38 protein-coding genes (1 of these 38 running past the window's edge) are annotated in these 57671 nt (G+C 37.6%); 16 read left to right on the forward strand and 22 right to left on the reverse strand.

Annotated features, from left to right (window positions below; all coding sequences use genetic code 11):
- The 9 genes from A6M55_RS15045 to A6M55_RS15085 all read right to left on the reverse strand — a co-directional run.
- A partial coding sequence (locus tag A6M55_RS15045) for a collagen-binding domain-containing protein (protein WP_156511076.1) occupies window positions 1-5231 on the reverse strand: 5231 nt, incomplete at its 3' end.
- A gap of 340 nt (window positions 5232-5571) precedes the next feature.
- Window positions 5572-6144: a YceI family protein gene (locus A6M55_RS15050; RefSeq protein WP_064198350.1), complete on the reverse strand. Its 573-nt coding sequence runs from the start codon at window positions 6142-6144 to the stop codon at window positions 5572-5574.
- Between the two features lie 35 nt (window positions 6145-6179).
- Window positions 6180-7448 (reverse strand): sialidase family protein, encoded by a 1269-nt coding sequence (locus A6M55_RS15055; RefSeq protein WP_064198351.1) that lies wholly within the window; start codon window positions 7446-7448, stop codon window positions 6180-6182.
- A gap of 173 nt (window positions 7449-7621) precedes the next feature.
- The gene (gene porQ, locus A6M55_RS15060) at window positions 7622-8707 is read right to left on the reverse strand and encodes a type IX secretion system protein PorQ (protein ID WP_305951963.1); all 1086 of its coding nucleotides are present in this window, start codon (window positions 8705-8707) and stop codon (window positions 7622-7624) included.
- Window positions 8607-9326 carry a hypothetical protein gene (locus A6M55_RS17600; RefSeq protein ID WP_064198353.1) on the reverse strand — a complete coding sequence of 240 codons (720 nt, stop codon included), beginning with the start codon at window positions 9324-9326 and terminating at the stop codon, window positions 8607-8609. Before A6M55_RS17600 ends, porQ begins: the two co-directional genes overlap by 101 nt.
- Complete coding sequence (locus A6M55_RS15070; RefSeq protein ID WP_064198354.1) at window positions 9323-10060, reverse strand: LVIVD repeat-containing protein; 738 nt, start codon at window positions 10058-10060, stop codon at window positions 9323-9325. The genes A6M55_RS17600 and A6M55_RS15070 overlap by 4 nt, the downstream gene beginning before the upstream one ends.
- Window positions 10061-10164: 104 nt before the next feature.
- On the reverse strand, window positions 10165-10695 hold the full coding sequence (locus A6M55_RS15075) for a hypothetical protein (protein WP_064198355.1): 531 nt from the start codon (window positions 10693-10695) through the stop codon (window positions 10165-10167).
- Window positions 10696-10767: 72 nt separating this feature from the next.
- The gene (locus A6M55_RS15080; RefSeq protein ID WP_064198356.1) at window positions 10768-12312 is read right to left on the reverse strand and encodes a bifunctional UDP-sugar hydrolase/5'-nucleotidase; all 1545 of its coding nucleotides are present in this window, start codon (window positions 12310-12312) and stop codon (window positions 10768-10770) included.
- A gap of 179 nt (window positions 12313-12491) precedes the next feature.
- Complete coding sequence (locus A6M55_RS15085) at window positions 12492-13133, reverse strand: response regulator transcription factor (protein WP_064198357.1); 642 nt, start codon at window positions 13131-13133, stop codon at window positions 12492-12494.
- A 24-nt stretch (window positions 13134-13157) separates the two neighbouring features.
- On the opposite strand from A6M55_RS15085, the gene A6M55_RS15090 reads away from it, so the two are divergent.
- The 5 genes from A6M55_RS15090 to A6M55_RS15110 all read left to right on the forward strand — a co-directional run bounded on the left by A6M55_RS15090 (window position 13158) and on the right by A6M55_RS15110 (window position 23329).
- Window positions 13158-14903: an ATP-binding protein gene (locus tag A6M55_RS15090; protein ID WP_064198358.1), complete on the forward strand. Its 1746-nt coding sequence runs from the start codon at window positions 13158-13160 to the stop codon at window positions 14901-14903.
- A 360-nt stretch (window positions 14904-15263) separates the two neighbouring features.
- Window positions 15264-18512, forward strand: coding sequence for a TonB-dependent receptor (locus A6M55_RS15095; protein ID WP_082893049.1), 3249 nt, complete (start codon window positions 15264-15266; stop codon window positions 18510-18512).
- A gap of 33 nt (window positions 18513-18545) precedes the next feature.
- A complete protein-coding gene (locus A6M55_RS15100) occupies window positions 18546-20186 on the forward strand; it encodes a RagB/SusD family nutrient uptake outer membrane protein (protein ID WP_064198359.1) in 1641 nt (546 codons plus the stop codon).
- Window positions 20187-20239: 53 nt separating this feature from the next.
- Window positions 20240-21388: a hypothetical protein gene (locus A6M55_RS15105; protein WP_064198360.1), complete on the forward strand. Its 1149-nt coding sequence runs from the start codon at window positions 20240-20242 to the stop codon at window positions 21386-21388.
- Window positions 21389-21535: 147 nt separating this feature from the next.
- Window positions 21536-23329 (forward strand): hypothetical protein, encoded by a 1794-nt coding sequence (locus A6M55_RS15110; RefSeq protein WP_064198361.1) that lies wholly within the window; start codon window positions 21536-21538, stop codon window positions 23327-23329.
- Window positions 23330-23374: 45 nt separating this feature from the next.
- On the opposite strand, the gene A6M55_RS15115 is transcribed toward A6M55_RS15110, so the two are convergent.
- The 6 genes from A6M55_RS15115 to A6M55_RS15140 form a co-directional block, all read right to left on the reverse strand.
- A complete protein-coding gene (locus tag A6M55_RS15115; RefSeq protein ID WP_064198362.1) occupies window positions 23375-25447 on the reverse strand; it encodes a glycoside hydrolase family 97 protein in 2073 nt (690 codons plus the stop codon).
- Between the two features lie 139 nt (window positions 25448-25586).
- Window positions 25587-26921 (reverse strand): AarF/ABC1/UbiB kinase family protein, encoded by a 1335-nt coding sequence (locus A6M55_RS15120; RefSeq protein ID WP_064198363.1) that lies wholly within the window; start codon window positions 26919-26921, stop codon window positions 25587-25589.
- 62 nt (window positions 26922-26983) lie between these two features.
- Window positions 26984-27625, reverse strand: coding sequence for a TetR family transcriptional regulator C-terminal domain-containing protein (locus tag A6M55_RS15125; protein ID WP_409012490.1), 642 nt, complete (start codon window positions 27623-27625; stop codon window positions 26984-26986).
- A 91-nt stretch (window positions 27626-27716) separates the two neighbouring features.
- A complete protein-coding gene (locus tag A6M55_RS15130; RefSeq protein WP_064198364.1) occupies window positions 27717-28685 on the reverse strand; it encodes an oxygenase MpaB family protein in 969 nt (322 codons plus the stop codon).
- 17 nt (window positions 28686-28702) lie between these two features.
- A complete protein-coding gene (locus A6M55_RS15135; RefSeq protein WP_064198365.1) occupies window positions 28703-29389 on the reverse strand; it encodes a hypothetical protein in 687 nt (228 codons plus the stop codon).
- Window positions 29390-29396: 7 nt separating this feature from the next.
- Window positions 29397-30071 (reverse strand): hypothetical protein, encoded by a 675-nt coding sequence (locus A6M55_RS15140; RefSeq protein WP_064198366.1) that lies wholly within the window; start codon window positions 30069-30071, stop codon window positions 29397-29399.
- Window positions 30072-30275: 204 nt separating this feature from the next.
- Between A6M55_RS15140 and A6M55_RS15145 the strand changes: the two genes are divergently transcribed.
- From A6M55_RS15145 to A6M55_RS15160, 4 genes are all read left to right on the forward strand, one after another.
- Window positions 30276-31091: a hypothetical protein gene (locus A6M55_RS15145; RefSeq protein WP_156511078.1), complete on the forward strand. Its 816-nt coding sequence runs from the start codon at window positions 30276-30278 to the stop codon at window positions 31089-31091.
- A gap of 127 nt (window positions 31092-31218) precedes the next feature.
- The gene (locus tag A6M55_RS15150; RefSeq protein ID WP_064198368.1) at window positions 31219-32871 is read left to right on the forward strand and encodes a CTP synthase; all 1653 of its coding nucleotides are present in this window, start codon (window positions 31219-31221) and stop codon (window positions 32869-32871) included.
- A gap of 275 nt (window positions 32872-33146) precedes the next feature.
- Window positions 33147-35012: a membrane protein insertase YidC gene (yidC, locus tag A6M55_RS15155; protein WP_064198369.1), complete on the forward strand. Its 1866-nt coding sequence runs from the start codon at window positions 33147-33149 to the stop codon at window positions 35010-35012.
- Between the two features lie 169 nt (window positions 35013-35181).
- On the forward strand, window positions 35182-36855 hold the full coding sequence (locus A6M55_RS15160; protein ID WP_156511079.1) for an ABC transporter substrate-binding protein: 1674 nt from the start codon (window positions 35182-35184) through the stop codon (window positions 36853-36855).
- Window positions 36856-36958: 103 nt separating this feature from the next.
- On the opposite strand, the gene A6M55_RS15165 is transcribed toward A6M55_RS15160, so the two are convergent.
- Together A6M55_RS15165 and A6M55_RS15170 are read right to left on the reverse strand one after the other, a co-directional pair.
- Window positions 36959-37942 (reverse strand): hypothetical protein, encoded by a 984-nt coding sequence (locus A6M55_RS15165; RefSeq protein WP_064198371.1) that lies wholly within the window; start codon window positions 37940-37942, stop codon window positions 36959-36961.
- A 201-nt stretch (window positions 37943-38143) separates the two neighbouring features.
- Entirely contained in the window at window positions 38144-38851 is a 708-nt protein-coding gene (locus A6M55_RS15170) for a hypothetical protein (RefSeq protein ID WP_064198372.1), read from the reverse strand.
- 242 nt (window positions 38852-39093) lie between these two features.
- On the opposite strand from A6M55_RS15170, the gene A6M55_RS15175 reads away from it, so the two are divergent.
- The 4 genes from A6M55_RS15175 to A6M55_RS15190 all read left to right on the forward strand — a co-directional run bounded on the left by A6M55_RS15175 (window position 39094) and on the right by A6M55_RS15190 (window position 44344).
- The gene (locus tag A6M55_RS15175) at window positions 39094-41841 is read left to right on the forward strand and encodes a DUF1553 domain-containing protein (protein ID WP_064198373.1); all 2748 of its coding nucleotides are present in this window, start codon (window positions 39094-39096) and stop codon (window positions 41839-41841) included.
- Window positions 41842-41954: 113 nt separating this feature from the next.
- Entirely contained in the window at window positions 41955-42272 is a 318-nt protein-coding gene (locus tag A6M55_RS15180) for a low molecular weight protein tyrosine phosphatase family protein (protein WP_064198374.1), read from the forward strand.
- A gap of 46 nt (window positions 42273-42318) precedes the next feature.
- A complete protein-coding gene (locus A6M55_RS15185) occupies window positions 42319-43221 on the forward strand; it encodes a sugar phosphate isomerase/epimerase (protein WP_064198375.1) in 903 nt (300 codons plus the stop codon).
- A gap of 169 nt (window positions 43222-43390) precedes the next feature.
- Window positions 43391-44344, forward strand: coding sequence for an aldo/keto reductase (locus A6M55_RS15190; protein ID WP_064198376.1), 954 nt, complete (start codon window positions 43391-43393; stop codon window positions 44342-44344).
- Window positions 44345-44416: 72 nt separating this feature from the next.
- On the opposite strand, the gene A6M55_RS15195 is transcribed toward A6M55_RS15190, so the two are convergent.
- Window positions 44417-45319, reverse strand: coding sequence for a DUF4835 family protein (locus A6M55_RS15195; RefSeq protein WP_064198377.1), 903 nt, complete (start codon window positions 45317-45319; stop codon window positions 44417-44419).
- 32 nt (window positions 45320-45351) lie between these two features.
- A complete protein-coding gene (gene coaBC / locus A6M55_RS15200) occupies window positions 45352-46548 on the reverse strand; it encodes a bifunctional phosphopantothenoylcysteine decarboxylase/phosphopantothenate--cysteine ligase CoaBC (protein ID WP_064198378.1) in 1197 nt (398 codons plus the stop codon).
- 231 nt (window positions 46549-46779) lie between these two features.
- Here coaBC and A6M55_RS15205 point away from each other — a divergent pair, with 231 nt between their 5' ends.
- Window positions 46780-51705: a translocation/assembly module TamB domain-containing protein gene (locus tag A6M55_RS15205; protein WP_064198379.1), complete on the forward strand. Its 4926-nt coding sequence runs from the start codon at window positions 46780-46782 to the stop codon at window positions 51703-51705.
- A 92-nt stretch (window positions 51706-51797) separates the two neighbouring features.
- Window positions 51798-54155, forward strand: a complete 2358-nt coding sequence (locus tag A6M55_RS15210; RefSeq protein ID WP_229235548.1) for a BamA/TamA family outer membrane protein — start codon at window positions 51798-51800, stop codon at window positions 54153-54155.
- An 83-nt stretch (window positions 54156-54238) separates the two neighbouring features.
- On the opposite strand, the gene A6M55_RS15215 is transcribed toward A6M55_RS15210, so the two are convergent.
- The 3 genes from A6M55_RS15215 to A6M55_RS15225 all read right to left on the reverse strand — a co-directional run bounded on the left by A6M55_RS15215 (window position 54239) and on the right by A6M55_RS15225 (window position 56445).
- Window positions 54239-54544 (reverse strand): DNA-directed RNA polymerase subunit omega, encoded by a 306-nt coding sequence (locus A6M55_RS15215; protein WP_064198380.1) that lies wholly within the window; start codon window positions 54542-54544, stop codon window positions 54239-54241.
- 78 nt (window positions 54545-54622) lie between these two features.
- Window positions 54623-55549, reverse strand: a complete 927-nt coding sequence (locus A6M55_RS15220; RefSeq protein WP_064198381.1) for an outer membrane protein assembly factor BamD — start codon at window positions 55547-55549, stop codon at window positions 54623-54625.
- A 113-nt stretch (window positions 55550-55662) separates the two neighbouring features.
- The gene (locus A6M55_RS15225) at window positions 55663-56445 is read right to left on the reverse strand and encodes a transglutaminase family protein (protein WP_064198382.1); all 783 of its coding nucleotides are present in this window, start codon (window positions 56443-56445) and stop codon (window positions 55663-55665) included.
- A 473-nt stretch (window positions 56446-56918) separates the two neighbouring features.
- Between A6M55_RS15225 and A6M55_RS15230 the strand changes: the two genes are divergently transcribed.
- Window positions 56919-57671, forward strand: partial view of a kelch repeat-containing protein gene (locus A6M55_RS15230; protein WP_064198383.1) — the 5' end (the start) only. The gene runs 1041 nt beyond the window's last position; the window shows 753 of its 1794 coding nt (coding positions 1-753); it begins with the start codon at window positions 56919-56921; its stop codon lies off the right edge, out of view.

Consider the following 57671-nt stretch of genomic DNA (forward strand, 5'->3'; position numbering starts at 1 on the left):
GTGCAACCCGAAGCCGAAACCGTTACTGTGCCAGTTCCACAACGACTACCACCTGTGGCAGTTGGAGCTGTTGGTACAGGATTTACAGTTGCTGTAACGGCTGTCCGTGAACTAACGCAAGTACTTACAGTACAATCTACATAATATGTAGTAGTAGCAGATATACTTGGTGTGGTATAAGTTGCCGAAGAACCAAGACTCGTGCCTCCTGCGGCGGCTGCATACCAATTATATGTTCCTGTACACCCACTTGCAGAGAGAGTAACTGTTCCTGATCCACAACGGCTTACGCCCGAAGAAGTTGGTGCTGTTATTCCACCAGAAATTGCCAATGTTATTGATGTTGTGGCCGTACAGCCTCCTGCATCTTGAATTGTAACAGTATATGTTCCTGCTGAAAGCCCATTAAAAACATTACTTGTCTGGAAAGCTCCACTACCAATTTTATATTGGTAAACAGGAGTTGTGGTTGAAGCAGCAACGTTTGGACGAAGGTATTTCCCTGGAATTACTTCACTTGGTGCAGTTGTAGCTTCGCCTGGTTTCGACCAGCCCAACGAAATATTATCTCCACCACCTGCTTCTTTATACAACACTTCAAAATAATATATCTGACCTGCATTCAAGCTAATAGCAGCAGTTTTCTGAGAGGTATATTTATTCCACTCTCTATAACCAGTATAGCCATTTACGCTTGCTAAAAGTACTTTATTGGCAGGGTTTGCGTCTCCACTTCCCCAAAATTCGCTGTAATCATCAGATGCCACCCAGAAATAATATGTTCCAGTTGTTGGAGGAACGATGTACCCCGAAATTCTTCCACCAATATTATCCATTGCATTATTGTATCCTTCGGCAATACCTACAAGAGTAGATAATGACGGAGTATTTGGATAATTAGCATTTGAAGTTAGGTTAGAAACAAGGCTTCCAGAAATTCCATACCATAACTGATAAGTAGCATCTCCCAAACCAGTTGTTCCGCCACTTCCCGTAACAGTAATACTACCAGTTGTTGAACAAGTAGGGTCGGTTTTCGCTAAGCTTAGCGATGGATTGTCGGTAGAAGTTGTTACCGTAAAATTGGCATAAGTATTACATCCGCCACCTTGGTAGCCGATGCTGTATGTGCCAGCAGCTAAATCTACGTAACTATTTCTATGTGGTGTCCAAGCACCACCGTTGATATTGGTCGAAAAGCCATCAGGTAAATTCGTTACCGTTATACTTCCTGTCGAACCAGTACATCCTGTACTTACCACTGTTGCTGTCGGAACAGTTCCATTATTTATTGTTACATTGGCTGTTGCAGTTGCTGTACAACCATTTGCAGAAGTTACTGTAACAGTATAAACACCTGCCATTGCCGTTGTTGCTGATGCTCTGGTAGGATTTTGAAGCGTTGATGCAAACGATGCTGGGCCAGTCCAAGAATATGTACCTCCGCCAGTTGAGCCTAAAGTAATGGTTGCTCCTACACACTCACTATCACCAGTAGCAGTAGCAGTTGGTGCTGTATTAACCGTTACGGTAGCAGAAGCAGTAGTATTTGCAGAAGTTTTTACAAGAGAAAAATTATCAAGATATAAAATTGTTGAAGGGTCAGTCCAAGCATAAACTTGCACCCAAGCAGTTCCAGCGGGGGCAGTATTTGTTACAGTATACTCTTGAAAAGAAGTTGCGTTTATCTCAGCACTCACATCAGATAAACTTGTCCAAGAAGAGTTCATAAATTTTACACCCACACCAGACCAAGGAGTAGCACTACTCACTTTTCCCCACACTTTCATTGTGAAACTCTCTCCTGCAACAGCAACATTATCTTGTGCAAAACCACCACCAGCCGAAGAGGCAGTTACTTTTGCACCATAGGTCCCGCTATACTTTTCACTTGCCACAGAAGTAATCGTTGTATAATTCCAATTAGTCCATGCAGTTAAGTTTCCAGTCTCAAAACTCGGGTTGCTTAGTATATTTGTAGTGTTGCTACAAGTTGCAGTATAAGTTGTTGTGGTGGTTGGGTTTACAGTAATTGTCGAACCCGTTGCTCCTGTATTCCATGTTACTGTTCCGCTACAATTATTGGCTGTTAAGGTAGCACTTTGTCCAACGCATATACTTGCTGGTGGCACAATCGAAAAACATGCTTGACAACCAACAAGACTCACATTATCAAATTTCAGGGCGTTATTTTGTGTCCAACCAACGATACGAATTTTAGTTGTATTTGCAGGCGTATTGCCTTCAAAATTGATGGTTTGGAAAGTCCCATCATAATTTTTTGTTACAAGAATATCGGCTGTTTTAGAGAGATAAGTTGTTCCGTTATAAAACTCCAAATACATTTTTGGGAGATTATTCACTCCGTGTTTGGCGGCATACGCTATAAATTTATAAGGAGCATTTGCTCCGAAAGTGATATCTTGATAAGCCGTGTAAGTACCTGTCAAATCCCCAACGTTTACTTCCAAAAAGCTACCATAAGTTCCACCACCACCACGAGTAAGTTGACCGTTTGAGGCAGTCCAGCCACTCATATCAGTTTCAAACTGAGGGTTTACAACTAAATTGGCTGATTCACAACTTCCCGAGCAACTAAAGGTAGAATTTGCCAAAGTAATTATAATAGTTTCTTCATCACATAGTGTTCCTGTTCCACCTGTGCCAGAATATCCTTTTACATTGATAGTGTACGTACCCACACCCCATGCTGCAGCCGTAGAACCTGGATGGTTATATGGTGCTGTATTCTCTGTATTAGTAGCACTCGTTGAGCCTGTTATAGTAAATACCACACTACCAAATGCTGCCGTTTGGGTAGTTTCAAGATTCCAACTCGAAGGAAAACTATTAATATTGTAAGTAGCACCATTAGTTAATACAATATCTGAACTACCTACCAAATCATTAATAAGTAAACCCGTAAATGTACTTGTACAACTCGAAGAATTAACTGCAACACTCGTTGTGGCAGTTGCCGTACAACCTCCAACACTTGAAGTTACGGTATAAACTCCTGCCATTGAGGTAGTTGCATTCGATAAAGTCGGATTCTGAGTGGTTGAAGTAAAACCCAATGGTCCGCTCCAACTATAAGTTCGAGGAGCAGTTGCAATAATCGAAATATCATCAATCGCAAAGTCGTTGCTTGCTCCAGAAACTTCATTATTATAAATGGCAAAAACGGCTGTTCCAGTAGTGGTAGCAGTCCAAGTTGTTGAAATTTGTTGCCAAGTGTTACATCCACCAGTAGATAAATTGGAGATTGTTCCAGTTTTTGTTCCGTTTACGCCCCACTGTAATTTAGCGGCGGGTGTACCTCCCCAAAAATCGTATGCTCTAAACGACAGGGTATAGGTTGTTCCAGCAGTTACGTTAATAGATTGATACCAAAATCTCGAATTAGCATTTCCATTACCATCACCAATGATCATATTTCCACTCGGATTTGAACAATTCAAAGCCCAACTCCAAACGGTTTGAGGATTAGAAGCAATATTGTAACCTCCTCCGAAAGTATAATCTGATGAAAAACTATTATTTCCACTACTAAAATCTCCATTAGTTACTAACTGACTTCCACTACCTCCTGTACTGGTTGAAGTCAGATTGATTGTTCCACCCGCACTAACTGGTGAGTTAGAACTTGCCGTTACTACTGGTGGAGTACAATTTGTTGAACCACCAGTAGCTGCATTCGACAAACACATTTGGTCAAGTTTCACATAATCACCATTGGCAAAAACTTCCACTCGCATATATGAAGTATTGGCAGGTGCAGTTGACGAAAATGAGTAGAATGCAATATCATTATTTGGGTCAACATCATAATCAACATTTATTTGATTAGATCCAATGAGTGTATTTGAACTATTATAAAAACCAAGTCTGACGTAATGTGTGTAATTGGGGTCATGTGTTCCTCCCCAAAACGATAAATTATAGGTTGTTCCGACTGTAGCACTTAACTGTTGCCAAAGCCAGGCGTTGGTAGTTGTTGCTTGTAAATATCCATTATAGCTACCACAAACTTCATAACCTGTGCCATTATAGGCACTTCCGCCCGAATAACTCCAGCCAGTTATACCATTTTCAAAGCTATTATTTGTCAATAAATTTCCAGTACAAGTACAAGGGTCTGAAGTAGATAAATCACTCGCAAATTGAAAGTTATGAATTTCTCCAGTTCCCAATTGAATCGTTTTTGCAATTAAACCTCCTTCTGTATCGCCAGTACCTGTCTTAATAAGGTTCATGTTCGGGGCAAAAACAGTTCCTACAACCATACTTGCGGTATTGATTGTAAGGTTATAAGTGGTTCCACCATAAAAATTCCATAATACATACGGTCCTTGTGTGCCAGCAATACCTGCCATATTTGAATTATTCCAAACAAAATTGGCAGTAATTGGCACATTGATAACCAAAACCTTAGAAGCACTTGGCACAGCGGCCGTAGCAAAAGTTAATTCGGTAATATTATTGAGCGAAGCCGATGTAAGATTCAAATAATTCACTCCAGGGTTAAGTGAGTTTATTCTTACACTTTGTGCCGATGAAACAGTATTTCCAGAGATAGCTACATTGCTCGAATTATACAACTGTACATTATTCGTTCTGCTACCAAGTGTCGTTGAAGTCGAACGATAACTATTAAAAAGCGTCGTAAAATCAAAACCAACTGTCTGAAAAACGTTAGTTGGCTGATTTACAGACCCTTCTATTCTTTTGGCATTGTTGTAGGAAGTTCCCGTTGGTAAAACTTGCGTTAGTCCTGTTCCTCCATTATTACTTGTTATTGAACCAGTACTGTTGCCGATATGTATATAATTTCCATCGTTTACTCTCAACACACCAGCAGTCCAAGTGATGCTACCTTTGACCAACAATCCAGTTGGTATAGAACCGTCACCCGTAAAAATATACGAGCCAGTATTATCCATGTTTATCTCACCTAAAGAAGAAGAGTTGATAATCAAGTTACCGCCAACGGCCAAAGGACCATGAATATGATGAGAATTTGTAGAGGTAAAATTTCCTTCGCTTAAAACCTGAAAACTTTGATTACCCGCTATCGGATTTTGAGAAAATGTGTGTAGTGAAGAAAAAAGCAAAAATACAAACGGCACTACACTGACCAGCTTTTTAGAAGCAGACCATAGTACTAAATCCTGAATTGCAAAAATACAAATTCGGGCTTGAGCAAAAGTATGTTTTGTTGTTAAGGACACTTATATTCTATAACTTATACGTTTAAATCGGAATGCAAAATATCAATTAGGTATTATAACATTACATTATACATTACCTAATATATATAATAGCAAAACTTATGCCATAAGTTATTGAGTGGTATCATATTTGGTATAATAATTTATTAATCAGCCCATTATTCAATAAATGAGCCATTATTTGATAAATAGTTCAATAGGTGAAAAATTGGTATAGAGTTTGACGAATTACAATTTTTGAAAAAGCTGATATTTTAAAGTTCCTATTTTCAAGAAAAATCAACAAAAAACGCACGATATATTGCCATACCATGCGTTGAAAAATTAAAGTAATTCGTCGTTATTTCTTCTGAAATTCGCCCGTTGCACGAATCGAAATTTCATCACCAACCATCACCGTTGCGAGCTTTCCACCGATACCAAAATCACTTCTCTTGATAGTAGTAGTGGCTTTTATTCCCAATTGTGGAATCTTATTACTGGGGTTTGGATGTGCCATCGGGCCGTTCATCGTTACATCCAGAACGATTGGTTTTGTCACACCCTTAATCGTCATATTTCCTTCCATTTTATATTTATTTCCTGCTATTTTCGTAAATTTTGTACTTTTAAAACTTATCGCAGGATATTTTTCTACATCAAACATATCTTCACTTTTGAGGTGATTATCACGCATTTCGAGGTCAGTATTGATACTCCCTGACTCAATCGTAATTTCAAAAACAGCATCTGATAAATCATCTTTTGCAGCTGTAATTTTACCATCAAATTTCTTGAAATAACCATCTACTTCCGACAATCCATGATGCTCGGCAATGAAGGCAAACTTGGTATGCCCTTTGTCGATTGACCATTGAGCAGAAGAGGCAAAAGATGCCACCAAAAATGAGAGAACTAACGCTGTTTTTTTCATGTTTTTAGTTAAAAAATAGGTTTGTAAAATATAAATTAAAGAGAAAGTGAACTTACTTTTAGTTGATTCTTTTTGCTGGCCTGTTTTACTTCATAAGCCACAAGCACTTGATTATCAATGTTTAATGCAACAGAATTAGTAGCATTTGCAGAACCTTCAACCCAGATAGTTTCCGAGACTTTATTATTATTTATTTTTCTGTACGCAAGTTTTGAAGCTCCGCCTTCAGCATTTTGCTCCCACAACATTACTGCCGATTTTGGCGACTCAACTAAATATGGATTCTTGGCCGAAGCATCTTCCAAAACAAAGAGTTTTTTGCCTTCACGAGTAGCTAATCTAACGCCCGATTCAGTTTCTGCTCCCGAAAACCACGCAACTAAAGCCGACTTCCCGTAGGTACTCGAAACCGCTCCACTGTGCGGACAACCATTGATTTTCCAGCCATCGTTATGAATGATTTCGGGCTTCGAGAAAGTAGCACCATTATCAGTTGAAACCATGCGAGCCATGTCTCTGATGTTATCGTTATTGTCTCTATAAATTACGTTTAAAGCACCATCGGCATCAATCAACATATTGATTGGGCAACAGTCACAAACAACAGGGTCGATGAGTCTTTCGGGTTGCATTTCACCATTTTTTGTTACAACCAAACGCAAATCACGCTCTTCGTGCTTGGTACTATTGGCAACATCTTTCAAATAAACCACCGCAATTTCATCGTTCGACATCACGATTGCATCAAAAAAACCTCTTACAATTCCCTGTTTTGGGTCTGAATCAACTGGTGCGGGCGAAGTCCAAGTTGAACCTCCATCTTTCGACGTACAATATACGATGTTCGACGAACGACCACCTCTACCACCACCGCCTGCTTGTGGAGCAGAATTATTGATAAAAACCGCCACCAAAGTACCATCTTTTTTGGCAAGTACTCTGGCACGCATCATGCGACTATTACCAATGCCTGTACCGCTATAAATCGTTTTCTTGTCTCCAAAAGTTTTGCCATTATCTTTCGAGAAAGCTACACAAAACGATGTAACGCCTTGCAAATCTTTTTCTGTCCACGAAAGCATTATCTCGCCTTTAGCAGTTTTAGCGAGCAATGGCATCGTGTAGGCTTTTGTTGTATCGTTTTCAAAAGCATTAAAGCTATTATCGGAGGCAATTGCCTGATAATCAACTTCATTTGGCATAGTTACGCACATTGTCATTGCTTGATTATCGGCATTTTTAGTAGCAAAATTCGCCCATAAACTAATCAGCAAGAGCGGTAAAGTGAAAATCAATTTTATCATTTTCGGTATTATTTTGCGGTGCAATTATTTATTGTAACTCAAAATTAATACTTCAAAAATAAGAAATAGCGACAATTATACACATCGGGAAGAATAATCGACAGAAGGGTTCAAATTGGTTATTTATTCGATAATAAAGCCTTATTTATCGACGATTTGGCAGAGTATCATTTTCATCTCCGCCAATTGAGTGTAAAAGAAGTTTGCCCTTTGGGAGAAGTTAGAATGCTATGTGAAATAGCAAAATCAAGTTTTTTTAGGCGAAGATTTGCCCCAAACGAAAAGCCTGCTGCTCCACCAAGACCATTGATGAGGAGTTCTTTTCTACGAAGAAAATTATAACCCAATAGCACATTGAAATTTTTATGAATCAAAATCTCGGTACTGAGTATAAAATGTCGAGAGATTTTATCGGCCGTCGATATCTTTTTAGGAATTTTATTTCCCTGCTCATCGAAAGTAAAATTGAAGGTTGGGTCGTTGTAGGCAATATCAAAAACATATAAATGATGACCCGTCAGCGAGAAACGCACGGGCATATATTTGGGCTTAAAAGATGCTCCGAGCTGCAAATCGAACGGAACATCAGGACGAATATTTCCATAGTTTTTCAACACAAAGCCAATATTTTTGGCCACGACCCCAATACTCAAATCGTGTTTTGGGTGCTTGAAAGTTCCCCCCCAATCGGTTAGAAATGCGAATGAACTGTAAGATTCAAGCACCGAAGCCACCATTTTTGAAGTAATTCCAAAACTTATATGATTGACTCTGCGTGAATAGGTAAGTCCTAATGAAAAATCATTGGCCGAAAATTCATTCGTCAAGTTTCCGACGGCATCCATTCCTTGAAAAGTCCCATAATTTAGATTCTGCAACGAAACTGCCCAGTTTCCAGCCATTGATTTCTGGGTGAATTTGGGTGAATAATTAAGTGTAAGAAATTTACTTGAAGCCAAATAAGGCGAAAAGTTAAGTCCGATTTGACCTGCATTTGCGGAATCGAGCAAAGCTGGGTTATAAGAAAAAAGGTTAATGTCATTATCAGCCAACGATACATTGATACCACCAAGTCCATTTACACGGGCATTATTAGCAATATTGAGAAACGAAAAACTATTGGGCGACACCCCGCTTTGGGCAGATGATGCAAAAAAACTAAAACACAAGATAGCCAAGCCTAATCCCGAGTGAACCATGCGGAATATTGTACGCTCTATCGGCATAGCCAAAACCCCCAAACGGAAAAGAGCCATCATTGCCGAACCATGAATTATTTTGTGTTGCTGCACCATCAATTTTGTGGTCAATCATTATTCTTCTAACTCCCAAACCTACATAAAAATCAAACACAAATTTAGTCTTTTTTTTGTCTTCATTTCTCAATCTGGCCTGATAACCGACCTTTATTGTTGCTCCAACCACATATTTACTGACAGGATAATCCAAATTTTCAAAATACGCACAGGGGCCACCATCACATTCACGGCCAACGCTTCGATTAAGCTCATCATTGACTTGTTTATAAAAAAGCTCATACGCCAAATATCCACCAGCCATATTCGAGGCTTTTTTATCGTAGCGACGGGCTTCAACTTTTACTCGGTAATGCTCTCGTGCTGGCCCAAAATCATTGTTTTCACCCCATAAGTTGGCCACTCCTGCACCATAGCCCAATTGTTCAGATAATGTCCAACGTTTACTCTGACCGAGACGATGTTCGGCTGCAAATTCAAACGTATTATCAATATCAAACATTGTGAGCGGAGCAATTTTCAAGATTAAATGAGCTTTATTGAGCGAATCTTGGGCATGAGAACCCATGCTCAATACTCCAAAAAAGGCAATAAAAAATGCTGATATATAGATTTTTTTCATGGATTTGTAGCGATTTTACTTAATAATTTCAATTCTTTTTGTACATTATAGCTGTATTGATAAACGCCGTCTTTTCCCGTAATAATCAATGTATTATCTTCTGGAATAACATCAACTGCCGCAAAATCTTGAAAATAATTGATTTGTTTCAAAGCCTTTGGGTCGGTTTTATCAAAAACTTTCATGCCGTAATCTCCTTCGGTGACAAAAAGTAAATCGCCACCAACACCCAAGCCATGCGGACTTTGCATTGGGTAACTACTGAGCAGCTTCGGTGTTTTTAAATCACGAATATCAACCACATCCAACACATTTACGCCACGATTACAATTAGTGCCACTCCGAAGGGTAACATAAGCATAATTCCCTTCGGCTACAACTGGGTCGCAGGATACAACGTGCGAATAAACTGACACAAATTGTGGGTTTTCGGGCGAAGAAATATTGAAAATATACATACCATTTTGAGTGCCAATCAAAAGATGATTATTGAATGGAAAAATGGTTTCGACAATAGTACTCAATGAAGCCCTTCTTACAAAAATCGGGTTTGATGCATTTTGAATATTATAAGTCTTAAGTGATTGATTATCGACGATATATAAATAACCATTGGCAATAGTAAAACGAGCCGTTGAGCCACCCGTGCCAGTTGTGGGAGAAGCAGAAATAGCATCACCTCGACAGGCATAAATGATGGTAGAAAGTAGTAAAATAGCGAGTATCTTTTTCATAGTAAATTGATAATATGAACAATTATTTTGTAAGTTGAAGAGGGACGGTATTTAGAGACAAGGTATGCCCTGTCTCTACGAATGTATTAATTAAAATAAACAACCTATCGAAAACACTTAGGATTTACCAAATCCGTATATTCCCAACCAATCACATAACCTTTCGATGGGTCAACACATTCAAATTTACCTCTGGACGGCACTCCGTTTTGCTGGGGATAACTCGGATAAGGAAAAGCTTTTTCAATTCGCTTCACTACCTTGACCGCCAACGGATTAGTAATGTCAATCGCTACTAAATCATCGGCATTATCGGCATAGAGAATATTATCAGCAATCGAAATATCTTGATTGGCAGGAATCGAAATAAAAGCTACGGCTTGAGGTTTTGTTTTATCCGAATTATCAAAGACATGAATTCCCTGCCCTATTTCGTTGATATACAGGTACTTATCTTTAGTATAAATCTTTCCAGCCTTGCGAAGTTTTTGTGGCGAACCTGAAGAAACATTGCGAAGATTTACGTAACTCACATATATCGGCCGATAACCTTTTACGGTTTCGGTGGTCATGCTTTTGTCTGGATTACAAGCATTAATAGCAATAATTGTGGCAAAAAGAAGAAGTTTTTTCATAAAAAAGTCATGGTAGTTTTTATGTTTACTACCATGACTCCGAAGTTAATAAAAAGGTTGTAAATCAGTCGATTATTTATTTTTGAAATAAGCAATTACTGATTTACGAATATCGTTTCTGACATCGGTTTCGGGAAAAGTATCCACCACCGAAATCACATCTGGATTTTGCTTAGTAAAAAATCCTAAGTTACGTTCTTTGCCCGAAAATAAGAAATCGCTCGTGATGATGTTGTATTCTTGGTTAACATCCAATAATTTTCCGTTGATTTTCCACTCTTTTTTAGTTTCATCGTAGGTAATTTTCTCATATTGTAAATATCCCCCACTACCTTTATTTTCTAAGCCCGTTTGTAGCACTCTTTCGAGTAAACGTCCACGAAGTTTGATTTCAACTAATTTTCCACCGAAAGGCAAAATACGCAGTACATCAAGCTGTGTAAGTTTTCCCGAAACATAATCATCAATACGAATCGAACCACCATTAAAGAATGCACAGTCGAACTTATTAGGCGAAGATGCCAACAAAGCATTATTTATCATGCTTCCCATATTTCCTTGCATATTACGCACAGTAGTTTCGTGGCCATCGAGTGGCTCTTTCAAATCGGCAATTACTTCATCTTTATTCAAGCCCAAAGCCTTAAATGCTGCATCTTGAATGTCTTCCCATTTCTTTACCACAGCCGCTGTAATTGGTTCATCTGCAATTGAATTATCTATTTTCTTTAATTCAGACTTCACATCTACTTTACCAGTGATTTTATTAAACGTAATTCGGTGAATATAAGCACTTTTGGCGTTAGCATCGGCTTTGGCCATAACTACATTTCCGATTTGCTCTTTCATATTATCATGATCATGTCCGCCCATAAGCAACTTCACATTTGGAAGCATTTTGGCCAGTTTTAGGTCGTCAACTTTGTTGATGTGTGTAATTCCGACTACAAAGTCACACTTTGGTTCTAATTCGGCATAAGCTTTTTTGGCTGCCTCAAAAAAGTCTTCGTACAATACAAAATCTTTCTTGTTAGAGGGCAATAGAATGCCAAACATTCCAACTTTTACTTCAATGTTATTAGCATTTTTGAACGTCAAAATTGTTGTTTTTAAAAATGGTACTTTTGCACCATTAACCACTTTTCCGAATGGAACGTATTCGTCTTTTACTTTTTCTAAAGCATTGGTATTCAGCCAATTGAACTTAGACTCATTGATGCGTTCCTGTAAATCTTTTTGATCTAAATCAAACTCATGGTTACCCAAACAAACCCAATCTACTCCAACTGTATTCATCACATCCACCATTTGGCGACCTTTGATTCCTTTGCCTTCGTAGCGAAGTGTTCCGATTACTGACGGACTTAGAAAATCGCCCGAAAGTACAGTAACAGTATTTGGGTTTTCTTTCAATAAATCTTGGCGAACAGTTGCCACACGAGCCATTCCACCAACTTTACCATTGTCGAGTGGAGATATCTCATATACGTCATTGAGGTGCAGGAAAGTGACAGTAATTTCGTTTTGAGTGCTTGAAGCATTATTTTGTGGCGTCTTCGCTGTTCGACAAGCGACCGACACAACCACAAGCAGCATGAGCAGAGAGAGTTTTTTCATGGTTTGTATTCTTAATAGGTGTTAATTTTATTAGCCGACAAAATTAGGTAAAAAATGTTTATATAATTGTGTCCGAAAAATCAACAAGCAGACAATTTATGGTTTATGGGCAGTGAATTATTCAAAATTCAGGGTTTACCCTATTTTTTTAGCCAGATTAATAAAATAGATTTGCACCATTATTTAACATAACCGTATTCAATAGCAATTTTCAGTAAACTCACCACATTTTTTACATCAAACTTCGAGAGAAGGTTACTACGGTGAGTTTCGACAGTTTTTTCACTGATACACAGTTCATTGGCAATTTGGCGAGTAGTTTTTCCTTTGGCAATAAGGTCTAAAACCTCTTTTTCTCGACGAGTAAATTTTAGTTGATACAGACTTTTTTCAACGTGTTTTTGGCGACTAAGCCCACGCATAATGATTTCGGTTATTTCGGCACTTTGATAATTTTGTCCGTCTTTTACTGTCCGAATTGCCTTTAGTAGTTCTTGTCCACCAGTATTTTTAAGTAGATAACCATTCGCACCGTTTTTCATCATACGAGTAATAAAACTCTCGTCGCTGTGCATGGTCATGGCCAGCACTTTTACTTGAGGATATTTACTGGTTATATATTTACACAAATCTAAACCACTTTCGCCACCCAAGTTTATATCGAGCAAAACTACATCAACCGACGTAATTTGAAGGAATGTTTTTACTTGTTCGGAATTCTGACACTCGCCCAAAATCTCAATATCAGGCTCGTGTAAGAGCAATGAAGCCACACCTTCTGTAAAAATTTTGTGGTCATCCACCAATAAAATTCTTATCATTTTAACCAGTCAAATAAGATTGAAATGCTCAAAGTTATATCATTAAATTTACGAAAAACTAAGATATTATTATTATTATTTCTGCTTACTGTTATATTTAATGATGCCGAAGCTCAATATCCGTATGTTGATAATATCTATACCAAACACCAACTCGATAGCATGATTTTGGGCTATCAAGCCAAAAACGATACACTTGGGTTAGCATTCACACATTGGGCTTACGCCAAAAATCAAGAAAATTCTAAGAGCCTCAACGAGTCGCCGATTACCAATTTGCGGAAAAGTATGGAGTATTTTTATGCAGCAAAAGACTACGGTAATTATTATAATATCAAAGGTACAATTGGCTCGTTTTTTATGGATAAAGAGTTTATGAAACAACTCGCCAAAGACTACATCGAAAGTGCCGTTTATTATTTCAGAGCCAGCAAAAGCATAAGAAATGAGGCAGACCACCTCGTAAATTTGGCCAATATATATATCCATGAAAACAACTTCAAGCCTGTAAAAGAAATTCTCGAACGTGTAGAATTACTGAATAAACAAGTAAATAGCAAATCTTGCGACGGACGTATTCATTCTTCGTATGCCGATTATTATGCCCGACAAGGCAAATATAAGGAGGCGTTTTATCATATCGAACTTAGCTATGAAATTGCTCGAGAAGAAAAAATAGAATGGCTTGAAGTTCTTGCTCTGTATTTTAAATCGAAATGTTATCAGAGTCTCAATAATGAAGAAGCCCGCAAAGAAACCTTGATGGCAACCTTAAATATTCTCGAAAAAAACATGAATCTCTACCTCTTACGGAAAGAAATTTATGATAATCTGCGTGATTATTATTTTAGAAAGAAAAACTTCACCAAAGCCTACGAATATGCATACAAAGCCCAGATAACGGTTGAAACTATATATTTTTCAAAAATGGAAAGTGATTTACGGTCATTTACTGAGTATAATCTTCTGGAAAAGCAAAAAATGATTGTTTCGACTATCGCACTGGAAAAGAAAGTTGCCCAGAATGAACTTGAAAAAATGCGAACAGGTCAATACATCTACATTGGGGTTATTTTGGGTATCATGGCATTTTTAGGTTTATTGATTTACGTTTATTTCAATCGAAGAAAAATTGAATTATTAAAAAAGAGCGAAATTGAGAATAATTTTCAAATCGAAAGCCTAAATTCACTCATCAGCGGACAAGAAATTGAACGAGAACGAATAGCCAAAGAACTACACGACGGCCTCGGAATTATGTTGGCTCAAATAAAATTTACGGTTGAAAAAAGCTCCGATAAAGAACGTATCACCAAAATGATTGATGATGTTTGTTCAGAAATTCGGAATATTTCAACCAACTTACAGCCCACCGCACTTGCCGAATTTGGCCTAAAAAAAGCCATCGAAGACTTTGTTTTAAAGCATGATTTTTCAGAACCTAATTTAGTATTTCAGTTTTTTGGCGAACCATTAGATTTAGGAACAAACAAAAATTTAATGATTTACCGCATCGTGCAAGAATTAGTAACTAATTCAATCAAACACGCCAACGCCAACGAAATACTCATTCAAATCATCAACACAACCGAATCCATGACCTTGACGATTGAAGACGATGGCGTTGGTTTTGATGAAAACACTATCAAATCTCAAAGTAGCGGCTGGAAGAACATCAAATCAAGAGCCAATTATCTGCAAAGTAATATCACCCTAACCTCCGATGCCACTTCGGGAACTTCGGTTACGATAATTATGCCCCATCATTAGAAGTACGAATTTAGATTTACGAATGACGAATTGCAATTTACTGATAATTAGATAGTTACAAGTAAATTATTAACACTTTAAACATTGGAAGAGAAATAACATTCTTGCGATTTTTTATTGCAGATTGACAATTAAAAATTGATGATTTTTGATGTAAAAATTACTTCTCTAATTTGAAATCCTCAATCATCAATCTGCATTTTTTTCGCTATAATCACAAAAACTCAGGGTAAACCCTGAGTTTTTATTTTGGGGGAAAGCACTGAATAAAATAGTATATAATGAAGTTAATTTTGTATTTTATTAACACACCTTCCTCGAAAAGTGCTAATACAAAACTAACTTTTAATCATAAAAACTATGCAAAAAAATCTACATCATAATGATTCTGCATCATTATTGAGGAGCTACCAACGGTTCAAAAGTACGTTGGTCATTGTTTTATCTATTCTATTGATTCCTGCTTTTTCAGATGCCCAAACCGCAAAAACGGCTGGTACAGTTATAAAAGTTTCGGGTAAAATAACAGGGCAGAACGGAGATGCCATTCCAGGGGCAAGCGTGGTGGTGAAAGGAGCAAAAACAGGAACAGCCGCCAATGCTTCGGGAAATTTTAGTATTGATGCCGCCAGCGATGGCGTTTTAGTTGTTTCGTCGATTGGCTATGATGAGCAAACAATCAAAATCAATAACCGAAGTGTAATCAATATTTCATTGGCAGAAAGTGCTAATTCGCTCAACGAAGTGGTGGTTGTGGGTTATGGCTCTACGAGCAAGCGTTTGCTTTCGGGAGCTCAGACAAACATCGGTGAACTTGAATTGAAACGTACCGTAAACACCACAATGGACCAAGCCCTGCAAGGCCGAGCACCCAACGTTTATGTGGCAAGCAACTCAGGAAAACCTGGTGGTGCGGCTGCTGTTTATATCAGAGGGCTTTCGACAATCAACGGAAATAACCAACCGATGTATGTAATTGATGGTGTGCAAATCATTCCGCAAGATGCTTCTACACAAGGAATTGGTTCAGATGGTCAATCAAATATCATTTCTTCAATCAACCCCGATGACATTGAGTCAATGAACGTTTTGAGTGGGCCTTCGGCACAATCAATTTATGGTTCAAAGGCGGCCAACGGAGTAATTGTTGTAACGACAAAAAAAGGAAAAGCAGGCGACTCGAAAATTAATTTTACATCAATGTATAATTTCCAGTCATTGCCAAAGCAGCTTCCGATGATGAATCTTCGTGAATATGCTGAGTACAGCAATGCTTGGGCAAGAATGGTTGGTTCGGGTTTCAATGCTGAATTTGCCGACCCTTCGATTTTGGGCGAAGGTACAAACTGGCAATCGGCACTTTTCAAAACCGCTGCCATGAAAAAACAACAGCTTTCATTAAGTGGTGGAAATGAGCGAACTACGTATTATATCTCAGCCGAATTAATGAACCAAGAAGGGATTGCACCAAATTCGGGTTTCAAAAGAAAATCATTGAGAATGAATGTTGAAAGTAAAGTGCGTAGCTACCTCAAAATCGGAACGAACCTTTCGGTTTCGGGAACAGCCGAAAAACTTTCAATCAACGAAGATAACATTATCAGCACTGCCATTCGTCAGTCGCCCAATGCACCCGTTTATAATCCAGATGGTACTTTTGGTGGCCCACAAGATGTTGTGCCTGGGCGTTATTCGGCACAAATCACCAATCCTGTGGCTTTGGCTTACACAAATACCAATGATTTCAAGCGTATTACGACTTTCGGAACAATCTACGCCGACCTTACTTTCTTGAAAGATTTTACTTTACACGGAGAATTTAACGGAAACTACGGCAACGATACAAGAGCTATTTTCCGCCCATCCTATTCGTTTGGTGCAAATGCACTTACTTTGGGAGCGGTAAACCCAATTTCTACTTCAGAAAGATACGCAGGAAATAATTATTATTGGAGTGCCAACCAACGCCTCAATTACACAAAACAATTATTCAAAAAGCACAACGTAAATGCCACAATCGGTCATGAAGCTCAGTATGGTTTTAGCGAACAACTATCAGGACGTGTAACGGGCTTTACCAACAATGCTTTATCTGAGTTGAGCCTCGGCGACCCTAAAACTTCATTAAGTGGAAGTACAAGAGATGATAATTCGCAAGAATCCTATTTTGCACGTTTGGGATATGTTTATGATGATAAATATATTTTTCAAGGAACATTCAGAGCCGATGCTTCATCGTATTTTGGTCCTAACAACCGTTGGGGTTATTTCCCATCGGCTTCGGTAGCTTGGCGAGTTTCAAAAGAGGCTTTTATGCAAACGCAAAATCTCGTAAGCGATTTGAAACTTCGATTTGAGCTCGGTACGACGGGTAATCAGTATTGGGGCAAAAACACTTACGCTCCACTCAATACTGTGGCTACGCAATCGGGACAAGGTTTTTTGGCAGGAAGATTCCCAAATCCTGACATCAAGTGGGAAAACACAAAAACTTACAATATTGGTTTTGATATGAACCTCTTGAAAGACCGTATTCAGGTGATTTTTGATGCTTACGTAAGAAGAACCTCTGATTTGATTACGGATTTACCATTACCAGCTTACGCAGGTACAGCAGGACAAGGTGGAATTGGAGCTCCAGTTGTAAACATCGGTGATATGGAAAACAGAGGAATTGGCTTTTCAATCAATACCACTCCGATAAAAGCAAAAGATGCCAACGGAATTACGTGGAGACTGGGTGGAAATATGTCGTTTGATAGAAATAAACTATTGAAACTCAACACCGACCGTGCCATTATTGACCGTTTCCCATGGTTTAGCCGAGTAATTTCTCGTTCGGTAATTGGCCAGCCACTTTTCCAATTTTATGGCTATAAAGCAGAAGGTTTAATACAAGATTACCAAGATTTGGTAAATTCAGCCTTACCTACCAACGTACACGTAGCACCAGGCGAAGCTTGGGTGGGAGATATTAAGTATGCCAATATCGACAAAACCGAATATTTTGACCCAGTTTTAGGTAAAAGTGTACAAGTAATTGACGACAAAGACCGTACATTTATCGGTAATCCTTGGCCTAAATTTACGTTTGGTATCACCAATAATCTTACTTATAAAAACTTCGATTTATCGGTTTTCATGCAAGGAGTTTATGGCAATCAAATCTTCAATCAATTAAGATTCGATAACAGTGCTTTCAGAAATTATATTCAAGGTGCATATAAAGAAGCGGCAAATTTTGCGATTCCGAGTAGTAATGTATTGAACGAGAATCTTAAATTATTAAATCCCGAAACAACCGTTCCGAGAATTGCCTACTCAAGCTATGGTAATAGTGGCCGTGCAACCGACCAATTCGTTGAAGATGGCTCGTATTTGCGTGTAAAAAACATTGCATTGACTTACAATGTACCAAAAGTATTTTTAAAGAAATACTTACCTATCAATGGATTACGTTTGTCGAGCGGTATTCAAAATGCTTTTACTTTCACCAAATACTCTGGATATGACCCAGAAGTGGGAACTTCAGCAGGCGTACCAGGCTTTGACAACGGTCGTTATCCATCATCAAGAATGTACACTTTTTCAGCGTCATTCGACCTATAATTTAAATTTATATAAATTAAATATTTATAAAAAATGAAAAAAAGTAACTTAATCAAGTACCTCTTCGCCTTCCTGAGCTTGGCAGGAATGACAAGCTGCAAGGAAGATTTTTTGGATACGCCTCCGTTGGGTAATTTAACAGCACCGAATTTCTTTAATACTGATGCCGAACTACTCGCTGGAACAGCCGCCTTATATAACAAAGTTTGGTTTGACTCAAACGGACAAGCACTTCTCGCTTTTGGCGATGGCCGTGCAGGAAATATGATAAGTCCGTATAATGGCAGTTGGTTACAATACTACCAATTTACGGTATCAAATACCAATACAGATTTGAGAAACTCGTGGAATTCGTTTTTTTCAATTGTTGCACAGGCAAACGTGCTTATTTATAATGTAAATAATTATGCGAAACCTGCCGTTTCGGAAGCAGCCAAAAGAAGAGCAATCGGCGAAGCTCGTTATATGCGTGGTGTGGCTTATTCTTATTTGGTGCAAAACTGGGGAGCAGTGCCAGTTATTACTGATAACTTGAAGCAAGGTGCTGATACAACCCTCCGCCGCAACACCGTTGAAACAGTTTGGGAATTTGCCATCAGAGACCTGCAAGCAGCCAAAGATTTACTGCCCGCCAGCACTCCCGCTGGTACTGGCCGCCTGAATGCTTATTCGGCCAAAGGGATGTTGGCCAGATTCTATCTTACTCGTTCGGGACTTGGCTCAACCAATGGTCTGAGAAATCAAGCATATTTAGATAGTGCCAAGTTCTATGCAAAAGATGTAATTTTAAATAGTGCGTATCAATTAATGCCTAATTATGCCGACTTGTTTTTGACGGCAAACAATAATAATTCTGAACAACTCTTTGGTTTGCAATGGGTAAGCAATGGCGGCTATGGTTCGGGCAATCAGTTTCAGTCGCAATTTGCGGCTAATAGCCAAATTACAGGTTTTCAAGATGGCTGGGGTGCCGGCAATGGTGCTTCCTATGATTACTTAATCAATTTAGACCCAGCCGATTCGGTTCGTAGGAAGGCAACTTTTATGCTTCCTGGCGACTATTACCCTGAAATAACCAAAGCAAAAGGCGGCTATCGAGTGCCAGTTCCAGCGGCTGATAGTTGGGAAAACTTTGCTAATTTCAAAAAATACATTGTTGGCACACCCGACGATAACGGAGGTTTAGGTCAACAGCAAAACGCACCAAACAATACATATATGCAGCGTTTAGCCGATGTTTATTTGATTTATGCCGAAGCAATTTTAGGCAATAATGCCTCAACATCAGACCCCGAAGCCCTTAAATATTATAATGCCATTCGTGAAAGAGCCATGCTTGCACCCGTAAAATCTTTCACCATTGATGACTTGCTCCACGAACGACGCTACGAGTTTGCCGTTGAAGGCGATGCTTGGTACGATTTGGTAAGGTTATATTACTACAAACCCCAAAAAGTAGTTGATATTATTGGCAAACAAATAAGAGGAAACTATGCGATTAGAATAAAAGCGGGTACAGGTACGCCAACCAAAAAGCGTGAATTTGAATTCATCATTCGTACACCTTCAACTTTCAAACTGGTTTCTACGGCATTCTATTTGCCAATTCCAGATACCGAAACGGCACAAGCTCCTAATCTGTTAAAAGAGCCTGTTCCTTATAAATTTAATTAATTATCTGATGAATTTGAGTTGAGTAAAATCGCCTCAGTTTAACAATTTAAGTAATGAAAAAAGAACAAAAAATTATATTTGAAAAATTTCTGGGCGTGTTTTCGTTGATACTGCTCACGCTAACAACCTTATTATCATCTTGCGAAAAAGATGACCCAGGCACGCCCACTTTTAGTAAAGGCACACCGACAATCAGCCGAGTGTATTTACTCGATACCATTGCTCGCTACAAAGACAGCAGCATTGTGGGTGCAGAACCATATAAACTTTTGGTAATAGATGGAAAAAACATCGGTGGTGTAAAAAAAGTATTTTTCAATGGGTATGATGCCGCTTTTAACCCAACTTACAATACCGATAATTCATTGATTATTCGCCTTCCAGGGGAAGCTCCAACGGGTGCAAATGTTGATAACAAACTTAGATTAGTTACTTTTCAAGGAGAAGCTTCTTTCGATTTCAAGATTATTGCGAAACCAACAATTTATGAAACAGATAAAATTACCTTCGGAGCTGATAGAGGCGACATTACGCTAAAAGGCAAAAACTTTGAAGACGTTTCGAGTGTAATGTTTACTGGCACAAAAACCGCAGTTACGGTTGTTTCAAGAACCAAAGACAAAATCGGTAACGAAACAATGACCTTACGTTTCCCAACAACTAACCTGAGCCAAGTAACTTTGGATATTACAAACACCAGCGGAACCATAACAACCAAATCAATGGAGTTTGTAAACGCCGATAACGCTTTGGTGGTCTTCGATGAAGATTTCTTGCAAGACTACGCCAACAATTCTTGGGGAGACCCGCTCATCATTAATTCTGAACAAGCATTCGCAGGCAAAAAATCTTTGTCGAAATCGTATGCAGGTGGCAACTGGCACTTGGCTGCCTTTAGCAACTGGTGGCCATCATTAGAATACAACGCTGACTTTAAGTATATTTCGTTCGCCATCAAAGGTGCAAGTGTACCAATTGACCTCTGGATTCAGTCGGATGCCTCGAAAATTGGTTTTGGTGAGTTTGAAGATAAAAACAAAATTACAGTTGCAGCCAATGTTTGGAATTATTATAAAATTCCGTTGGCAGATATTGATTTTTGGTCAACAGGGAAAGTATTAAAACAATTTGGCTGGAGAGTAAAAGGTCCAGACAAAACGCAAGTTTTATACTTTGATGATGTGATGTTTATCAAGAAATAACACCTAAACCTAAGAAGTATTCCAATAAAACCGAATTGGTCAACGTTTTCGTTGGCCAATTCTTTTCTACAATCAAATGAATAACTAACGTACTTCATCTCCGTTTGTTATCAATATAAAGAATCAAAGAAAGAAAACGTCAAAATTATGAAGACCTTTAGTGTAAGTACAATCTTAGGCTTAGTCAGTTTATCTTATATTTCATGCTCAAAAACCATCATTGATGTAGCTTCAGATACCCCAAAAGATAGTACAGTTGTCATTATTCCACCTGTTGAACCAAAAATTGCTTCTTCAATGGGCTTTTTCTTGGATAATTGGCAAGCAAAATCTTTTACTCCTCCCACATTCACGGAAGCAACTCCACCCAACACCGCCATTAATGTTGTTACGGTTGATGCTTCTGATATTATCACCAAAATTCCGAGCAACATATTTGGCCACAATGCCAATACTTGGATGGGAACGCTCGTCGGAACGCCCAGCTTGGTTACTGATGTAAAAAACCTCAAACCAAACGTCATTCGTTGGCCAGCAGGCAGCGGCAGCAATGGCTATTTTTGGAATGCCTCGCCCACTCAAGACCCAAATAATACCAATCGACAAACGCCTTCGGCCGATTTTATGAAAACTTGGGGTATTCCTGACAAGTACATTGACAAAGATGGCAAGGCAATTGATGCGTGGTTTGGTTATGGTAAAACCAACGATAATTGGCGTGCTTCGCTTGATAATTATTATGATTTTTTGACCCAGACCAATAGCAAAGGTAGTATTTGCGTGAATTATAGTTTTGCTCGTTACGGAACAAGTAAAAACCCAGTAGCAATGGCAGCAAAATTAGCCGCCGATTGGGTAAGATATGACAAAGGTCGCACCGAATACTGGGAAGTTGGCAACGAAAACTACGCCGATTGGGAAGCAGGATATAGAATTGATGTAAGCAAAAACCAAGACGGACAACCCGAATTTTTGACAGGAAAACTTTATGCTCAACATTTCAAAGTTTTTGCCGATTCGATGCGTAAAGCAGCAGCCGAAATCGGTGTGAAAATCAAAATTGGTGCTGTTTTTCAAGAATCACCGACCCAAGATTGGCAAAATAATACCACAAAAACTTGGAATGCAACTTTAGTTCCTGAACTAAACAACAAAGCAGATTTCTATATTGTACATCATTATATTACGCCCTATGGCGAGAACTCAAATGCCGCAACGATTCTGAATGCCGCTCTTGCCCACCCCGAAAAAATGATGAAGTTTGTAACGAATGAAATTGCCATTAATGGTGGAGAAATGAAACCCATTGCATTTACCGAATGGAATATGTGGGCCAGAGACCAAAAACAGCAAGTTTCAAACACAAGTGGTGTTTATGCAATAATCGTACAAGCCGAATCTATTAAAAACAAATATGGTTTGGCTGCTCGTTGGGACTTACTGAACGGCTGGGAAAACGGCAACGACCACGGGCTTTTTAGCGATGGCGGTAGCAGCGACGACCCACGCATGAATCCTCGTCCATCATTTTACCACATGTACTATTTTCAGAAAAACATTGGTGATAGGCTCGTTTCATCGAATGTTACTGGCACGGCAAATAATCTCATTACGACAGCCATCAAAGCCTACGCTTCAACTTATAGTTCGGGAGAAATCAACGTCACGCTGCTCAATACTTCATCAATTGCACAAAATGTTGAGCTAAAAACCAAGAATTTCAATACTGGAAATCGTTTTTATTGGTATAGTCTCGAAGGAAGCAATGACAATGGTGAATTTTCGAGAAAAGTGATTGTTAATGGTTTTGGCCCGAAAGGTGTAGCGGGCGGCCCAGCCGATTACGCAAGTCTGAAAGCATTTTCGGCCTTGACCAGCAAAGGAATCAAAGTTGTTGTTCCTGCTTATGGAAGTGTTTGTTTGGTGGTAGAAAAGAGATAAAAAAAGCCGTAGGTTTTTCAGAAAACCTACGGCTTTTTTTATTTTTTACAACTTCATCAAACTAATCGCACAACCGCCACCTTTGGCAAGTATTAGATTCAGAACGTCCTTTTTCGTAACTATCTTCTTCTCAATATTATAAGCATCTGGCTTTGTTTTCCAATCGGCATCAACGGCGTCTTGATAAATTGTTGCTTCGTATCGAGCATTTTCTTCTAAGAAATCAAGCTTTAGAGTGGTTTTTCGAGCGTTTTCATCGGTTATTGCTCCGAGAAACCAATTTTCTTTGCCTTTTTGCTTACGAGCAATTGTGATATAGTCGGCTGGTTCTGCTTCTAAAACTTTTGTGTCATCCCAATCGACAGGCACATCCTTTATGAACTGAAACGCATCTAAATGTTTATCAAAATTCTCAGGAAAATCGCCCGCCATTTGTAGCGGACTGTACATCGTTACGTACAAAGCCAATTGTTTTGCCAAAGTAGTTTTCACACGAGTTGTGCGGCTGGCATCATATTGATTGAGCTGAAAATGTAAGAAACCTGGCGTGTAATCCATCGGTCCACCCATTAATCTTGTGAAAGGTAAAATTGTTTCGTGTTCGGGAACAAGTCCAAGATTTGGGGCATTATTAAACTCATTTCCTCGAGCCGCTTCATTGGCCAACCAGTTCGGGTAAGTACGATGCAAACCCGTTGGATGCACGGGTTCGTGAGCCTCGACCATGATTTTATATTCAGCAGCTTTTTCGGCCACTCTTTGGTAATGATTCACCATCCATTGGCTATCGTGATGTTCGCCACGAGGAATGATTCGCCCGACATAGCCCGTTTTTACGGTGTTCATGTTATGGTCTTTCATAAACTGATAAGCCTTATCGAAATGACGCTCATAGTTTGTAGCCGAGCCCGACGTTTCGTGGTGCATGATTATTCTCACACCTTTGGCTTTGGCATAAGCTGTCAATTCTTCGATATTATAATCGCTGTAAGGCGTTACAAAATCGAACACATTTTCTTTCCAATTACCAAACCAATCTTCCCAGCCTTCGTTCCAGCCTTCTACCAAAACGCCATCGAAACCATGTTTAGCGGCATAATCAATGTATTTTTTTACATTTTCAGTATTTGCTCCGTGCTTATTGCCTTGCAGAAACCAATTAGATTTTCCAACGTGCATTTCCCACCACATCCCAATAAATTTTTGAGGTTTTATCCACGAAGCATCGGTTATTTTTGATGGCTCATTGAGGTTTAAAATCGTTTTTGAAGAAAGTATTTCGGTAGCTTTATCGCTCACAATAATTGTTCTCCACGGTGTTTGAAACGGTGCTTGCAAATACGCTTTATTACCTACGGCATCAGGCACTAAATGTGAGGTGAAAGTAAACGTTGCTTTATCAAGCGTAATATTCATAGCAGGGTAATTCAACAAAGCCGCTTCGTGAATATTAATATAAACACCATCGGCGGTTTTCATCATCAAAGGTGTTTGAACTGTGTTAGTTCCAATCACTGATTGCAAGGCAATATCAGTCTCTTTTTTTGCTGCTTTTAGGGCATCAATTTCGCTTAGTTTGGTGGTATTATATAGATATTCGTTGGTATCATAATCGCCAGGAATCCAAAAGGTTTTATGATTTCCGGCCAGATTAAATTGAGTTAATTCATCTTTAACAATAAAATGTTTGATGGCTGACTCTTGTAGAAAATCATAGCGAAAACCTACGCCATCATCAAAAACTCGAAAGATAATATTTAATAAATTCTCAGCTTTTGACTTGTCTTTTAGTTTGACTATCAACTGTTTGTAATTATTTCTAATGCTACTCACTTCGCCCCAAACTGGCTTCCAAGTTTCATCAACACTGCTCGAATCTACGCCTACAATCTGAAATTTATTCAACATAATTTCGGGGCGTTTCAAAGCAAAACCAAGCGTTGAAGGTTCAATGATTGGCTTGTTTTTATAAGAAATTTGATAAGACAAATTACCGTTTTCGGCCGAAATGACTTTCAACGTAATTTGCTTATTTGGTGAAGAAATTGTGGCATTTTTCTGAGCAAAAAGTGTCATGCAGAGGCACGAAAGCACAAGTGTGAGTTTAAGGTTTTTCATAAGTGTTATAGGTTAAAGTATGAACAAACTAAAAGCAAATTATGGAATTATCCAATCTATTTGATATAAAAAAAGTAGAGACGTTGCCGCAATGGAATTGCAATGCAACGTCTCTACGGGGCGAATAAAATCATTACACTCAAACCAACTCCCCTTTCAAATGCTTTGGCGTAAGCCAATCGGGTTTAGTGGTTTTTATTTCTGCTTTCAAATCATTCAAAATTGTATAAAGCCCAAAATACGTACGGTTTACATACAAACCATGTTGCGAACCACGAGCTGCTTTTGAGTCTTTCAATTCGGGTAATTTCGATACATATTCAAAGAAATTATAAATTTCATCAACGTAGCCCTCTTGTCCAAAATCGAAGGTATTTGAGTTGAACGGACGGCCAAGCAATTCAATCATTTTCTTGAACAAATCCGAAAAAAACACTCGTTTTTGTGGAGAATCTTCTTCAACGATAAACTCCAGTGTCCAAAAAATTCGTTGAATTTCGGCTTCATCTTCGAGCGTATCTGGGTTTATTAAGGCAAAATAATTGTCATAATAATCTTCAGGAATCACTTTTACGCAGCCAAAATCTATCACGCCTAAACGCCCATCAGGTGTCATCAAGAAATTGCCAGGGTGTGGGTCAGCATGCACTTGGCGAAGTGTGTGCATTTGATAATCATAAAAATCCCAGAGGGCTTGTCCGATTCTATTTCGTACTTCTTGCGAAGGATTTGTATCCAAAAATTCTTTTAAGTGCATTCCCTCAATCCAATCCATCGTCAAGATTCTTTTCGATGAATATTCTGAATAATATTTCGGAAAAAACAAATCTGGAATATGGCTACACGCATTCGTTATTTCGACCGAACGTTGTAATTCTAAATCATAATTCGATTCTTCGAGTAGCTTTTCTTCAACTTCCTTGAAATAACGGTCGATTTCGGCATCATTCAGATTCAATAATTGCACGGCTAACGGACGGGCCATTTTCAAATCCGAACTAATACTATCGGCAATGCCTGGGTATTGAATCTTTACGGCCAATTTTTTGCCGTTTTTCTCAGCCTTATGTACTTGCCCGATTGAAGCAGCATTTTCGGCTTTCAAATCAAACTTATCGAAAATTTCAGAAGGCGATTTATCAAAATACTTCTTGAAAGTCTTGATAACCAAGGGTGCCGACAATGGCGGAGCCGAGTATTGCGACATTGCAAATTTATCGGTATAAGCACGTGGCAATAGATTTTTGTCCATGCTCATCATCTGAGCCACTTTCAAGGCACTACCTTTCAAATTGCTGAGTGTATCATAAACATCAGCGGCATTTTCTTGGTGAAGTTGCTCTTTTGTAAGCGACGGGTCAAAGATTTTTTTGCTGTAATGCTTGATATAATTACCGCCAACTTTTACACCTGCTTTGGCAAATTGCGTAGCACGAGCAACTTTCGATGTGGGGATACTTTCTTGTGAATTCATATGTTTTGTAAAACAAGTCTCCCGACTTGTTCCTTATTTTATGAACAAGTTGGAAACTTGTTCTACTTTCTATTCTGAAAAATAAACTTTCCTAAATCAAATAACGAATCGAGTGGCGAACGACCCAATAAATCGAAAGCAGTATTGACGGTTTTCTCAATCATTGTATCGGTCTTCTCAAAGGCCTTGCTTGTATCGTTTATCCAAAAATCAAGGATAAATAGCGTCTTTGCCCAAAATAAGTCTGGATAACGCTGCATTAGTTGTGGAATCGGGCGTTGTTCAACTTCACGAGTTTCACGGGCCTCCATCAAAAGCTCGTTTACGTAATCATAAAACGAAGCCTTGAAATCAACTAATTGAACATTGCGTTTGGTATAAATTGGCTTCTGAAAACCTTCGTAAGATTTTAGAATATAACTACGATTTTTCTTCAAAGTCTCAATCCAAGTGTAAAGAAAAGCCAGTAATTTCTCACGAACTGAGTAATTTTGATACACTTCTTCACGCTCAGCAGCTGCACGGGCTTCAATGAAAAGAGCCTTCCAAATTTCACTTTCTATCTGTGGAAACGCAGAATACTCATCATAAAAAGCTTCTTCTTTTATCTTCAGCTTCTTGCAAAAAGCATATACTGACTCGGGCTGCTTACCATTTTCGAGTACGTATTCTGTGTATGCTTGTCTTATTTTCTCTTGTGTCATAATATGTAGCACAGGTTTCCAACCTGTCAGTTATTGCGGTAAAGTTTTGGCTCAGATGCTAACGAGACAAGTTAGAAACTTGTCTTACAATCTAAAATATTTTCGACATCAAAACCGATGTTGTATTATATACTTTCAACAAAGTGTTTGGGATATTTGTTTCGGTAATGCCAAGCATTTTGGCATATTTTTCACCGAGAAGCATTCGAGACTGCGATTGCAGTAAATTGGCAGTAATTTCGCTCGGAGCAAATGAACGAACCACATTCATCAACGAAGCCGTAAGTTGCTGACCTTCAAGCGACTCCTTAAATTGTCGTTCGGCAATTAGCTTATCTATTTTTACAGCTTCTAAATAACTCTCAGGCATGATTTCTTTCTTTACTCCCAACAAAAAACCAATCACATTCCAAGTATTGATATAAGCATCTTCGTAAGATTTATCAACAGAATAACCCAGCTTCTCCATTCCACGCAACACCACGAGCGAAAAAGCAAGATTTGTACCCAACATATCTTCTTGGTTTATCGGGTATCCCCAAGCCATATCCCATTGTTTGCTATGAAGTGTAAAATACCTAATAGTTGCATGCAAAAGTCTGACTTTCAAGCAAATTATAAATATTCGTTCGCTTTGCCAATTATCATAATTCATTACGGCTTTCAGAAAATTTCCTGTTTCGGTCAAACGTTTATAAGTGTCATTTTTGATTCGCTCCGACATATACAAAACCTTTGCCCCATCCGCACCCAAATAACAATATGGCAACGAATAAAGCCCCAGAATCAGACCAATATTTTGTTGATTTTCTCGGTAAAAATCGGTTGCTCGAATGAGTTTTTTTTTATCGTAGAAATTTGGTAATGAAGCATTTGCAGACAAAAATGCTTGAAGAATCGGAAATTGATTTTCAAGACTAAGATTCTGATAATCAGAGAGAAATGGCATTAGTTGACGCAAAGAAGCAATTCCGTATTGCTCAATAATTTGGTCGATAATTCCATCAGCTTCTTTATCGCCCAAAGTTCTATATTTACTCAACTCTTCTTTACTAATCATAAAATTTTCGTCTATGATTAATTAACGGTTTGGTTATCCAAAGTGTTCGATTTCGTTGGAAATAACTTCAGGTCTGTTAAAGATGATATAAAAAATAGATGCCCTAAAAGTAATGCTAAACGAGTAAGAATTTCAATAAACCACCGAGAGTCTGAAATAAGAATTTTCCCAAAAATCATTGCTAAGATTACCAGTGCATAGCCCAAATACATTTGTCGGAACAGGGATAAGTCTCTGACTTGTAGCGAAATCAAGAATAAAATCATTCCTGACTGAATAGCGAGCAAATAAAAATATAGGTTTTCATTTCCAACAACCAACAGACAAATCGTAATAGAAATAATAAGATAAGTGAATATCCACCGAAATAACTTCAACGAAAATCGAAGTTTATTTTTAGGATTTTGCAGAATAATGATGAAACATAAATTTTTGAGTAGTAAAAGAACGATTAATGTATTTGCATGTACTAAGCCAGTAGAATAAAATATATATTCGGTTATTGAGGTGAGCAATAAACTACCAAAAATCAATGAAGATTCTAAAAACGATAGTTTTGGATGATAAACAAAAATAAATAAAACCAACATTTGCACAGGTCTGAACCAAAGACTTACCTCAAATCCAGTTTTAGTGCAGTCGTATAAATCATAGATGAATAACAAAAGATAGACAAAGAGTATTTGTTTTTGAAATTTAGACATTCCTTCCTTACGTTTTTCTCAAATTAAGATATGATAAATAAGAAAGTTTAAATTTAACGTCGCTTAACCCTGCGATAAATAATAAATGACCAAGCACTATCGAAAATCGGCTGATTGCTTCAATAAACCAACGAGAATCAGATAACAGAATTTTTCCAAATATCAACGAAAAAATCATTAAACAATATCCCAAGTATTTCTGTCTGAAAATATCAGTATCACTTTTCTTTAATGAAATTAATAATAAAACAATAGCAACCTGAACTGACAAAATATAAGCCAAGATATTACTCTTCCCTCCAACAAGTGTACAAATTATTATAAAGATAAGGGTATAATTAAATGTCCATCGCATGAGTTTTTTGCTTAATTTAAGTTTGCCTATATCTCCATAGAGTAAATACAGAAAGAAGCCATGCTTGATAAGTAGAAGTAAAATAAGTTTTGATTCAATGGCAGCTCCGTATTTATAAAATAAATAATCTAAGACAGCCGCAATCAATAATGAAAAACTAATAACAATAGCACGCTTAACGTTTAACTTCAGTTGATTTACCCAAAGTAGTAAAACAATCATCTGAATTGGCCGTAACCATATACTAATTTCTTGTCCTGGTATTGTACAATTGATTAAGTCAATAATGGCAAGCAATATATAAGCAAGCATTAATGCTTTTTTCATAGTTAGTGTTTAGTAAGTCATTTGGGATATGCCATCATAAAATTAAGGAATAATCATCGAAATAATTAAATTTAAAACAGTTTTTATTTTTTTTACGGAGTCTATTTATTGGCAAGTTTATTGCACGATTTTTGCTTTAACAATAAATTGATGATTGAATAGGTTATAAATATATCTCAAAAATATTCAATCTCGCACCAACTAATGTTTAAAAATAGCCTTATACTGAGCTTTATACTAAGCCTTTTTGTCTTAATTGCCTGTAACGACAAAGAAATCACTCTTTTGAAAGAAACGGCAATACCTATCGTACAAAAAAAATGTTACTTAAAAGATGCAGACCAAGGGCATGGTGTAATTTATAATTTAGGTTATAATGCCAATAATCAATTAATAACTTTTGATGGTTTTCCTGACTTTAATCAAATTAATTACCAAAATAACCTTCCTACAAAAGTTTCCAGCTCATTTGATACTTCATATTATATCACCTATGAATATGATGCAAGAGGGAATTTAACTCTAATCAACTTCTTAGGAAAAGACAGCCGAGAACGACCTTTCGAGTTTAAAAGTAAAGTATATACCAATACAAAGAAGCAAATCGAAAGAGTGGATTTGACAATGCCAGTTTTTGATGAAGCGATCATCACGAAGTTTGAATATGATGCCAATAACAATATCAAAAAAATATATTTGGTAGAAAATGGTAAAGATAAACTTTTGCTCGAAAACTTAAACTTTGACAATAAAAAATCGCCTTACATCAATACACCACTTAGCAACCTTATGATGTATTTCACGATATTTTCGGCAACGATTGGCGGCGAAAATACCACCTACTTTCAAAATCAGAACAATCCTACTTCGACTAAAATATACAACGATAGCGGAGATATGACCTATACATATAAATACGAATATACCAATGAAGGCTATGTTTCTAAGGCAATAGTAAACAAAAAACAAAATGGTAAAGAAGCGAGCCATCAAGAAAACTACACCTATACTTGCAAATAAATATCAAAACATAAAGCATTAATAATCAAATCATTACCAATAAACTGGGAAATTTATATTTTTTTACGCCATAGAATCCACTAAAATTCCGTACCTTTGTATCCCGTAATCAAAGACAACAAACCTCATGTCAGTACACGGACAAAGCGGATTGCCGCCCACACGTAACCCCAAGTATATTTTCGTAACGGGTGGCGTAACATCTTCACTCGGCAAAGGCATTATCGCCTCTTCTCTCGCCAAACTTCTGCAAGCCAGAGGACTATCAGTAACCATTCAGAAATTTGACCCGTATATCAATGTTGACCCTGGGACACTCAATCCGTACGAACACGGCGAATGCTATGTAACCGACGATGGAGCAGAAACTGACCTCGATTTAGGTCACTACGAACGTTTCTTGAATGTACCAACTTCACAGGCTAATAACGTTACAACTGGACGTATTTATTACAATGTGATTACAAACGAACGTCGTGGAAATTATCTCGGAAAAACCGTGCAGGTTATTCCGCACATTACTGACGAAATCAAGCGTAATATTTTACAATTGGGCGAAACTGGCGAATATGACATCGTTATCACCGAACTCGGTGGTTGCGTTGGTGATATTGAATCATTGCCGTTTGTAGAAGCGGTGCGTCAGCTAAAATGGGATTTAGGCTCAGATAATCTACTCACCATTCACCTGACGCTTGTGCCTTATTTGAGTTCGGCTGGTGAATTAAAAACTAAACCTACGCAACACTCAGTTAAGATGTTGCAAGAGTCAGGCGTTCAGCCCGATATTATTGTTTGTCGCACTGAGCATCCTCTTCCAGTTGATATTCGTCGAAAAATTGCACTTTTCTGTAATGTTGAACAAAGTTCGGTTATCGAAGCAATGGATGCCGAAACAATATATGATGTACCAATTTTGATGCAGAAAGAACGCCTCGACCAACGTGTATTATATATGCTTGATATTTATAACGACCAAGATGCCGACATGGAAGCATGGAAAGGATTTTTGGATAGATATAAAAATCCTGTTGAGCACGTGAAAATTGGTTTAGTAGGAAAATATGTTGAACTGAAAGATGCTTACAAATCTATCATAGAAGCATTCATTCATGCAGGAGCAGCCAATAAATGCAAAGTAACCATCGAATGGATTCACTCTGAAAGCCTACAAATAGATAATAGTGCCGAGAAGTTTAAAGGACTTGATGGTGTTTTGGTTGCCCCAGGTTTTGGAGAGCGTGGTATTGAAGGGAAAATTGCGGCAGTAAGATATGTACGTGAAAACAACATTCCATTCTTTGGAATTTGTTTGGGAATGCAAATGGCTTGTATTGAATTTGCCAGAAACGTAATCGGTTTGGCGGAAGCACATTCAACAGAAATGTACCCAGAAACGCAATTCCCAGTCATTGATTTGATGGAAGAACAAAAAACTGTAACCGATAAAGGCGGCACGATGCGTTTGGGAGCGTATGCTTGTAAGACTAAAGATAAAACACTGGCTCGTAAGATTTACGGTAAAGCCAACATCAGTGAGCGTCACCGCCACCGTTGGGAGTTTAATAATAAATATTTGAAAGATTACGAAGCGGCAGGAATGGTAATTTCAGGCGTAAACCCTGACAGCGGTTTGGTCGAAATCGTCGAATTACCCAATCACCCATATTTTATTGGTGTACAGTTTCACCCTGAATTGAAAAGTACAGTAATGACCCCTCACCCACTTTTCGTAAACTTCGTGAAAGCAGCCATTGATTTTTCTAAAACAAAGAAATAATATTCCTTTTAACCGTACCACACTGTGCGTGGCAAGGCCAGTAACAAAGCCTTTTTGCAAAATAATAAAACCTTAATTTTCAGAAAAGCACGGAATATCAAACTATAGCCCCATAACTTTATTGATTTAATTGAAGTTATGGGGCAATTTTGTGATTAACGGTCTAAGTGTCAGATACTTGATTAGGATTTATAACTAATCTTTGCGAATTTTGTAGTACAATACGGCATCTCTCAATGAATGCCTTTATATTTTTTACGTATTTTTAAACTTTAATGGAAAAATTAGTAGATAGAAATCAGCTTATCGGAATCGTGTTGTTGATGTGTATGTGGGCAGGTTATATGTATTTTATGCCTCAAACTCCACCCGAAGAGCCTGCAAAAGTTGCCCCTAAAACGGAAGCCAAAACAATTGCTACACCCAATGTATTGCAAGATACAACAGCCCTAAAAGCTACTTTTGGCGATTTCGCCAGTGCAGCTACAGGTTCAGCCCAAGATATAGTTATCGAAAACCAAGATGCAAAATTCACTTTCAATACACTTGGTGGGTCAATCAAAGAAGCGGTTCTGAAAAACTATTCAACGTACTCAGACTTTCAGAAAGGTTCAAAAAATCCATTGGTTTTGCTCGACTCTAAAAGTTCGACAATGAGCTTGGAAGTACAAACCAACAAAGGTAAAATCGACTTAAAGAAACTTTATTTTACATCTGAAAATAAAGCAACTGTTTTGAAAGAAGGAGATTCGACTAAAGTGATTTTCAAACTAAATTTAGGTCAAAATCAATACATCGAACAAGTTTATACCATCAAAGGCCAAGGCTATACGATTGATTATGACATTAATTTTGTGGGTGTTGATGCCCTCGTTCAGAATCAACCAGTGCGTTTTTTCTGGCAAGATAACTTACAGGTTTTAGAACATGACATTGAGGAAAACCGTAAATCAGCTCAAATCAATTTTTGGAATGCCAAAGAAGATGATTTTGATGATTTAGGAGCAAATGCTTCGGGTAATGCCGACCTAACGGCCGAAGACCCAATCAAATGGTACTCGTTCAAACAGAAATATTTTGTATCGGGTTTTGTAGCTAAAAACCAACCATTAACTGGAGCAAAACTCAAGCTTGTTACACCAGAAAACAATCAAAATATTGTAAAAACTGTTGAAGTTGATGCAAACTTGGCGATTTCGGACTTGAAAACTGGCAAAGGAAATTTCCGTTTTTATTTCGGACCAAACGATTATGATATAGTAAAAACAGTAGCTGATGGTTTTCACCGCAACGTTTACTTAGGTTATGACTTCGTGAAACCAATTAACCGCTATGTGTTTGTGCCGCTTTTTAAATTGGCAGAATCGTTTATGAGCAACTACGGTCTTTTAATTATCGTTGTTGTGATTGTGCTAAAAACTTTGCTTACGCCACTCATTTATAAATCGTATATTAGTTCGGCTAAAATGCGTGTAATGGCCCCAGAACTCGCCGAATTGAAAGAAAAAGTAGGTGATGACCAAGTAAAAATGCAACAAGAGCAAATGAAACTCTACCAACAAGTGGGCGTAAATCCGCTGAGTGGTTGTGTACCGATGCTATTGCAGATGCCTATTTTGATGTCGGTGTTCTTCTTGTTTCCAAACATGATCATGTTCCGTCAAAAAAACTTCTTGTGGGCCAATGACCTCTCAACTTATGATTATCCAATCAGTTGGGCAACAAGCTTGCCAGTTGTAGGCAATCACATTAGTTTGTTTGTAGTTTTGATGACACTTTCAAGTTTGGCGTTTACGTACTATAACAATCAAATTACGCCAGACCAGCCAGGGCCAATCGACATGAAGAAAATGAGTTATGTTTTCCCGATTGTGTTCTTTTTTGTTTTGAATAGTTTCCCAGCAGCATTGAGTTTCTATTATTTAGTTTCAAACGTTGTAACGATTGCTCAACAACAAATTGTGCGTCGTTTCGTTGATGAAGATAAAATTCGTAAAATCTTAGATGAAAATAAGGCTAAGTTCAAAGCGAATCCGCAAGCTGCTAAAAAAGGTAAGTTTGCACAATTCATGGAAAATCAAGTAAAATTGGCTGAGGAGAATCGTAAGTTACAAAACGACGAAAAGAAAAAGAAAAAATAAACCCTTTGATGGTGAATGTTTGATGTTAAATGGTAAATATTTGGTATATGTAAAAAAAAAATGGTTATATAGCAAAAGCTATCTACAACTATATAATTATTGAATTTTACATCCAACATCAAACATTCAACATCAAACACCATCAAAAACTCAACTAAACCTCTAACCTATGAAAAGGTGCCAAAGTCTTTTCATCCTTTTGCTGATAACGCACGCATTAGTGGCTCAACAAGCTACTCTTTCAGAAAGGGAATATGCCCTAAAATACAAAAAAGCCGTGCAGCTATACGCTGGCCAACAGTATTTTGAAGCCCAAAGCGAACTCACCCCGCTCACCAATCGAAAATACACCAATTCGATGGTGCCCTATGCCCATTTTTATCACGCACTGTGTTCATTCAAGCAAAATAAATTTTTCGAGACACGCATAGTTTTACGTCAACTTTTTGAGCGTTTTCCCGATTGGGACAAAATCGACGAAGCGTATTATCTCTATGCAAACGCCGCTCTATCAGATAATTATGTCGATGAAGGTATGCAATACCTTAACCGTATTTCGGGAACAATTCTGAAAAAAGACATTGAAAATATGCTTTACTACCATTTCAGTAAAGTAAACGACCGTACACAACTAAAACAATTGAATCAAAAATTTCCGAATAATGCGGTTATTGCCCAATTACTCGTTGATAATATTCAAAAAAGTAGAAATGTAAGTAAGGAAGATTTAGAGATTTCTGACCGACTGACGAATCGTTTTAATTTAAGTGAAAATCCTGCAATAACAAAAAAAACAAATCCAAGAAGAGATAATAAAGGTGTAGTAAACATTGCCATTTTGCTTCCTTTTAGACTCAATGATTTTGAAGCCAGTAAATCAAATCGCTCTAATCAATACATTTATGATTTGTATGCAGGTATGAAATTGGCAAAAAACAAACTCGAAACGGAGCAAATCAATGTTAATTTATTGACGTTTGATATTGACCGTGATGCAAGTTTGATTTCCGCTTTGGTAGATGACAATCAGTTTTCACAAGTTGATTTATTGATTGGGCCGCTTTACCCTGAAGCCAATAAGATTGCCAATACTTTCGCTAAATCGAACGATATTGTCCAAGTTCATCCTCTTTCAAATAATCGTCAGTTGGTAGCCAACGACAAGAACACTTTTTTGGCAGCACCATCATTTGAAACACAGTCGGTAAAGGCTTTGGAATATATGAAAACCCAAACAATCGGCCGAAGTGTAGCCATTTATTATGGAAATACTCGGAAAGATTCAACCTTTGCCTATGCGTATCGTGACGAAGCCTTGAAAGCAGGAGTTGAAGTAATTACAATAAGAAAATTCACAAATGCCGAAGATATTGATACTCGCCGCCGCCCAAGCCATATATTTATTTCGGGAAGCGAAGAGACTTTTGGTGGAAAAGTAATCAATGCTTTAGATAAAAAGAAAATTACTTCACCAATCATAGCGGCTTCATCGGCATTTGATTTTGAAGGCTCTTCACTCAATGTTTTCAACCGAGAACTTTCACTGATTCAGTTAGATTATATCAATCGAGATAAAGATGAAGTTAAAAATTTCCGTAGTACATTTTTCAATGAGCAAAATATTTCCCCTTCCTATTATAGTTATTGGGGATATGATATGTTGCTTTTTTACGCAAGAATGCTCAATAATGGCAAAAACCAACTTCGCACGGTCTTAAATGCGATTGAATATACACAAGGCTATACTTTGGATGGTTTTGATTATACCAACGGCTCAAACGAAAATCAAATTGTGCCAATTATCAAATATCAAGATGGGAAGTTTATTGAAGTAATGAGGTAGTTTATTGGTGACTTATTACTGGGGAACTGCTTATTATATAATAAAAATGGTGGTCAAGAAACTTTTCTGACCACCATTTTTATTATCAATATATTTCAAAAAATTACTCAAATAATTTATCGTATTGGTTTCCCGAAGATTTACTCGAAGAAACATTACTTCCGGCAATCAAGGCTTTTTTGTCATCGCCCAAAAGCAACGACACACCTTCTTTTTCCCATTTCTCCAACATATTTAAGCCTTCTTCTTCAAATACACCATTTTGCAGGTCAATCGAATCCATGAAGTTTGAAGATACTTCCATGAAACGTTGCATTTCGCCTACTTTTTGGCTCACATCGTCAGTGATTGATTCCATGGCCATATCAAACATTTGACGTTGATCTTTATCGCCGTTCATGATATTCATCGCCGAACGCATCGCTGAGTGACTCGCACGAATCGCTTTACGTTCTTGCTCTTTCACAACCACTTGATCTTTAATATCTTCGAGCATGATTTCTGAATTTTCGTACATTTTACCCAAAACACGGTAAAGAATTTCCATTTTTTTGTACAAATCATCGAGTTTCATATTCGATTCTTGCAAACGGCCAGCTTTACGGGCTTTCAATACCATCATGGCTTGCTTATCGGTTTCTTTGGCTTTACTTGCCAAAGTAAGGTCATTCTGAATCTGTTTTTTGTTATTTTCGATAATAGTTTTCAGATTTATCATCTGTCCTTTTAGCTTAGAAATTTGCTGATTCATCTTGCCCAAATTACCTTGAAGCTCATCAATATAAGTTTTCAAGATTCCGATTGGATCGAGTTGAATGAACAAACCTGTAACCCAACGCATGATACTTTTATAGATGTAAAAAATCAAATTTCGCATTTTGGGGTCGAGAATCATGTAGATTACTGCCGCCAAAACAATCAGCAAACCTGCCAAATAAAGTGTATTTGATGCCAAAGTTATCAGAAATGGCAATGCTTGGTATAGTAAATATCCTCCACCCAATAATGCACCTGCGGCAAAAAGCATCCCAGTAGTGCCTTCTGGGCGATTCCAAAATGATTTAGGTTTTGATTCTTGTAATTCCATTGTTGAAGCACCCCCAGCCCCTAAAGGGGAGTTTTGTTTATTTTATGATTGATAACCATTGAGAGAGGGGCAAACCTCCTACTGGTTTAGGTAATTTTGAATTTGTTATAATAGTTGTTTTGGTTTCATATTGTTACAAATTGTTTTAAATAGTTTAGTACAACAATTATGCAACATCTGAAACAAAATCCAACCTTACTTTTACTTCAGATACTTTTTCATATTCTCAACATCTTGCCCAATTTGGCCAATTAAATCACTGTATGTTGCATGAAAATCGCTCAAGGTTGTTTCAATTTTCACAACTGCTTCCGAAATCTCGGCTTTCATTTTACCCATATCTTCTTGGTGAGCCGCAATTTCTTGTGTGAGTTTAGCGATTTGCTCACCTTTGGCTTTAATGGTAGCATCAAGGTCGGCAATGGCTTTTTCTTTACTTCCAATTTGCTTTTGGCGTTGAGCATTAACCGATTCTTGAAACTTCGAATCTTCGGTCTTCAATACATTCAAATAAAACTGTGCCGAATCATTCAAAGCCTGACTCGAAACCCCCATCGCTTGTGCCGCTGCATAAGCCGAACTGTATCGGGTAGCTTCATCCATTGGCATTTTAGCAAGGGTTTGCAAAGATTTTTTGTACTCTAAATAATCAAACCCAGGCTGATTATTTGTTTCCATTGCTCCAAACAGAATCTCATAAAACTTATCCGAAACTTTGCCCGTTGGCGTTACTACCTCAGCTTTTGGAGTTGTTACTACGGGTTTGGTCGTGGCCTCAGTTTTTGCAGGAGTAGCTTCGGCAGTTTGCCCTTCGGCAGGGCTCTGAACAATAAAAATACCTTTCAGTTTTGATAAAAAATCGCTCATTGTTTTTCTTGCTTTATGCTTTAGGCAGTATGCTTTAAGCATTTTTGAATCATTATTTTATGTTAGCTTACAGCCTAAAGCCTATTGTCTAAAGCAGTAATGCGATACAAACTTTTGGGTATTTCGAGGATTCTACAACTCATTTCATACAATCCAAGCAAAAGGTGTGTCGAATGGCTAAATTTAGTGATGATATTTTGAATATAAATTATTCTCACAAAATATTTATATGAAATCAGCACGAAAGTCTTAAATTTGTAAGACCCATACTTGTATAGACATCTATGAAAAGTTCAAAAATATTTCTACTTAGTGCTTCCATTGCGGCTCTCGTTGGCTCAATGGCTTTTAGCTTCAATCCATTTAAAGATGAAGTTGATTTCAATACTGAAGTAAAGCCGATTTTAAATAAACACTGCGTTGCGTGTCATGGTGGTGTAAAAAAAGCCGCTAATCTCAGTTTTTTATTTTCGCACGAAGCTATTAATACTAAAGGAAAATCGGGAAAAATTGCGATTGTGGCAGGCGATGCAGAGCATTCAGAATTCTATAAACGCCTCATTACGAATGATTTAGATGAGCGAATGCCTAAAAACGAAGAGCCGCTCAAAAAAGAAGAAATAGAGATATTAAAAAAATGGATTGATGGCGGAGCAAAATGGGGCGAACATTGGGCCTATCAGCAACCCGAAAAGCCAAGTGTTCCATCGGTTGGCGGATTTTTTGCTCGAATCGGACTATTTAAAGATGACGAAACCCGTTTTGCTAAAAACGAAATCGACCATTTTGTGCTGGACAAACTAAAAAAAGAAGGACTTTCGCACTCGCCCGAAGCTGAAAAAGGCACTTTGCTACGTAGAGTGTATTTGGATTTAACTGGCCTCCCTCCTACCGAGCAGCAATTACAAGATTTCTTAAAAGATGAATCGGATGATGCCTACGAAAAAGTTGTAAATAAACTTCTGGCTTCACCAGCGTATGGCGAACGTTGGGCGGCTATGTGGCTCGACTTGGCTCGCTACGCCGATACGAAAGGCTACGAACGTGATGTTTACCGAAACATTTGGCGGTATAGAGATTATGTAATAAAATCTTTCAACGAAGATAAGCCTTTCGACCAATTTACGATTGAACAACTGGCAGGTGATTTACTACCCAATCCAACTGATAATCAACTCGTTGCGACAGCTTTCCACCGAAACACCATGACTAATGATGAAGGTGGAACAGTGGATGAAGAATTTAGAGTAGCGGCTCTAATAGACCGAGTAAGTACAACGTTTGATGTTTGGCAAGGCACTACAATGGCTTGTGTGCAATGCCATACGCACCCATACGACCCTTTCGTGCATGATGAATATTATAAAACGATGGCGTTTTTTAATAATACTCGTGATGAAGATGTAGTAAGCGAAACACCTTATTTGAGGTTTTATAAAAAAGAGGATTCAAGTAAAATTCAAGAAGTAAAAAAATGGATTTTGAGTAAAAGTTCACCCCAAAAAGCCCAAGAGTTTGAGCATTTTGCCCGAGTTTTAGAACCGAAATTCAATTCACATGATATTGAACAACTATCGCCTGTCACATCTTCATTACTTGATGCTAAATATTTGGGGCTTCAACACACTGGCTATGGAAGACTACGAAATGTTACGCTAACTGGTAAAAACAGAATGTTGATGACCTTCAATACCGGCAACGAAAAAGGTACCCTACTCGTGAGAGATAATGCTTTAGATGGTAAAATTTTGGTAAATATTCCGATTTTCAAGACCCGTGATACTGTAATGTTTTATAATTTACCGAAGCTGGAAGGCAAGCATGATTTGTATTTTGTATTCACAAACCCAAAAACACCAAAGGAATGGTTACAAATCAAATGGGTGGCCTTTCAAAACACATTTGCAGAAACAGCAGACTATCAAAGCATTGAAACAAAATACAAAGAAATCCTAAATGCAAAAGCTGATTACAGTCCAATTTTGATAGAAGGCTCTGGGGATTTAGCACGCAAACAACATATTTTTGAACGAGGGAATTGGCTCGTGAAAGGAAAAGAAGTAAAACCCGATGTCCCGAAATATCTGTCTTCGATGCCAAAAGAATACCCTCGAAACCGACTGGGTTTTGCTAAATGGTTGGTCGATGGTAGAAATCCACTTACTTCGAGAGTGATTGTAAATCGTTTTTGGGAACAACTTTTCGGCACTGGTATTGTAGAAACTGTTGAGGATTTTGGCACACAAGGTTTCACTCCTTCGCATCCAGAAATGCTTGATTATCTGGCCATTACATTTCAAGATGATATGAAATGGAGTGTGAAAAAACTACTCAAAATGATGGTAATGTCGGGTACTTACAGGCAATCTTCGACAGTCAATCAAACCCTGCTCGATAAAGACCCTACAAATAAGTTTTTGGCTCGTGGTCCAAGAATTAGGCTCACAGCCGAGCAAGTTCGTGACCAAGCTTTGCTCGTCAGTGGACTTTTATCGCAGAAAATGTACGGTAAAAGCGTCATGCCTTACCAACCTGAAGGAATGTGGCAGTCGCCGTGGAGTGGAGAATCTTGGAATACTTCAAACGGCGAAGATAAACATCGACGAGCGATTTATACATTTTGGAAACGCACTTCGCCGTATCCTTCGATGATGTCGTTTGATGCACCGAGCCGAGAATTTTGCCAGTCGAGACGCTTACGGACGAATACGCCTTTGCAAGCACTTGTAACCCTCAACGACCCTGCTTATGTAGAAGCGGCCCAAGAGTTGGCAAAAAGTATGTTGAAGAAAGGAAAAACACCCGAACAGCAAATTCAGGCAGGTTTCAATAAAATTATGATGCGAGATATTGACAGCCGTGAGTTAAAAATATTAACAAAACTTTATCAGCAAACTGAGCAGCAATACCGTAAAAATCCTGTGGAAGCGTATAAATTCTTTGGTCGCTCAGATACTTCACCAGCTTTGGCGGCAATGGCAGTTACGGCCAATGCTATGATGAATTTAGATGAAGTGGTGACTAAGGAATGATGATTAATTAAGAATGTAGAATTGAGAATTAAGAATAATAAATTATCATTCACGAATACAAATAACTTATAATCAATACTATATATATATCATTAAAATGCCTTTATTGTTTCATGAACCTACTTTTTGTATGCAGCAGAAACCAATGGAGAAGTCCAACGGCCGAGGAAATTTATAAAAATAATCAAGAACATCAAGCAAAATCGGCTGGAACAGAGCCTTCGGCACGCATAAAAATTACCGAAAAGTTAATCAACTGGGCGGATATTATCTTTGTGATGGAAAAGAAACATAAAGACCGTATCAATCAAAGATTTGCTACGGTGGTCGATGAAAAAGAATTAATTGTCTTAGATATTCCTGACGAGTATCAATTTATGGATGAAGAATTAGTAGATTTAATCAAACTTTCGGTTTCGCCTTATTTATAAAATCAGTACTTTTAAAATTCAATCTATCAAAACCTACGATAAACTTATGGAAAGAAGAGAATTTCTTCAAAAAGGTGCATTGGCACTGGCAGGTACAGCCGCTTTTTCGAGCGATTTATTTGCTGCAAAAAAAGAAAAACATGTAGTGGGTGTGCAGCTCTACTCTATCAGAGAAGACATGAAAAAAGACCCACTTAGCAGCCTAAAGAAAATAGCCGAAATGGGTTACACACACGTTGAACATGCCAATTATATCGACCGCAAGTTTTATGGGTATTCGGCCAAAGAATTCCGCAAAATTTTAGATGATTTAGGGCTAAAAATGCCAAGTGGACATACCGTTATGGGTAAAAAACACTGGGATGAAACAACAAAAGATTTTACTGATTCTTGGAAACAAACAGTAGAAGATGCAGCCATTTGTGGACAAAAATATGTCATTAGCCCATCACTCGATATTAGTATGCGTAAAGATTTAGAGCAATTAAAATACTTTATGGATGTTTTCAATAAGTCGGGGGAACTTTGCAAAAAATCAGGTATGAAGTTTGGCTACCACAACCACGATTTTGAATTCAGTCTAAAACTCAGTAGCATTAAGGTTTATGACATAATTATGCAAAACACCGACCCAAGTTTGGTTGCTCAACAGCTTGACATTGGTAACATGTACGGTGGTGGCGGACGTGCTGCCGATTTACTGAAGCAATATCCTGGTAGATTTGAATTAATGCACGTAAAAGACGAAATCAAGAGTGCAACCGAGCATATTGGCTGGGAAAGTGCAATTCTCGGAACGGGCGTTATCGGAGTAAAAAATATTATTGATATGGGCAAAAAATCGGGAGGAACAACACAGTTTATCATCGAGCAAGAATCATATCAAGGCAAAGCTCCGCTTGATTGCATGAAAGAAGATTTGGCAATCATGAAAAAATGGGGCTACTGAAATAATGGTTAATTTTTAATGATGAATTGTGAAAACATTACTCCAATCTTTTGGTTTTGAAATCAGAACCTTGGTGTAATTTAGTTGAAAACAATTTCAATTAAATATCATAAAAAGAGGAGGCTAAAATCTCCTCTTTTTCTATAAAATCACTTCCAAAGAAGAAAATATGAAATATTTAAATTTTAAAAATGGAGATAAAATGCCTGCTTTGGGCTTAGGTACGTGGAAATCGGCCAAAGGAGAAGTTTATAAAGCAGTCAGAGAAGCTATTACGATTGGTTACCGACACTTTGACTGTGCCTTTATTTACGGCAATGAAGCTGAAATTGGCCAAGCCATTGCCGATGCAATCAAAAATGGAGAAGTGAGCAGAGAAGAACTTTGGATAACTTCAAAACTTTGGAATAATCGCCACCGAAAAGAGGATATTCAAGGAGCTATCGAAATTACGCTTCGTGATTTACAATTGGATTACCTCGACCTTTATCTTATTCACTGGCCAATCGTTCTCAGAAATGATATTGATTACCCACAAAGTGGCGAACACTTGGTAAGTCTCAAGGAAGTTTCTCTGACCGAAACATGGCAAGGAATCATTGATTTACAAGCTAAAGGCTTAACCAAACACATTGGGGTTTCTAATTTTAGCATACAAAAAATAGAGCAAATTACAGCTGATACGGGTGTTTGCCCAGAAGTTTTGCAACTCGAACTTCACCCATTTCTTCAACAAAAAATCATTTTAGAATTTGCCAACGAAAATAATATTATTCTGACAGGATATTGTCCACTCGGTTCGGCTGATAGGCCAGCAACCAGAATTGTAGCAGGCGAACCCAAACTTTTTGAGAACCAAACAATTCTTGATATTGCATCAGAAATTGGTTGTTCGCCAGCACAAGTAATGCTTGCATGGGCAGTTTGTAGAGGTACATCTGTCATTCCGAAATCAGTCAATCCGCAGCGGCTGGCACAGAATTTGGAAGCTGCCGATATTGCCCTTTCTCCATCTCAACTGGAAGCGATGAATGCTCTGGACCAGCATTATAGATATATCAAAGGAGATTTTTGGTGTTTAGCAGGCAGCGATTATACAATTGCTAATCTCTGGGACGAGTAAAAGTAAAAAGCCGTTGTTTAGAAAATCGAGCAACGGCTTTTATTTTATGGCACATATTTTAAAATTTCAAAACTACTTCACCAACTTTCTATAAAGCTCGGTCTTTGAAGGGTCAACGGCTGATAATACGGCGAATGCTTTCTGCTTTTCATCTTTGGTAGCTTCCGAAAAAACATTGACCATTTCTTGGTTTTTGGCATTCATAAAACTCGTCAACAATACCGAATTAGTCTTTAGTTTTTGCATCTCTCTTATCGAATTCAGTAAATCTAAAACTTGTTTACGACCGCCAACTGGGTCAATCGTAAAATTATCAAGTGCAATGCGGTGATACGTATAAAGTCCTTCACGGAAAGGCAATAATTGCTGATTTTGTAAATTTTCTACCAACCAATAACGATTTCGTTGGTCGCCTGACTGCTCCCAACCGCCTTGACCAGCACTTGAAGCCAAGTTTGCAATATTATAAGCACGCTGTAAATATGGATTCCCGCCTAATTTACTAAACGAGTCATAATCAACCGTGAGGGCAATCAATGAATAAAAACCCAGAATCGACGTAAGATTATTCGTAAAAGTGAGTTCGTTGAAATTCATCTGACGGTCTTCGGGGGTAAACGAAATATTAAAATTTCTATCTACATAACTCAACACAATACTTTCGTAGGTTGCATTATAAACAGGACGAATTACCTGAAATTGAGCATTTCCTTGATAGACATTCTGCTGTGGAGATTTCGTAAACGTAATAATCAAATTGCATTTGATGCGTTCTTCTTGGCTATAAATATCATTTGTCCAGCGTTTTCCATTCATAAAATCGCTGATGGCGGCTTTCATATCAACAAAAACTTGTTTTTCGGCGGCTTGCTGCGACTGTAACTGGTCAGAAACAATCGTTACGTTACAGTTAAGCTCTTGGGCATAAGTGCCTAATGAGCAGCTTATTAGAACACATAATATAAGTTTTTTCATTGGTTTTATGGATAATTTTACTGAAAAGGCTTCTAAAATTTCCTTTTTACAGTTTCCAAAATATCTTGTGCAACTTCTTTTTTTGTTTTTAAATCAAAATCAAAAACATTGCCTTCTCGGTCAATGATTTTGATTTTGTTTGTATCATAACGAAAACCCGCTCCATTATCTTGTAATGAATTCAAAACCACGAAGTCAAAATTTTTGCGTTCGAGTTTTCCTTTAGCATTTTCAAACTCATTATCGGTTTCGAGAGCAAAACCTACAATTATCTGACCAGCTTTTTTCTGCTGCCCCAGCGTTGCGGCAATGTCAGTGGTTTTGGTCAGCTCAATGTTAAACACATCCTCTTTTTTCTTAATTTTTTTATCGGCTACGTGCAGCGGTGTGTAATCAGCAACGGCGGCTGATAGCACCACAATATCGCTTTCTGTAAAATATTTGGCAGTTACCTCAAACATTTGTTGTGCCGATTGTACTTTTTCAACTTTCACACCTTTGGGCGATGTAATCGAAACTGGGCCACTTACGAGTGTAACCTCTGCTCCTGCCATCTCGAAAGCTTCAGCAATTGCGAAACCCATTTTGCCCGAAGAATGATTACTAATAAACCGCACAGGGTCGATTGGCTCTTGGGTTGGGCCTGCCGTTATCAATACTTTTTTTCCTTGAAAAACAGGTGTTTTAAAAAAATGACGAGTCAATTCATGCACAATTTGTTCGGGTTCGGCCAAACGACCCTCGCCAACCAAACCGCTTGCCAATTCACCAAATTCGGCATTGATGATTTGATTTCCATAGGAAGTCAGTTTACGTATATTTTCAATAGTACTTGGGTGTTTATACATATCCAAGTCCATTGCGGGAGCAAAAAACACCGAACATTTAGCTGATAAATAGGTGGCTATCAATAAATTATCACAAATCCCATTCGCACATTTTGCGAGTGTATTGGCCGATGCTGGAGCAATAATCATCAGATCTGCCCAAAGCCCCAGCTCTACATGATTATTCCATTCCCCCGAATCTCCTTTTGTGAAATTGGATAAAACGGGGTTCTTTGAAAGGGTAGAAAGCGTCAATGGCGTAATAAAATCTTTGGCAGATTCGGTCATAATAACTTTCACTTCTGCCCCTTCTTTGACCAATAATCTAACCAATAAAGCCGATTTATAGGCGGCAATACTTCCCGAAACACCTAATACTATTTTTTTATTCTTTAAGCTCAATTGTATGTCGTTTGAATGGTTATCTGATATAATTTGCTTTATCCGTGTTATTCACGAGAAAGTGTTTTCTTGATACACTGGGCATACCACAAATAAATCTAATGGCACGATTTTTTTGGTATTTAACAATAATTCACAAAATTGTAACAATTCGGAATAAAAATCAAAAGCTTCATGCTAAGTATTGATTTAATTCGTTAAAAGTACGTAGTTTTTGGTTAAATTTGTTTGATGAAACGACTTCTCCACATAATAATATGGGTTTTAGTTGGAATTTCTTTGTTGATAGGCGGTATTGTTATGTATATCCAATCGCCCACTGGACAAGATTTTCTGACAAAAGAGATAGTTTCGTACCTACGAAAAAAACTTCATACAAAAGTTGAAATTCAAAAAGTTAGGTTTGATTTTCCTGACTGGATTTCGCTCGAAAATGTTTATATCGAAGACCTCAAAAAAGACACACTTATTTCGGGCAAACGCATTTATCTTGATATTGATATGCTGGCCTTGCTTCAAAATCGAGCCGACATTAATCAAGTCGAACTTCAAGGTATTCGCTTAAAAGTTAATCGTGTTCTTCCAGATACTACTTTCAACTTTAATTTTATTCTCAAAGCATTTGATTCGGGAGCCGTCGAACCAAAAACACCCTCAAAACCATTTGATGTGGGCATGAAAGCCGTGAAACTGCAAAATGTGCATATCACCTACAAAGATGCTGTTTTGGGAACGGATGCCGATGCAAATTTTGCTTTTCTGGAAACAAAATTCGACAAATTTAATCTCAATCAATCGCAATATCACCTCGCATCTATTAACGGAAATCAAGGTTCGGTTATTCTCAATTTATATAAACCTTTAGAAAAAACTGCCAATATTGAAACCCCACCAAAATCAGATTCAGATACGCTTGATGTAAATTTCAAAAAACTCAATTTGAACAATATCAGTTGGTTGTTTGAAAGTAGTGAAGACGGTATCAGAAGTGGTGGAAAAATCGATACAATGCAGGCCGAAGGCGATAAAATTTACTTAGAAAACCAAGAAATCAAACTACCGAAAATTTTGCTAAGTAATGCTACTGCTTTTGTAGAATTTGCTAATACAAGTCAAAAACCTACTCAAACGCTTAGAAAAGATACTACGGAAAGTAAAAGTTGGACGTTGAATTTGGGTGAAATTGAGGTTAAGAACACTAATCTTCGCTACGATGATAATAATACTGCTTCTCAACCAAAAGGACTCGACCCAGCACATATTGGTATAGAAAATTTAGGCTTCAAACTCAATAAATTTATTTTTGCTCAAAACCAAATTTCAGGAATCTTGCAAAATACTGCATTCCAAGAAAAAAGTGGATTGAGTGTTCAGAATATTAGTTCAGCTTTCAGCTACACCAATAAAGCCCTGATTTTAAAGAAATTAATTATCAAAACTCCGAATACCTTATTGCAAGATGAACTGGCAATGCAATATAATTCGGTTGATGATTTTAGTAAAAACTTAGGCAACGTTGGCATAAAACTCAATCTAAAAAAGAGCCAATTGGCAGTAAAAGATTTATTAATTTTAGTGCCATCATTGGCCGAAAATCCAACTTTTAAAGGTAAAACTAACGAAATAATAAAGGTAGATGGAGCTGTAAGTGGCCGAGTAAATAATCTCGTGGTATCGAAATTAACTGTTGATGGATTCGGAGAAACACATTTGCAGGTCAAAGGTAAAATCTTGGGCTTACCCAATACCGATAAAATGGCACTTGATATGGAACTCGGTGCGTTGAGCATGACCAAAGCCGATATTCTACGCATGGCAGGCGATAGTGCGATTCCGAAAAGTATTGAGTTGCCACAATTTGTGAATCTTGAAGGCAAGATAAAAGGTAGTTTACAAAATTTAGCACTTGATGCTTCACTTGATTCTGATTTAGGTGGTGCGGCTTTTAAAGGTACACTAAAAAATATAACTGCCGAACGAAATCAGATGTATGATGGAAGAATCACCTTACAAGAATTTGATTTAGGAAAACTCACCAAACAACCCGAAAATGTAGGCAAACTTACGCTCGATGCCACAATAAAAGGCACAGGTTTCGACCCGAAAACAATGAACACGACCGTTGATGGAATTGCCCAAAAAGCAGTCGTAAAAGGTTATGAATACAATAATTTGGCAATAAAAGGCACAATAAAAGACCAAATAGCAGATTTTAATGCGTCGGTCAATGATGAAAATGCGAAAGTAGCAATAAATACAAAAGTTAATTTGGCCGATGAATATCCAGCCATCGAAGCAAAAGTAAATATTGGTGAGCTTGACCTTAATAAACTCAAACTTTATGCTGGAAGTTTGAGTCTGAAAGGTGATATTGAGATGAATATGGTTTCGACAAATCCCGAAAATCCACTCGGTAAAATCTTGATAAACAACGCTATTTTAAGTAAAGATGGAAAAACAATTCCGCTCGATAACATTGATTTGGATATTCGTAATATCAACAACCGAAGAGACATTAGCCTGAAATCACCATTTTTGAATGCCCAAATTGATGGAAAATTTATCTATACGCAATTGAGTGATATTTTGTTGACCGAAGTCAATAAATACTTTGCTTTGCCTGATATTGCCTATCAGCCCATCACAACGCCTTATGATTTGAGCATTAACGCAAAACTCAATAACCATCCGATTATCAAAAGTTTTGTTGTGGGAATTACAAAATTAGATACTATCAGCTTCAACGCTCAAATCAATAATCAAAGAGATACCACGCTGCAAGCCAATATTTTCATTCCACAAATTGAATACGATACTTCGAGCATCAACAATGCCCGATTTAAAATATTCGGAGCAAATAATCGTGCCGAATACGAAGGAAATGTATCTCAAATTCTATTCAGCGATTACCGTTTTCGTCGTCTTTTTGTAGGCGGTGAAGTCGAAAATAATGTTTTGAACTTAAACCTTCTTGCCAAAGATTCACTCAATGCAAGTCGCTACGGTTTGGCAGCAAATCTTCGTTCGATTGATAAAAAACTAAGGCTAAACCTCGCCACAAAAGGCACATTAATTGACTACCGAGCCTGGGAAGCCGATTCGACTGGCTATCTCGAATACAGTCCCGCAGGTATTTATATCAATCATTTACAGCTCCGACAAGACAAACAAAGACTTACTATTAATAGTCAAAATAGCACACCCAATTCGCCGCTTAATATTCAGATTGATAGCCTTAATATCAAGCCATTTGTCACAATTGCTACGCAAGATTCAACGCTGGCGGGTGGTACACTCAATGGTTTATTTAAGCTCACTGACTACATGAATGCTCCCGAATTTACGGGCGATTTAGCTATCAAAAACTTTGTATTTACACAAATTCCAATCGGAGATTTAAAAGTAAATGCCACCAACGAAACTTCTGATAGAATCAACGTTTTGGCAAGTATTCTGGGAAATAATAATGATGTAAACGTCAAAGGAAATTATCTTTTGAAACAAAAAAGACCGCTTGATTTTACAATAGACATCAAGAAGATTGGAGCAAAAACAGTAGAAGCCTTTAGTTTTGGGCAATTAAAAAATGCTCGTGGAAACCTAAGTGGCTCTCTCAATCTGAAAGGCGAACCAAGCAAGCCCGTACTTGATGGAGCGATAAAATTCGACACGGTTTCATTTAGTTTGGCTCAATTAGGAGCAATCTATCGCATTCAAAATCAATCAATGAATTTCAAAAATAGCGTTATTTCTTTCAATAAATTTATCGTTGCCGACACTTTGGGGCAAAATATGAGCATCAATGGGAATCTTTCGCTTCAAAACATTCCAAACTTTAATTATAAACTTAACATTGATACCAAAAACTTTATGGTGCTAAACGGTAGCCGTAAAGACAATGATTTTTTCTACGGTAAAGGCTTCGTTGATGCCAATTTGAATGTGCAAGGAATTGGGTCAAAACCCGCTATCGAAGGAAGTGTAAAGTTGAAAAATGGCAGCGACATTACGGTGCTTCTTCCCGACCGAGAAATCGACAAAGCCGAAACTGACGGAATTGTAGAGTTTGTAAATTTAAAAAATCCAGCCGCTGAGAATCTCTCCAAAGCAGATTCGAGTGAACTGGCCGCCACCTATGATTTCGTAGAAGAAGTTTCGCTCAATATTGAAGTAGATGATAAATCTCAACTAACGATTGTGGTTGACGAACTCAACGGCGATAATATCAAAGTAAAAGGAAATGCTCAACTCAATACGGGTATCACACCAAGCGGGCAGCCTTATGTTTTGGGGCTTTATGAATTGACTTCGGGTAGCTACGATTTATCGTTTCAGTTTTTGAAAAAAGAATTTGCCATCAAGAAAGGCAGTAACCTTCTCTGGACTGGCGACCCAATGCAGGCACAAGTAGATATTACGGCTATTTACAATATCGATGCCGAAGTGCCACCAGTAGCATCAAGTGCTACCACCAAAAAGACTAAAGTTCCGCTCGAAGTACAATTAAAAATGAGTGGAAATCTTTCAAGCCCTGTAGTTGATTTTAAAGTGGTGGTGGCTGAAAATGCTCCCACCGACTTGGCAAATGAGCTCAATAAAGATGGTAGCTATCTGAAAAACCTCGAACAAAATCCTGTTGAGATGAATAAGCAGGTTTTTGCACTCTTGGTTTTGAATAAATTTTTGGGCGAACAATCAAGCGATTTCTTTTCGGGGATTAACCCCGAAGCCATTGCCCGCCAAAGTGTGAGTAAATTGCTTACTGACCAACTTAATTTATTGGCTGGCGATTTGATAAAAGGTATCAAACTTGACTTTAACCTTAATTCAACTTCAATGAATACTGATGCAGGCAATAAAGCCCGTACAGATTTAAACGTTGGTTTGAGTAAGGCATTTTTAAACGACCGTCTGAAAGTTGCCGTTGGACGTAATTTTCAACTTGAAAATACGACTTCGGCCGCCACTTCTACCGAAATCGTAGATAATATTTCGCTCAATTATAGCCTCAGCAAAGACGGACGTTATTTGTTTAGTGCTTATCGCAAAAACCAGTACCAAGCCATCCTTGATGGTTTTGTGGTCGAAACTGGGGTAGCATTTACGCTCACGCTCGACTACGAGTACTTTAAAGAGTTATTTGAAAAGAAAAAATGAGAAATACCCCACCCCTAACCCCTCCCCGATGGAGAGGGGAATATATTGGAAGTTATATTTTTTCTTTTTTTAAAAACGAAAAAATAGTTTACTTGACTTATCTAATTTTAAGTCTATTTCTTTTAGTGTTTTTTAGTTCATGCTCCGTAAGTAAGTATATTCCGCAAGGAGAAAGTCTATATACAGGAGCAAAAATAAAGACCACGACCGATTCAAGTTTTACTAAAAATGAAATCAAAGTTCTCGATGAGCAGCTAAAGACCATTATTCGCCCAGTTCCAAACAGTTCAATTTTCGGATTTCCGTATAAAGTTTGGTTTTATTATGTAGTTGGCGAGCCTAAGAAAGAAAAAGGAGTAAGAAATTGGTTTAGAAAAAAGTTTGGAGAAGCACCCGTATTGGCCAGTAAAAGAGCTGTAAATGTAAATACCGAAATTATCAGTAACTATTTGAATAATGAAGGGTATTTTCGCTCTACTGCTACTGGTGAATTAATTATTAAAGGCAAAAAAGCCGAGGCCATGTATGTGGCAAATGTGAAACCTCGCTACACAATTAGTAAAGTAGAATTTATACAGAAAGACACTTCGGCTTTTAGTAAAAGTTTGATGCAAACAAAAGCTGGTTCGTTATTAAAAGTTGGAGAGCCTTACCGATTCGATAATATAAAACTGGAGCGTGACCGCATTGATAAAGCCTTGAAACTCAACGGCTATTATTATTTTCGCCCCGATTTTCTAATCATCAAGGCTGATTCTAACCAAAATACTCGACAAGTAAATCTTTTTCTCGAACTCAAACCTAATATTACTCAAACCTCGCTCAAGCAATATACCATCAAAGACGTTTTAGTTTTTGTCGATAACTCCGATAGTACCAAACAAAAAAGTGTACAAATAAGAAAAGGATTAAGTGTCTTTGACACAAAAAAAGCATTTAAGGGGAAGGTATTCAACGATGCGATTGGCTTCCGTAGTGGCCGACTATATAATAGCCAGACGCATGATGCTTCGCTTTCGAGACTAATTAATTTACGTAACTTTAAATTCGTAAAAAATCGTTTTGAGATGGTCAATCGCTCCGATTCGGCACTAATCAATGTTATTTACGACCTAACTTCGCTCAAAAACAAATCATTACAAGCCGAATTTAATGCACTTACTCGCTCTAATAACCTTGCGGGTACTCAGTTGGGGGTAAACTGGTTAAATAGAAATATTTTCAAAGGTGCAGAAATTCTAAAAATTGGAGTCAATACTGGCTTTGACTTTCAACTGGGAAACAAAATAAACGATGAAAACCTGAACAGTTATTATCGTTTAGCTGGCGATGCCGACCTGACTTTTCCGAGATTTTTATTGCCTTTTTACAAAGTAAGAGCAGGAAGAAATCAGGCTTTACCCAAAACTAATATCAATTTGGGTTATGAGCGTTTGGTACAAAAAGGAGTGGGTATTAATGATGATAAGAGTATTTATCGCTATAATCAATATACAATTACCTCGCTACGAAGTTCATTAAGTTATAATTTAAGAAAAAATGCCGCCGTAGAACATAATTTTACGCCTCTTTCAATTAACCTGATTAGGCCAAAAAATATTAGTGAAGAATTTGTTGATAGAATTTTCAGAAGCAGTAATATCCAAGATTTATTACGCTACGATCAAATTCTAATCACAAGATTAATTTTGGGCGGTCAGTATAACATCGTTTATACGCCTATCCAAGCACCGAAAAGTAGGCACTATTTTTATTTGAATGCAGGTTTTGATATTGCGGGAAATCTTGCTGGTCTTTTTGTAAAAAAACAAGCGGATGATTCTAAACGCATAGCCAATACAATCTTTGAGCAGTACGCTCGCGTCGACTTAGAAACTCGATATTATTTAGATCTTACTCCCAATATACGATTAGCGAATCGGGTAATTTTGGGTTATGGTTTACCTTATGGAAACTCTAAAAGTTTACCGACGCAAATCAAGCAATATTTTGTGGGTGGAAGCAATAGTATTCGGGCCTTTAGGGCAAGGTCGATTGGGCCTGGAGATTTTGATGTTATCGGCGATAGCACCTCAATTTTTACAACAGCTTATGGTGATGTTAAGCTCGAACTCAATTCTGAACTACGCATAAAAGTGAGTCAAATTATCAACTTGGCTACTTTCATTGATGCTGGAAATATTTGGCTGGCTAAATATAACGATGCTCTTGGCTACTCTGAGAATAGTGTTTTTGGTAAAAACTTCTACAAACAACTGGCTGTTGGTGGTGGACTTGGACTACGCCTTGATTTTACTTATGTGAAACTCCGTCTCGACCTTGCCACGCCATTCTGCAAGCCGTGGCTACCCGAAGGTGAGCGTTGGGTAGTACAAGAGATCAAGCCTTTTGAGAAAGCTTGGCGAAAACAAAATCTGATTCTAAATATTGCGGTTGATTATCCATTCTGATTTATCCATATACCAAAAAAGGAAGACTTCGCTTAGAGCGAAGTCTTCCTTGAAAGAACTTTTAAAAGACTATTTATCTGAAATTACTCAGCGTCTTTCCAACGATATTCTACTTTATCTTCCATAAACTCTTCTAATGCAACTGAAGTTGGTTTTGGCTGACGCTCATAGAATCTTGAGATTTCGATTTGCTCACGGTTTTCAAAAATCTCTTCTAAATTATCAATATTTGAAGCGAATTCACCCAATTTCTGAGTTAATTCTTCTTTTGTTTTTACCGCCACTTGTCTGGCACGTTGCGATGCAATATATACCGACTCATAAACATTACCTGTTTTAGCGGCTAATTTATCAACGTCTCTTGCAATGATTGAAGGATTTATTGCCATATTTTATGTTGCCCCTTACTTTCAAAGGAACTTTATTTTTGATTTACTTATAATCTATATTTACAAAACACTTATGTGTCAACTTTTTCCTGCCTTTTCTTCTTTTTTGGTGGCAGCATCTTCTTTTTCCTTCGCCACTCTTGCCGCTTCTTTAGCTTTTAGTTCTTTTACTTCTTGTTCGTACTTAACGGCTTTTTCTAAACCTTTTGTCGAACCATCATATACTTTTTCAGCTTGCTTGATGTATTTGCTTTTTGGATATTTATCAATAAAATCTTCATAGAATTTCAAAGCATCAGCAAAGCGTTCTCTTTGTTTATTTTCAAAACTTACGGTTGCCAAATCATATTGAGACTGTACTTTCAAAAACGATAATTCCTCAATGTATTCTGAATCAGGAAAATCTTTTTGGAAATTATCAATCGCTACAACCGCCGCTTTAAAGTTAGCAATCGTTACGCCGCTTGTTTTGTAATAAAGTTTTGCTTTTTCGTAGGCTTTTTCTTCCAAACGGTGTCTCAAATCTTTCAAATCTTGATTACAGCTTTCGGCATATTTACTTTCAGGATATGAATTAATGAAAGTCTGTAAAGCATCAATAGCTGTAAGCGTACTTGATTGGTCGAGATTGAAATTTGGCGAATCTTTGTACATCGAATTGGCGTACATATAAAATGCTTCTTCGGCCATTGGGCTATTTGCGTAAGTAGCATAAAAACTCTTAAACAAATAGGCACTCATGCTATACTGCTTTTGCTGATATTGAGCATAAGCATTATAAAACTGGGCGTTTTCGGCGAGCGAATCACCTTTCAACAACGGAATGATTTCTTCAAAAAGTATGCCTGCTTTGTAGAAGTCACCTTTTTTGTAATAATCATTAGCAGCTTTATATTTTTCTTCGGTAGTTCCTTTCTTTTGCAGTTTCATAAACTTGCTTGAACAAGCCGAAAACAACAAAACACTAACAAACAACAGGGCGATATGAGGTCTTTTTAAAAACATGGGTGCAAAGATAATAAAAATGCTACGTTTTTGTAACGAATTTTGCAGCTTAATTATTTCTGATGGTTAAAATATAAGTTGTTTGGGGCAAAAATAATGAATAATTCACCGATTTATGAGACTGCTTCTACTGATACTTGCATATTATTGAGATAAATATCGCCAAATTGAGTAGCAAAAGCCACATCGCTGGCATCACGCCCGTAAGCCAAAACTACTCGATTTCCTTTGGCTTGTGCTTGGGTAGCATCAAAAGTAAACCATTGATTTTCAAGGTAAACTTCAAACCATGCGTGCATATCCATTGGGTCAAGTTCATGTAAATAACCTACAACCATTCGGGCAGGAACATTAATAGCTCTGCAAAGGGCAATACAAAGATGAGAGAAGTCTCTGCATACACCTATACGGCTCAGATTAATATCGCAGGCCGATGAAGATGAAGAACTATATCCATACTCATAGACTACATTGCTCCGCACCCATTGACAGATTGCATTGACTTTGTCATAGCCAGTCTGAAAGTATTGCGTGATTTCATCGGCCATAATCAAAAACCTGTCAGACTCGCAATATCGACTTGGTAATAGATAAATTAGTGTAAAATCAGGTAATTGCTCAATTGGTAAGGCTCGTGCCGCAAAGTTTACATCAATTGTATCTGAAGTTTCGACGAGAGCAGAAGTCTGAATCGTAAAGTTTCCAATTGGACTCAATAATCTTTGGCACAGGTTACCATAAATGTCTTGGTATTCGGAAAAAATAGTATTTGGATAAATAGAGAATTGTTCAGTTAAAATTTGCTGAGCAGCTCCACTTTGTGGACGAAGCATCAAAATTAAAGGAACCTTTTCGGGACATTCGTAATCAATCTGACAAGCTACTCGTAATTTCATTGAGGCTATTTAAAAATATCATTTTTGTAAAGATAGTTCTTTTTAATCGAAATATCTTCTTTTGAATCATTACTAAATTATAAATCGTTATACCCACGAAATGTGTACATAAAATTAGGACAATAATTTTATTTTTAATCAAATAAAAAGGGTCTTAAAACCGTTATTTATTCAAAAATTGCCTATTTGAATAAGAAATTTTAGAGACTTTTCCTTGAATCTTAATCATTTTTATCTTAGTTTTGTTAACGAAAACAAGTTGAACTGCGAAAAACTACAAGCTATTATTATTTAGTTTATAATTGTCGTGCCTCCAAAACTTGTTACCTGTAAATTTTCTAATACCGCAAATGCCTAATTCTAAAAGCGTAGCTTTTACTGTACTTTCCTGTATAAAATCTAAGCAAACTATCTTCTTCATTTTTTTAAGTGCTATCTCTTTGAATTGTTTTTCACAAAATCAATGGACTTGGATGTCTGGATATTTAGTAAGCGATGCCACTTGGATTTTCCCTCGCCCCTTACCTTCACCTTTAAGTGTTCGAGGAGCACCCTGGGTTTTAGACAGTGCCATTAAACCTTCGGTCAGAGAACATCCTGCTGGTGGTATTACAAATAATAATGAAATTTATGTTTATGGAGGTGCTTCATTGGAATCTGAATATTCATCTGATTTTTGGGTATATGACATTTCTCAGCAAAAGTGGGCTTTTATTTCTGATTTAGGTTGGCAAAATATTGTTGGGCCGATTGGGCAAGAAAGCAGTACTGCTCACCCTGGTGGCAGAAACAGAATGGCATCGGCAGTTGACAAAGATGGAAACATTTGGTTTTTTGGTGGACTTTATAGAGATAAAAATACAGCTGAAACATATACTCGTTCTGACCTATGGCGGTATAATACAACGTCAAAAAAATTTACTTTTTTTGACGAATATGCTGGTTCTCAAAGTAAACCGAGCGATAGATATAGAGCCAGAGCATGGTTTGATAATGACAATAATATGTGGATGTACGGTGGAGCAGTTGATACACAAAGCGGTTCGCTATCGTATAATGATTTGTGGAAATTTAATACTACAACTAAAAATTGGACGTTTATCAGTGGCAATAAAAACCAACCATTCTGTAAGGATTGTCCCAATGGAGTATATCCTGGTACTGGATACAATCCCACAATACAATATTATCCTCGTGCAAGGTCAGACTATGGGTATTGGCAAGAT

The organism is Emticicia sp. MM (assembly GCF_001649495.1).

What these genes read in the sequence shown, in the direction of transcription:
- A6M55_RS15050 (WP_064198350.1), bottom strand. Translation starts at nt 6,144, where the DNA reads ATGAAAAAAACAGCGTTAGTTCTCTCATTTTTGGTGGCATCTTTTGCC.
- A6M55_RS15055 (WP_064198351.1), bottom strand. Translation starts at nt 7,448, where the DNA reads ATGATAAAATTGATTTTCACTTTACCGCTCTTGCTGATTAGTTTATGG.
- porQ (WP_305951963.1), bottom strand. Translation starts at nt 8,707, where the DNA reads ATGATGGCTCTTTTCCGTTTGGGGGTTTTGGCTATGCCGATAGAGCGT.
- A6M55_RS17600 (WP_064198353.1), bottom strand. Translation starts at nt 9,326, where the DNA reads ATGAAAAAAATCTATATATCAGCATTTTTTATTGCCTTTTTTGGAGTA.
- A6M55_RS15070 (WP_064198354.1), bottom strand. Translation starts at nt 10,060, where the DNA reads ATGAAAAAGATACTCGCTATTTTACTACTTTCTACCATCATTTATGCC.
- A6M55_RS15075 (WP_064198355.1), bottom strand. Translation starts at nt 10,695, where the DNA reads ATGAAAAAACTTCTTCTTTTTGCCACAATTATTGCTATTAATGCTTGT.
- A6M55_RS15080 (WP_064198356.1), bottom strand. Translation starts at nt 12,312, where the DNA reads ATGAAAAAACTCTCTCTGCTCATGCTGCTTGTGGTTGTGTCGGTCGCT.
- A6M55_RS15085 (WP_064198357.1), bottom strand. Translation starts at nt 13,133, where the DNA reads ATGATAAGAATTTTATTGGTGGATGACCACAAAATTTTTACAGAAGGT.
- A6M55_RS15090 (WP_064198358.1), top strand. Translation starts at nt 13,158, where the DNA reads ATGCTCAAAGTTATATCATTAAATTTACGAAAAACTAAGATATTATTA.
- A6M55_RS15095 (WP_082893049.1), top strand. Translation starts at nt 15,264, where the DNA reads ATGCAAAAAAATCTACATCATAATGATTCTGCATCATTATTGAGGAGC.
- A6M55_RS15100 (WP_064198359.1), top strand. Translation starts at nt 18,546, where the DNA reads ATGAAAAAAAGTAACTTAATCAAGTACCTCTTCGCCTTCCTGAGCTTG.
- A6M55_RS15105 (WP_064198360.1), top strand. Translation starts at nt 20,240, where the DNA reads ATGAAAAAAGAACAAAAAATTATATTTGAAAAATTTCTGGGCGTGTTT.
- A6M55_RS15110 (WP_064198361.1), top strand. Translation starts at nt 21,536, where the DNA reads ATGAAGACCTTTAGTGTAAGTACAATCTTAGGCTTAGTCAGTTTATCT.
- A6M55_RS15115 (WP_064198362.1), bottom strand. Translation starts at nt 25,447, where the DNA reads ATGAAAAACCTTAAACTCACACTTGTGCTTTCGTGCCTCTGCATGACA.
- A6M55_RS15120 (WP_064198363.1), bottom strand. Translation starts at nt 26,921, where the DNA reads ATGAATTCACAAGAAAGTATCCCCACATCGAAAGTTGCTCGTGCTACG.
- A6M55_RS15125 (WP_409012490.1), bottom strand. Translation starts at nt 27,625, where the DNA reads ATGACACAAGAGAAAATAAGACAAGCATACACAGAATACGTACTCGAA.
- A6M55_RS15130 (WP_064198364.1), bottom strand. Translation starts at nt 28,685, where the DNA reads ATGATTAGTAAAGAAGAGTTGAGTAAATATAGAACTTTGGGCGATAAA.
- A6M55_RS15135 (WP_064198365.1), bottom strand. Translation starts at nt 29,389, where the DNA reads ATGTCTAAATTTCAAAAACAAATACTCTTTGTCTATCTTTTGTTATTC.
- A6M55_RS15140 (WP_064198366.1), bottom strand. Translation starts at nt 30,071, where the DNA reads ATGAAAAAAGCATTAATGCTTGCTTATATATTGCTTGCCATTATTGAC.
- A6M55_RS15145 (WP_156511078.1), top strand. Translation starts at nt 30,276, where the DNA reads ATGTTTAAAAATAGCCTTATACTGAGCTTTATACTAAGCCTTTTTGTC.
- A6M55_RS15150 (WP_064198368.1), top strand. Translation starts at nt 31,219, where the DNA reads ATGTCAGTACACGGACAAAGCGGATTGCCGCCCACACGTAACCCCAAG.
- yidC (WP_064198369.1), top strand. Translation starts at nt 33,147, where the DNA reads ATGGAAAAATTAGTAGATAGAAATCAGCTTATCGGAATCGTGTTGTTG.
- A6M55_RS15160 (WP_156511079.1), top strand. Translation starts at nt 35,182, where the DNA reads ATGAAAAGGTGCCAAAGTCTTTTCATCCTTTTGCTGATAACGCACGCA.
- A6M55_RS15165 (WP_064198371.1), bottom strand. Translation starts at nt 37,942, where the DNA reads ATGGAATTACAAGAATCAAAACCTAAATCATTTTGGAATCGCCCAGAA.
- A6M55_RS15170 (WP_064198372.1), bottom strand. Translation starts at nt 38,851, where the DNA reads ATGCTTAAAGCATACTGCCTAAAGCATAAAGCAAGAAAAACAATGAGC.
- A6M55_RS15175 (WP_064198373.1), top strand. Translation starts at nt 39,094, where the DNA reads ATGAAAAGTTCAAAAATATTTCTACTTAGTGCTTCCATTGCGGCTCTC.
- A6M55_RS15180 (WP_064198374.1), top strand. Translation starts at nt 41,955, where the DNA reads ATGAACCTACTTTTTGTATGCAGCAGAAACCAATGGAGAAGTCCAACG.
- A6M55_RS15185 (WP_064198375.1), top strand. Translation starts at nt 42,319, where the DNA reads ATGGAAAGAAGAGAATTTCTTCAAAAAGGTGCATTGGCACTGGCAGGT.
- A6M55_RS15190 (WP_064198376.1), top strand. Translation starts at nt 43,391, where the DNA reads ATGAAATATTTAAATTTTAAAAATGGAGATAAAATGCCTGCTTTGGGC.
- A6M55_RS15195 (WP_064198377.1), bottom strand. Translation starts at nt 45,319, where the DNA reads ATGAAAAAACTTATATTATGTGTTCTAATAAGCTGCTCATTAGGCACT.
- A6M55_RS15205 (WP_064198379.1), top strand. Translation starts at nt 46,780, where the DNA reads ATGAAACGACTTCTCCACATAATAATATGGGTTTTAGTTGGAATTTCT.
- A6M55_RS15215 (WP_064198380.1), bottom strand. Translation starts at nt 54,544, where the DNA reads ATGGCAATAAATCCTTCAATCATTGCAAGAGACGTTGATAAATTAGCC.
- A6M55_RS15220 (WP_064198381.1), bottom strand. Translation starts at nt 55,549, where the DNA reads ATGTTTTTAAAAAGACCTCATATCGCCCTGTTGTTTGTTAGTGTTTTG.
- A6M55_RS15225 (WP_064198382.1), bottom strand. Translation starts at nt 56,445, where the DNA reads ATGAAATTACGAGTAGCTTGTCAGATTGATTACGAATGTCCCGAAAAG.